Raw genomic sequence first — 46,698 nt, 5'->3', positions numbered from 1 at the left:
GACCAGCGCCAGCATGTTCGCGCCGAAGTTCGTCTGGAGGTCGGTGTGCTTGTAGAGGTTGTTCAGCACCACCTTCGCGACCGCGTCCCGCTTGACCTGGGCGCCGGCGCCCTGCGCGCCGAGTACCGAGGTCAGAAACGCGTCGACCGCGTCGGCCGCCCAGGCGGAGTGACCGGTGGCCACATTGTCGATGGTGTTGTGGATGTCGACGAACCTGGTGGAGAACCCGTACCGCTCCAGCGCCCGGTGGGCCCGCCGGTAGCCGCCGCCCACACCGGACAGCTCCATGGCGAGATTGAGCCCCAGCACCTCGGGCAGATAGGTCCGCGGATAGCGGCCGATGCTGAGCCAGTACACCGGGAGTTCGAACGAGCCGTCCCGGAACCCGGGCCACCGCGCGAACTCCTCCGACGCGGTGGGCGGAAGCTCCACCCCCATCTCGGTGAGGACCTCGCGGTAGATCAGCGGATGGTTCAGGCTCGGCGCGCCATTGCCCAGCTCGTCCCAGTACGTCTCGAACAGGAAGTACCCGTGCTCGGAGGAGGCGAGATCGTAGTCGGTGAACCCCTGGAGCCACGAGCCGTCGATCAGTGTCAGCGGGGCGAGCTGCACCGTGGCGTCGATCAGCTCCTCCCGGGAGGGGAGCGGGGCGCCGGGGGCCGCCGCGAGGTCCCGGTCGTCCCGGTCGTGCCGGTCGTGCTGGTCCAGCAGCCAGGGGCGCAGACCCTGGGCCGGCCAGTGCCGGGGCAGCGCTCGCGGGTCCCGGTCGATGCCGTGCCGGGACCGCGCCAGCCAGCCGCGGATGTAGTCGTGGGTGTACCGGCGCAGCTCCGGTGTCTGCCGCCGGTGCTGCAACAGATGGAAGGCGGACCGGAGATCGGCCGGGGCCCGGCCGGCCGGGGTGCCGGAGGCGAAGAGGCGCGGCACGGGATAGGAGGCCGGCGGCGCCGGGGCGCGTGCCGTCCGGGCGCCGGCCCGGGCGGGCAGGGAGTCGATCCACCGGCGTATCACGGCCAGGTCCCCGGGCGAGAAGACACGGAACATGGGCCCCCGTTGCATGACCAGCCCATTGACCAGCCTGCTCCGGTCGGACCTGCCGGGCCGCACCAGATCGCTGGTGGCCAGGGCCTCCAGGAACCCGGAGGGGTCCCGGCCGCACTCCCGCAGCCACTCGGAGAGCGAGCGGCCCGAGAGCACCGAGCCGTGGTGGTAGACGGCGCCCTCCCGGGCCCGTCCCCGCAGCAGTTCGGCCATGTCGTGGGCGGGGTCCTCGGCCGACCGCAGCTCGGTGTGGAGATCGTCGCTCCACCGCGCCAGCGCCGCCCACGCCCAGCCGAAGCCCGCGGCCACCCGCTCCCTGTCCGCGCCCCGGACCCGGAGGTACGCCCGCACCGCGTCCCACCCCCGGTCACCCTCCGCCTCCGCCGGCCGGGGCTCCCCGCCGTACCCCTCCGGGCCGGGAACGCCGTCGGCGCTCCACAGCACCTTCGCCGCCACCAGGAGCGGCGGCAGGACGCCGACGGTGCGCAGACAGAGGTCGGCGCCGAGGATCTCCGGCCGGAGGTCGTCGGGGAGCCGGCTCATGGCCAGCAGCATCGCGGGGAGGTAGAAGTTCCGGTCGGCGATGCGCCGGTCGAGGGCCAGCCGGGACGCGGGTACCGCGTACTCGGCCAGCTGCGCCCTCCGCAGCGCCGCCACATAGGCGCTGCCCAGGGAGGCGCGGGGATGGCCGACCCCGACATCGGACGCGTAGAGCGCGAGGGCCCGCAGCGCCAGGGGGTCGTCGGCGCTCGCCGGGGAGGTCAGCCACTGGAGCCAGGCGCCGCTCTGCGCGGCCAGCGGGGCACAGGCCAGCGCGGCCCGCCCGGCCAGGGCGTCGGTCACCTCGCCGTCCTCGCTCAGCAGCGCCCCGTAGCGGCGCCGCTCGTCGGCGGCCCAGGTGGTGAGACGGACCCGGAGGCCGTCGAGGTCCGACTCCCCGGTGCCCGGCACCCGGAGGCCGAGCAGCGCCGTACGTATCTGTTCGACCGAGCCCTCCGCGGGGAAGGACCCCTCCGGGTCGGCGGTCCGGTGGTAGAGCGACCGGCACGCCGAGCCGGCCGGCTCCGCCGATGTGATCGGCGCCTTGGCGGCCTGGACAGGCATCCGCCCTCATCTCCTTCGGTACGGGTCGATCGGCGCGGGCCAGGGGCCGGCGGGCGATCAGAACATCGGGTAGATCGAGTCGTCGCTCTTCCGCCTGGCCGTGCGCCGGCGCCAGCCGGTGAGGAGTTTCCGCAGGAACCGCATGACGGAACCGTCCTTTCAGGAGAGGGCCAGCCGCTCCGCCAGGACCCTGGCGAAGATGTCGCTGCCCTTGTCGGTGAAGTGGCCGCGGTCGACGAAGATCCAGTCGTCCGGCGCCGTCGCGTCGGCGATGAGCGGCGCGATCTCCAGGAACCGCACGTCCTGCTTCTCGCACACCCCGCGCAGCGCCTGGGCGTACTGCCGGCCGGCGTCCAGGGTGGCGATCTCGCCGAACATCTCGTCCAGCGGGACACCGAAGCCGGAGAGCCGGTCCAGCTCCGCGAAGAGGAGGGCCTCCTCCGCGCAGGGCCTCTGCCTGATCCAGGGCGCCAGCGGTGTGAGCACATACGAGATCCGGGCGCCGGTGGCCGCCGTGAGCCGGCGCCAGCCGTCCACATGCCGCTCGGTGAGCGCGGTGGCGTGGGAGATCAGCCGGTCGAGATCCGGCACGGCCGCCCCGGCGGGGGCGGCGGCCCGCGGGGCCGGCTGCTGCGACCGGGCGGCCCGGCCCCACAGCCTCCGGCCCGGCCTGCGGTGCCGGGTCCGCAACTGCTCCATCAGCTCGTAGTACTCGTTGCAGTAGAAGAACGCCCCGTGGTCCCCGTGCTGCCACTCCGGCAACCTGCTGAGCAGCAGATTGTTGACCCCGGAGAGGATGACGATCTCCTCCACGCGCGGCAGCAGATGGTGGTGGAGCAGCATCAGGATCAGCTCCTGGACGGAGTTGAAGCTCCGGCCGCTGAAGTTGAGCCAGGGGGCCGAGGGCGCGTACCGCGTCCACAGATACGAGGGGATGGTCGTGGCGTCGCTCGTGGCACCGATGCCGAGCGCCACCGAACTGCCGACGAAGAGCCGCACCGGCCCCTGGGCCACCTCGCTGTCGACCGCCGCGCGCACTCCGTCCGGGCCGTGGGAGAACCGGAAGCCGTACCGGTCCGTGTTCAGCACGTCCGAGCGGTAGTCCGTGTGGTTGAAGTACATCAGATACGGCAGATACCGGGTGTGCCCGCGATTGTCGAAGTCGTCGTACTGCTTCATCTGCGGGGTCAGTTCGTAGCGGTGGAGTTTCACTGCGCACCCGATTTCGCCAGAGCGTTCTCATAGGCGTCGATCAGATCGTCCACCGTCTGAACGGCGGCCTCTCCCTCCAGCCCCTCCTTGAAGGGGTCGACACCCAGCTCGTCCTCCAGCTCGATGGCCACCCGGGCGAATACCAGGGAACTCACACCGAGACCGGTGAGACTGTCCCCACCCGATATCCGGGATGGCTTCTCCCCTTCCTCCTCCAGGATTTCGGTGATGGCCTTGACCGTCACGGATGTGATGTCGGACCTGCTGTGCATGACTCTGTCTCCTGCCACTGAGGGATGGTTCCGGCGGCACCCGGGCGACCGGGTGGTCACGCCTTGGTGGCGATGGCGCGCACCGTGCTGACGTTGAGCCGGTCGACCCGGTGCTCCTCGATCCACTTCTCGCATGTGGCGCGCACCCGCTCCTCGGCGGCGGTGTCCAGTTCCGCCTCCAGCCGCCGCAGCCCGCTGGAGTGCACGATGGGCCACCACGCCCCGGCCGAGCGCAGCGGCAGCGGGGTGTCCTCGGTGGTGACCTCCGCGCTGGTCACCCCGGCCTCGTCCAGCAGGGCGCGCACGACGTCCGGGTCCTCGGTCCGCACCCAGGGCAGATAGGTCCCCATGCCCGGCCGTTCGGCCCGGCAGGCATCGAAGAAGACGGGCAGCACCGGCTCGAAGAGCCGCCGGCCGATGGTGGTGATCGCCAGCGTTCCGCCGGGCCGCACATACGACCAGAAGGCGGCGAGCGTCCGCACCATGTCCTCGGCGAAGTAGATGCCCAGCGAGCAGTTCACGATGTCGAAGGCCCCATCGCCGGGCGGCAGCGCGTCGATGTCGCCGTACCTCACCCTGACCTGGTCCAGCCCGCGTTCCCGGACCCTGCGCCGGGTGATGGCGCGCATCTCCTCCAGGATGTCGACACCCTCCACCGAGCCGGTCGGGCCGACCCGCTCGGCCATGCGGACCGTCATCGGCCCCGGGCCGCAGCAGAAGTCCACCACCCGGAGACCGGGCCGCAGAGGCAGACGCGAAACCGTGTCGTCGGAGATGAAGCCCCAGAATTCCTCGGCGGCCACGGCGTAATCGGATGACGCCGCGCCATAGGTGGTCCTGGTGTCGTAACTCCGCAGATCCTTGCTCACTCGGGCCTCCTGGGAGAGGGAGAGGTGCCGGAATGTCCGGCAGGGCGGGAAGCGTTGGCGTCCTGGGAATTCGGAGGCGGAATCGGCCCCCGAAAGCGCGGCGAGGATGTTCCGGCCGCGCATGCGAGGGGATGCCGGTGGTTTCACCGGCTCATCCGTACAAGCCATCGGGTTGCCCACCGGGAATGGAGTATGCGCGATCGGGGCGTTCACGCGTTGAACGCTTGTGCCCTTGTGAAAGCGGAGGGGGGGACCGGCTTTCCGCCGCCCCGGTCGCCGCCGAACCGCCCGTGCCCACCCGGTTGTTACCTGGTCACCATGGGCCGGTGGAGTCACCATCATCTGGCGCCGGAAGAGTGGCGCGGGTGAACACCAGCATGCGTTCGAACATCGGCCCGAGCACGGGACGGCGGGGTCTCGCCGTGCTCCTGGCCCTCTGCGCCTCCGCCGCGGCCCTGGCCGCCCCCGGCGCGGCCGCCGCCCGGGAGCCGTCCCGCGTCACCGCCGCGCCGCCGGCCATCGGCTGGGGGCCCTGCCCCCGGCCCGACCCGCCCTCTCCCGAACCCGGCCCGAGGGCGGAGTGCGCGACGGTCAGGGTGCCGCTGGACTGGTCGGACCCACAGGGGCCGAAGACCGGCGTCTTTGTCGCGCGCCAGCGGGCCGCGGACCCCGCACGCCGGATCGGCGTCCTGATGTCGAACCCCGGCGGCCCCGGGGCGCCCGGAGCCGATGACGCGCTCTACGCGGACGACCCCTACGAGGGCTACGACCCGGCGATGCTCCAGCGCTTCGACATGGTCGGCTTCGACCCGCGCGGCATCGGGCGCAGCCAGGGGGCCCGGTGCGACGAGTCGATCCTCGACTCGATGCCGTCCCGCCCCCGTGACGCCGCCGAGTTCGAGCGGCTGCGCACCCTGAACGGCCGGCTGGCGGAGAGCTGTCTGCGGCGCACGGGCCCGCTCGCCGCCCATATGGACACCGAGAGCGTCGCCCGCGACATGGACGCGATCCGCGCCGCCCTCGGCGAACCCCGGATCAGCTTCCTCGGCCACTCCTACGGCACCCTCATCGGCGAGCGGTACGCGCGGCTCTTCCCCGGGCGCCTCCGCGCTCTGGCCCTCGACAGCGCGGTGGACCCGGACCTCTCCGGCGCCGAGCGCTACCTCACCGACGGCAGCGTCACCGTCGACGGCGCCCTGCGGCGGCTCGCGCGGTGGTGCGCGGGGGAGACGGAGTGCGCGCTGCACGGCCACGACCTGATGGCCGTCACCCGCGAGCTGTTCGCCCGGGCCGACGCGGGCACACTCCGCGAGCCCGGACCGGACGGGCCGGCACCGGCCAGGGTCACCGCCGACCAGCTCTCCGCACTGCTCACCTTCACCGCCGGCAGAGGGATGCCGGAGAGCGCGGCACGGCAACTGGCCGCCCTGCGCACCGGCCGGGGCGAGGTCCACTGGAGCAGCGGCGGCAGCAACGAGATCGCCACACGGCTGGTCCTCTGCCGGGACAACGACCTCAGGATGCGTGACTACGCCCACTACCGCGCCATCCGCGAACGCGTCGCCCGGGCCGCCCCCGGCGTCCGCCACAACGCCCAGGCCCTGGACTTCGTCCTCGACTGCCAGGGCTGGCCCCTTCCGCCGAGGCCCCGGCCCGCCCGGGCCGGCGGCGCTCCGCCGCCCGTCCTGGTGGTCAACGCCACCCACGACCTGGCGACCCCGCTGCCCGGCGCCCGGCGCATGGCCCGCGCCTTCCCGAGGGCGACGCTGCGCACGGTGGACACCGTGGGCCACTGGCTCTACCGCTTCGGCATGCCAGAGCGGCGGGTGATCGACGACTGGCTGACGGCCGGCCGAGGGAACTGACCCGGCCCCGCCGGCACACCCTCCGTCAGGACCGCGTGGCGACCCCGCAGGTGTCGTCCCCGGACGCCCCCGTCCGCTTGTCCAGCGGCGTGCCGCGGTCGTACGGGTCGACCGCGGGGCCGCTGCCGGCTGCCGGACCGGCACCGAACTGCGGCGTCAAGTAGCCCGTCACGGTGTCGTCGCAGCCGCCGTTGGTCATGTCGGTGGCGTACGAGATCAGGGAGAAGGTCCCGGGTTCGGTGATCACCTTCGCCGGGTTGTCCCAGCTCAGCACCGTCTCGCGCCGCACGATCGTACGGACGACCTCGTCGCCCCGCGGCGCCCGGGCGACCGGGTAGACATAGGTGACATCGGCCGTGACGCGGAGGGCCCCGCGGTCGCCCTCCCGGTAGGTCATCCGGCCCCGGGTCCTGATCTCGTCGCCGACCAGGCGCGTCCGTGTGCGGTCGAACCGGCTGAAGAGCGACACCGGGTCGTTCTCCGCGTCCGGCGCGCGGAACGCGGTCGACAGGAAGCTCCTCATGTTCTTCTGATGCGGGTTGATCAGTGCGATGGCTTCGGCGGGGCGGTCGCCGCGCAGTACCCCGGAGTCCAGATTCGACGCGGCGAGGAAGTCCCGGCTCTGGCGGAGGGCCTTCTCGACCTGGGCCCTGCTCATCCATCCGGTGGCCCTGGCCGCCGGTACGGTGATCCCGGCGGTGCCGCTCGCCCAGCGCTCCGCGGGCGATCCCCTGAACGGCTCCTCCAGCGTGGGCCGCAGGGGGTCGTCCACGGGCGGCGGCTCCGTGGGGCGCACCGACTCCGCGGCCATCGGCACGCCGGTGCCGGTGCCTGTGCCGGTGTCGCCGCCGAACCAGCCGGTCACCCGGCCCGGGATCAGCGCCACCACGAGCAGGGCGACCGCGGCCACCAGTCCGGCCGCGTACCAGCCTCTCCGCCGCTTCGGCCGCGGCGGTGCGGTGGAGCGCCAGGCGGCCGGCTCCCCGGGGCTCTCGCGCAGCCGCCGTGTCACGACCCGGGCCCGCGCCGACGGTTCCCCGGGTGCGTCCGCCGTGCCGTCCACCGATTCCCTGAGGAACCGCTCCCACTCCTCATCGGGCACGGACGAACCGCCCCGACCCCCACCCGCGCTCACACCCGACTCCTCACGCCGCCCGCCGTCACGACGTATCGCTCAAGATCACTCGCCGTATGATCGCACGACCCCCATGGCCGCCCGCCGCCCGCCGCCCGGCCGCCGGGCTTTGCCGGGACGCCGGGACCGGCGGACCGCCCGCCGTGAGGCAGCCGCACCGGCCCCGGCCCGGGGCGTCAGGGGTGGTGGAACTTCACCTCGGGGTTGGCGGCGGTCGGCCCCGCCAGCACCGGCTGCGGTCTGCCGCGCAGATGCTGGTCGAAGAAGGCGGCGACATAGCCCCGGGTGACGGCCACCGCCCGCCCGGCGGGCAGCGCCGGCGCCGGCAGCCCGAAGTGCCGGGAGATGAGCGGCCCGTCGGAGAAGGTGAAGTGGTCCGATCCGGTGACCGTCAGCCAGCGCTTCCAGCCGTCCAGGGTGGGCCACATCCGGTCCCAGGTGGTGTCGGAGCCGCCGGGCCGGTGGACGCCGTCATCGGTGCCGAGCATCATGAACGGCCGCCCGCCCAGCCCCCCGGCGGGCAGATCCTCCCAGAAGCTGCCGTCCATGTTGATGCCCGCGTCCACCCGCCGGTCGGCGGCCATCGCCGTGGCGGCGCTCGCTCCGCCGATGGAGTGGCCGGCCATCCCCACACGTCTTTTGTCGATCATGCCCGCGTGCCGCCAGACGGGTGCGGGTCCGGTGAGCCGGTCCAGCACGTGGGACACATCCCGGGCACGGGTCGCGGTCACCACGGCCCCCCGGGAGCCGTCCTCCTCCAGCGCCCGGCAGGCGACACACGTCAGTGTCCGGCCGTCGGGCAGGGAGATGCCGTAGGACTCGTACGCGTGGTCGAGCGAGGCGACGACATAGCCCCGGCTGGCGAGATCCTCCGCCAGATTCGTCTGGGTGTACCGGGACACGCTGAATCCGGGCGAGAGCAGGACGAGGGGATACGTCCCCTTGGCCGGGCGGGCGCCGACCCGGCCGTGGGTCCGGGTGGCGCTCAGCGTCCGCGCGGGCACGAGCGTCTCGATGCCCTGCCCCTCCACCAGCAGCCTGGCCTCCTCGACCGTGGAGTACCGCGCCGTACGGCCGTCGCCGGGGCGGGCCGCCGGATAGTGGAGGGTGGCCATCAGCTCCCGGCCGCCGGCGGACGGCACCCAGGGGTCGGTGCGGGAACGGTCGTCGAGGTGCAGGGTGGTCCGTCCCACCGGGTGCGGGCCGGTGGGTCGGGGCAGTCGCAGGGTGTCGGCCGGCACGGTCGCGGAGACCGGGCGCACGGTGGCCGTCTGCGGCGCGGCGGTGGCCGTCGCCGCACCGGTGAGCGGCAGCGCGAGGGCGAGACTGAGTACGGCGGCGGTGGCCGCCCGGGTGAGTTCTGCCATGGGAGAACGCTAGGCGAACCGCCCGGTCCGGCGCGTCGGACCACGGTCGCATGGTCCGTACGACCGTGGGTGGGGCGATGGCGCCGGGCCGTACGACCTCGGTCGGGTGCGCATGTGCCGGACGGGTGCTCGGACGGCGCTCGGCGGAGACCGGCCCGGCGGGGCGGGCCGACCCGGCCTCCCGGGCGTGGCGGGCCGGGCGGCTCCGGCGGGCAGGGGTGTCAGCCGTGCGCCAGGACGGCGTCCACGGTCGCGGCGAGCGTCATCGCGGAGCTGTCGAACCAGGTGCCCTCGCCGGAGAGTTCCCCGCGCAGCGCACCGTCCAGGAACGACCAGTCGGACGCCAGCACCTTGTCGCGCTCGGCGACCCGGCGGGCGACGACCTCGGCCGACGGCGCGAGGACGATCAGCCGCAGCGGCAGTCCTCGGAGCTGCTCCCGGTAGAAGTCCAGATGCGCGCGCCGGACCACCACGTCGTCGATGACCGGGACGACACCGGCGGCGTGGAAACTGCGGGCCAGCGCCGACGCGTTGCGGGCCCGCAGCAGCAGCTGGCGATCCGCCTCGGGGTCCGTCTCCGGCGACGGCAGCCGTCCGCCCGCGACGATCAGGTCCTGGAGGTGGTCGCCCTCGATGTGCGCGCCGAGGGGGAAGCGGCGGGCGAGCGAGGCCGACACCGAACTCTTCCCGGACCCCGGGATGCCGATGACGAGAAAGACGTCGGAGGCGGGCGCGGTGTCGACGACCGTGCCCTGGAAGGAGGGTTCCGGCATGGTCGCTCTTCTCCTTCACCGCCTGACCGGGCACGGTCGCGGAAGCCGCCGTCATCGAGGCGGCGATCGTAGCAAGCGGGGAGGGCCCACCCCGCCCGCCGGGGTTCCGGGTGGACGGAGCCGGTCCGCCGCCGGGGGCGCGGCGGATGGAGCATGCCGGCCGCCGGGGGCCGCGGTGGGCGGAGCCGGTCCGCCCACCGCGACCTCACACCGCGGTCACCTCAGCGGATGTTGACATCCACACAGGCGTAGAACGCGTTGGCGGTGTCGGCGATGTTCCACACGGCGAGCACCTTCTGCTTGCCGCTCGCGCTGCCGAGGTTGACCTGGTGCGACACGGTCGAACCCGGCTGCGCCCCGCCGTCGTTGAACTCCGCGACCTTCTGGCCGCCGACGTAGTACTGCCAGGTGCTGGTGGCGTGCCGTGCCGTCAGCCGCCAGTTGAAGGTGGTCGAACGGCTGACGGGGGTCACCGTCCAGCCCTTGCTGTCGTTGTCCAGCTCGGAGAAGCGGCCGTTGCCCCCGCTGCAGCTGCGCAGGCCCTTGGGCCCTTCCACGCTCTGGGGCTCGTACTTGATCTGGCCGCAGGGAACCGTGTTCGCGGCGCACTGGGCCTGCCGGCTGGGCGGCGAGGAGATGTAGCCGTGCGCGCTGGCCGTGCTCGCCGGCAGACAGACGGCGAGGAGCGGAGCGATACCCGCGCCCATGACGATGGCCAGTTTCTTCTTCCCGTTCATGTCAGCTCCTTCTGCTGTGGAGGCCCGCCGTCGTTGCCGGGCCTCGTCGAAGAGGCGTTGCGGGGGCGGACATGGCTTCACCGAGGTGGCGACCGGCCGTGGGGGGACCGGCAGTCGGTGAATCGGCGGCGAAGCCGCTGTCGCACCCTTGGTCTGGACCATATCGCTTGTCAGGTTACGGTCAATAGGGCAGCGGCATGTTCAGGACGCGGCGCGGAACGTGTTCCCGGGGCGGCGCCGGGGAAGCAGCGGTGGTGAGGGAGAGGGGTACGGCCTCGATCCCGGTCCCGCGCGCGACGCCCTCGCGACGAGGGGCGGGGGCGGGTCAGCTGCCGTCGCCGTGCTCGGCGACGACCTCCTCGACGAGATCCCGCAGGTCCTCGGGGTCCAGCTCGTCGCAGACGCCGGGCGCCACCGCGTCCCGGACATCGGAGCCGGAGGCCAGGGCGCGCTCGTGCTCCTCGGCGATCGCGTCCCGGCAGGCACCCGTGTCGGGCCCGGAACCGTCGCCACCGCACGCCGTGAGGGCGAAGAGGAGGGCGGCCGTCCAGGTGAGGGCGGCGGTCGGTGCCGTGCGCATGGCGTCTCCCGGGCGTCGTCGTGCGGTCGGCGCGAGCGTAGCGCGAAGTCGTCCGTGCACAGCGGGTGTTGGCCGGATCGCGTCGTTCCGTGATCCGCCCGTGCGGGGAGCTATCCGGCGGCGGGGTCGTCCTCGGAGAGCAGCAGGGCCGTGCCGATCTCGGCGAGCCGCTCCGTGAGATCCGGCCGTCCGCCCAGCCGTCCCGTGCGGGAGGCGTTGTCGACGAGAGCGAGCACCGCGCCGACAATGATCCTGGCCTCGGGGGCCTCCAGGCCGGGGCGCACCTCCCCGAGCAGCTGGGTCCACAGGGCGAGGTACTCCCGCTGGGTCTGCCGTGCCGCCTTGCGCTCCTTCTCGGGGAGCTGGTCCAGCTCCCCGATCAGCAGCCCGATCAAATGGCTCTGGCTCAGGGCGAAGTCGATGTACGAGCGCAGCAGCCGGTCCAGGGTCTCGCGAGGGGTGCCCGGCCGGGCCAGCGCCCGGGCGGTGCCGGCCCTGCGCTGCTCGCCGCCCCGGACCATCGCGGCGACGAGCAGATCGGTCTTGGTGGGGAAGTGCTTGTAGATGCTGGGGCCGGACGCGCCCGCGGCCTCGCCGATGTCATCGGTGCTGACCGACTGGAAACCCCGTTCGTCGAAGAGCCGGATGGCCTCGATGAGGATCTCCTCGCGGCGCGACACCGCGATCCCCGGGTACGCGCCGGCCGGAGCGTCCCCGCCGGCGGACGGCCGGACGCCGAGGGGGGTGTGGGCGGCGGCCCGCGCGAGCCGGTACAGCAATTGCTCGAACCGGCGGCGGGGCAGCGAGGTGCGGTGCCAGGAGATGGAGCCGTACACCGACAGGACGGCCCAGGCCAGCAGCGCCCGGTCGGCCTCGGCGGGCTCCGGGCGCGCGGTGTGGATCAGCTCCCCGATCCGGCCGGCGATGCCGCTCAGGGTGTGCCCCAGCTCCTCGCGGTCGCCCTCCGGCAGATGGCGGGCCTCGCGCTGCCACAGCACCGCCGCGCCCCGGCGCTCCACCGCGCCCGTCGCCGAGGCGCGCAGATAGGTGTCGAGGTCGGGCGCCGACTCCACGGACTCCCGGATGGTGCTGATCGTCCGGTCCACCACATGGAGCAGCAGATCGGGCTTGCCGCGGAAGTGCCGGTACAGCGCGGGCGCGGTGATCCCGACGGCGGCGGCCACATCGGCGACCGACACATTGTGGTAGCCGCGTTCGCGGAAGAGCCCGGCCGCCGCGGCGACGATGCGCGCCTTGCGGTCGGGAGGCCTGCGCGCGGTGGTCCGTCGCGGGATCTCCGTTGTCATCTGCTCTTCGCCCCTCGCTCTGAACCACCCGGATCAAAGGTATAGCAGGAGCGTGCGCGGAGTGGTGCCGGAGCGGTGATGATCTCTGATTGACAGGTTAAGGCCAAGTCACTCATACATCCACAGTGGCCCATTTTCCGTCCATTCTTCAGAGTGATTCTGTTAGGAATGGTTCACTTCCGGCCATGTCGCCCGACGGTCGGCCGGATCGGTCGGGCTCCGCGCCGTCAGAGCAGTTCGAGGACAGTGGCGTTCGCCATGCCGCCCGCCTCGCACATCGCCTGGAGGCCGTAACGGATGTTGTTGTCCCGCATGTGGTGGACGAGCGTGGTCATCAGCCGCGCGCCCGAGCCGCCCAGCGGGTGACCGATGGCCATCGCGCCGCCGTTGGGGTTCATCAGCTCCGGGTCGGCGCCCGTCTCCTTCAGCCAGGCCAGGGTGACCGGCGCGAAGGCCTCGTTGATCTCGAACGCGCCGATGTCGCCGAGCCGGAGACCGGACCGTTCGAGCGCCTTGGCCGTCGCGGGGATCGGGCCGAGCGCCATGGTGACCGGGTCGCAGCCGGCCAGGACCGCCGTGTGGACCCGGGCGATCGGGGACCAGCCCCTGGCCCGGGCGATCTCCGGGGTCGTGATCAGCAGGGCGGCGGCGCCGTCGGAGATCTGCGAGGAGTTCCCCGCGCTCACCAGGCCGTCCTCCTTGAAGGGAGTCTTCAGTCCCGCGAGCTTCTCCAGGGTCGAGCCCCGCCGCACGCCCTCGTCGGTGTCGAAGACCCGTGTGCCGCCGTCCTCCCCGGTCACCGTCACGGGGGCGATCTGGCCGGTGAACCTGCCCTCGTCGATGGCCCGGGCGGCCCGGGCGTGCGAGGTGAGGGCGTGCGCGTCGAGGTCGGTACGGGTCAGGCCGTACCGCTCGGCGATCAGCTCGGCGCCCACCCCCTGGTCGAACTCGCCCCCGTCCGGGTAGTAGCGCTCCCGCACCAGCGGCCCGTAGGCGCGCCCCGCCACCTGCCGCGACGCGCCCATCGGCACCCGGCTCATCGACTCGACGCCGCCGGCGACGGCGATGTCGTACTGCCCCGCCGTGACCAGGCCCGCGGCGAAGTGCACGGACTGCTGGGAGGAGCCGCAGGCGCGGGAGACCGAGACCCCCGGCACCGACTCGGGCCAGCCGGCCGCCAGCACGGCGAACCGCCCGACCACCCCGGCCTGCTCGCCCACCTGGGACACGCAGCCCCAGACGACGTCGTCGACGGACGCGGGGTCGAGCCCGGTGCGCTCGGCGAGCGCGGTCAGCACATGGGCGGAGAGGTCCACGGGGTGTACGCCGGACAGGGCGCCGCCGCGCCTGCCGACGGCGGTCCGCACGGCGTCCACGATCACTGCATCACGCATGAGCTGCTCCTGGAGGGGGTGAGGGAACGGTGCCGCGTGGGCGCGACCAGTCGTTAAGTTATTTCAAGCTAACCCACCTGTCCAGACCTCGTTCTCCGCAAAGAATGCCTTGACACCAGCGGAAACGAACGTAAAAGTGAAAACTGACTAACCCAGGTTCAAGGGAGAGGTGGTTATGTCGCGCACAGTCTTCACCGAGGAGCACGAGGCTTTCCGGGAGATGGTCCGGGAGTTTCTCGCGAAAGAGGCGGTGCCCCACCTGCCGGACTGGGTCGCGGCCAGGGCCGTCTCGCGCGACTTCTACCGGCGGCTCGGCGAGCTGGGCGTCCTCGGCGTCGAGGTGCCCGAGGAGTACGGCGGCGGCGCCCAGAGCGGCCACCATTTCGGGGCCGTGTTCGCCGAGGAGGTCGCGCGGGCCGGGGCCACCGTCGGCACCGCGATGACCCACGCCAACATCATCCTGCCGTATCTGCTGCGCTTCGGGACCGAGGAGCAGAAGCGCCGCTGGGTCCCCGGCTGCGCCTCCGGCGAGCTGATGCTCGCCATCGCGATGACCGAGCCCGGCACCGGCTCCGACCTCGCCGGCATCCAGACCTCGGCCCGGCTCTCCGACGACGGCACCCACTACGTCCTCAACGGCGCCAAGACCTTCATCACCGGCGGTACCCAGTGCGATCTGGTGCTGGTGGTCTGCCGCACCGCGCCCGCGCCGGCGGAGAACCGGCGCCGGGGTCTGTCGATCCTGGTCGTCGACGCCACCAGCGAGGGCTTCGCGGTCGGCCGCAGCCTGGAGAAGATCGGACTGCACGCCTCCGACACCGCGGAGCTGTCCTTCACCGATGTGCGCGTGCCGGTGGAGAACCTGCTCGGCGAGGAGGGCGACGCGTTCTCCTGTCTGACCGCCAATCTGCCGCGCGAACGCCTGGTGATCGCTGTCCAGGCGGCAGCCGCCGCCACCGCGGCCATCCGCTTCGCCCGCGACTACACCCGCGAGCGCGAGGTCTTCGGCAAGCCGGTGGCCGCCTTCCAGAACACCAAGTTCGTTCTCGCCGAGTGCGCCACCGAGGTGGAGGCGGCCCGGCTGATGGCGTACGAGGCGCTGGAGCGCGACGCCCGCGGTGAACTCACCGCCGACTACGCCGCCATGGCGAAACTGCTCTGCACCGAGACCGCGAGCCGGGTCATCGACAAGTGCCTCCAGCTGCACGGCGGCTACGGCTACATGCTGGAGTACCCGATCGCCCGGCTCTACGCCGACACCCGCGTCATGCGGATCTACGGCGGCACCAGCGAGGTCATGAAGACCATCATCGCCAAGTCCATCGGCCTCTGACCGGGACCACCGCCACCCCTTCCCGCAGCTGAAGGAGTCATCATGCAGATCAACGGAGTCTCCGCCGTCGTCACCGGCGGTGCGTCGGGCCTCGGCCTCGCCACCGCCCGGCGGCTGGTCGGGCACGGCGCCCGGGTCGTCCTGCTCGACCTGCCCACCTCGGCCGGTGAGCAGGCCGCCGCCGAACTCGGCGAGCGGGCCCAATTCGTCGCCGGCGATGTCCGCAGTGCCGACGACGCCGCCCGTGCCGTGGCCGCAGCCGCCGCGCTCGGGCCGCTGCGCGTCGCGGTCAACTGCGCCGGTCTCGGCCGCGGCGGCCGGACCGTCTCCCGGGACGGCACGCCCTACGCCCTGGAGGACTTCGAGTTCGTCGTCGGGGTCAATCTGACCGGCACCTTCAATGTCCTCCGCCTCGCCGCCGCCGAGATGTCCCGCACCGAGGAGGCCGACGGCGAGCGCGGAGTCATCATCAACACCGCATCCGCCGCCGCGTACGAGGGCCAGATCGGCCAGTGCGCCTACTCCGCCTCCAAGGCCGGCATCGTCGGGATGACCCTGCCGATCGCCCGCGACCTGGCCGCCGCCAGGATTCGGGTCGTCACCATCGCGCCGGGTCTCTTCTCGACCCCGCTCCTCAACCGGCGGCCGCAGGAGGCCCTGGACGCGCTCGGCGCCCAGGTGCCGCACCCCTCCCGGCTGGGCGACCCGTCCGAGTACGCCCATCTCGCCACGGCCATCATCGAGAACCCCATGCTCAACGGCGAGACCATCCGGCTCGACGGCGCCATCCGCATGGCCCCCAAGTAGCCCCGGCTTCCCTGCCCCCCGGCCTCCCGGCCCCTCTTCGGGGACCCCGGCGGGCGGTGCGCGGGGAGCTTCCCGGTCCGCGGGGGCGGACGCCCCCGGGACAGCGCCACCGACGGCCCACAGGGTTGACCGCCCGCGCCGGCTCCGGCCCTACCCGCGCATACCCCCGCCCCGCCCGCACCCCGGCCGGCCTGCCGCCGGCGAGGAGGAAGAGACTCCGCCATGGGCCTGCATCTGCCCGACGCCATCCGCCTGTACGCGGGTGAGCGCGCCCACTGGCCCGCGCTCACCTGCGCGGGCCGCACCATCCGCTACGCCGAGCTGGACTCCCGTACCAACCGGCTGGCCCGCGCGCTCCTCGCCGCCGCGCCGGCCGGCTCCCGGATCGGCTTCCTCACCCGGACCCGCGGCGAGGCGGGCGAGATCCTGATCGCCGCCGCCAAGGCCGGTCTGGTGACCGTGCCCCTCAACTGGCGCCTCGCCGTGCCGGAGCTGACCGGCATCGCGCGGGACGCGGGGCTGCGGGTGCTGATCGCCGACACCGAGTTCCTGGAGGCGGCCGACGCGGTGCGCGCCGTGCTGCCGGATCTGCTGCTCATCGGCACCGAGGCCGGCACCGAGGCCGGCACCGAGGCCGGCACCGAGCCCGGCTTTGGCACCGCAACCGCAACCGGCACCGGCACCGGCACCGCGACCCGCACCGGCACCGGTGGACCCGCCGGTCCGGACACGGCGCCCGGATACGAGGCATGGCTCGCCGCCCACCCCGACGACGACCCGGGCCGGGGCGGCGAAGCCGACGCCGATGAGGTGTTCCTCCAGATCTACACCTCCGGCACCACCGGCCTCCCCAAGGGCGTCCTGCTCACCCACCGCAACTTCCACGCCGACCGGGCGGAGCTGGACGAGTACGTCTGGGAAGCCGGCTCGGTGGCGCTCAACGCCCTGCCGATGTTCCACGTCGGCGGCCTGGGCTGGCTGCGCCTCGCGCTGACCGCCGGCGCCCACACCCTGCTGGTCCCCGAGTTCGCCCCCGGCCCGGTCGCCGAGACCATGGAACGGGAAGGTGTCACCCACGCCTTCCTCGTCCCCTCGGTGCTCCAGATGCTCACCGCGCTCCCCGGCGTCGACACCCGCGACTTCTCCGGACTCCGCCTCATCGCCTACGGCGCCGCCCCCATCACCCCGGTCCTGCTGCGCCGCTCGATGGAGGTCTTCGGCTGCCGCTTCATGGGCAAGTACGGACTGACCGAGACCGGCGGCACGGTCAGCCGGCTGCCCCCGGAGGACCACGCCGCCGACGGGCCCCGCGAGCGGCTGCTCGCCTCCGTCGGAAGGCCCCGCCGGGGGGTCGAGGTCACCATCGTCGACACCCTGACCGGCCTCCCGGTCCCACCCGGGGCCGTCGGGGAGATCCGGGTCCGCTCCCGCCACAACACCCCCGGGTACTGGAACCGCCCCGAGGAGACCGCCGCGCTGTACGACGCGGAGGGCAGGCTGTGCACCGGCGACGGCGGCTATCTCGACGAGGACGGCCTGCTGTTCCTCACCGACCGGGTCAAGGACATGATCGTCAGCGGTGGTGAGAACGTCTATCCCACCGAGGTCGAAGCCGTCCTCGCGGAGCACCCCGCCGTGCTGGAGGTCGCCGTCGTCGGCGTACCGGACGAGGTCTGGGGAGAGGCCGTCGCCGCCGTGGTCGTCCTGCGCGAGGGCGCCGTCCGGCCCACCGAGCGGGAGCTGATCGACTTCACCCGGCCCTCCCTCGCCTCGTACAAGAAGCCCCGCCGGGTGCGCTTCGTCCCCGAACTGCCCCGCAACGCCGCCGGAAAGATCCTCAAGCGTGCCCTGCGGGAGCCCGGTCACCCCTGACCACAGCGGCCACGCCCGCCACCCCGACCACAGTGGCCGCCGCCCTCTGGGAGCGCCGCGACCGATCCGCACACGAGGAGCCGTTCGATGGCCGATCTCGAATACACCGTCCGCGACCAGATCGCGACGATCCTGCTCAACCGGCCCGAGCGCAGGAACGCGTTCACCGTCGACATGGTGCACGCCTGGGCCGACGCCCTGATCGAGGCCCAGCGCGACCCCGCCGTACGGGTCATCGTCGTCACCGGCGCCGGGGGCTCGTTCTGCTCCGGGGTCGACCTCACCGCCTTCAAGGGCGAAGAGCGCACCCCGCTGGAGGAGAAGGAGCTGCTGACCCGCCATGTGCACCGGGTCGCCCTCGCCCTGGAGGACATCGACAAGCCGGTGATCGCCGCCGTGTCGGGCCCCGCGGTGGGGGCCGGAATGGACATGGCGCTCCTGTGCGATCTGCGCTTCGCCGGCCGGAGCGCCCGCTTCTCCGAGGGCTACATCAAGGTCGGCCTGGTCCCCGGTGACGGGGGCTGCTGGCTCCTGCCCCGGGCCGTCGGCACCTCCACCGCGCTGCGCATGCTGTGGACCGGCGACTTCGCCGGCGCCGACGAGGCGCTGCGGATCGGCCTGGTGGACGAGGTCCACGACGACGAGACGCTCCTGGACGCCGTCCACGCGTACGCCGCCCGGCTCGCCGAGCGCCCGCCCGTCGCGATCCGCGCCATCAAGCGCGCCGTCCGCCAGGGCGCCCGCCACGATCTGCGCACCGCCCTCGACCTGATCTCGTCCCATATGGCAGTGATCACCACCACCCAGGACTCACGGGAGGCCTTCGACGCCTTCCAGGAGAAGCGGCCCGGCGTCTTCACCGGCCGCTGACCCCTCCGCCCGAAAGGCCACCCATGGACCACCCCCCGGAGACGGACTCCTGCGAGCGGCTGCGCGACCAGGTCCGCACGCTGACCTCCGCATGGCGGGACGCCGGACGCCACACCCCCCGCAGCGACTCCTGGCTGCGCTCCTTCGACCTGGACTTCAGCAGGGAACTCGCCGCCCGCGGGCTGATCGCCATGACCTACCCGAAGGAGTTCGGCGGGGCGGGCCGCACCCATGTGGAGCGGCTCGCCGTCACCGAGGAACTGCTGCGGGCCGGTGCCCCGGTCGCCGCGCACTGGATCGGCGACCGGCAGATCGGACCCGCGGTCCTGCGGTACGGCACCCGCGCCCTCCAGGAGGAGATCGTGCCCCGGATCGCCCGCGCGGAAGCGGTCTTCTGCCTCGGCATGAGCGAGCCGGAAGCCGGCTCCGACCTGGCGTCCGTCCGGACCTCGGCGACCCGGACCGAGGGCGGCTGGCTGGTCACCGGACACAAGATCTGGACCACCCAGGCCCACCGCGCCACCCACGCCTACCTCCTCGCCCGCACCGAGCGGACCGAGCGCAAGCACGACGGGCTCACCGAGTTCATCGTCGACATGGACAGCGAGGGCATCACGGTCACCCCGATCGTGGACCTCGCCGGGGAGCACCACTTCAACGAGGTGCGCTTCGAGAACGTCCATGTCCCCGGCCACCGGGTGCTCGGCGAGGCCGGCAACGGCTGGCGGCAGGTCGTGGAGCAGCTCTCCTTCGAACGCGGCGGCGCCGAGCGGGCCCTGTCCAGCTATCCGGTGCTGGTCGAACTGATCGCCGAGACCGCCCGGCAGGCCGACGACCGCGAGCTGCACGCCCTGCTCGGCACCCTGGTGGCACGGCTCGCCGTGCTCCGCCGGCTCTGCTACGACGTGGCCGCCGCCATGGACGCGGGCCGGGCCCCCGTCCAGCAGGCAGCGGCGCTCAAGTACCTCGGCAACGCCTTCGAGCACGAGGTGATCGAGGCGCTCCGCCGCACCGGCCTGTGCCGCGAACCCTCCTTCGACGGGACCTTCGGCCAGGCACTGCTGGCCTCCCCGGCCTTCAGCCTGCGCGGCGGCTCGGCCGAGGTGCTGCTCTCCCTCATCGCCCGACAGGAGGCCCGTTCATGAGCCAGTTCGCCGACGAGCTGCGGACCCTGGTGGACGATCTCGTCCAGCGCCACGGCCCCGGCGACCAGCCGGAGCTGTGGGCGAGCCTGTGCGGTCTCGGGCTGCCCCGGGTCGGCGTCGCCGAGGAGCGGGGCGGCTCCGGCGGCTCCCTCGACGACCTGCTCGTCGTCGTCGAGTCGGTGGCCCGGCACGGTATCGGCGTCCCGATCGTCGAGGCGTCGACCGCCGACTGGATTCTGAGCCACGCCCCGGAGCACGCCCTGGGCGACGAGAGCGAGCCGGCCACGGTCCTGCTGACCGAGGACCCGCCCGCGAGGGTCTCCGGCACCGTCACGGCGGAGCTGTCCGCCGTCCCCTGGGCCCGCGACGCCGCCCGGCTGGTGCTCTGCGCCCCGGGCGCCGACCCCCTCGCCGTCGATCTGCGCCACGGCTCGGTCACCGTCCGCCCGGGGGCGAACGTCGCCGGTGAGCCCCGCGACACCGTGGTGCTCACCCACACCCCCGCGCACACCGTCACCGGCGCGCCCTCCCACGACCTGATCAGGGAACGGCTCGCGCTGCTCTGGTCGGCGGCCGTGCTCGGCGCCGCCCACGGCGCCCACCGGCTCACCCGCGCGTACGTCTGCGAGCGGCGGCAGTTCGGCGCGCCCCTGCTCGCCATCCCGGCCGTCTCCGCCAACCTGGCCCGGATGCGGGTGCGTCTGGTCCAGGCCGAGGCGGCCCTCGCCCTGGCCCGCGAGGCAGAACCGCTCAGCGGCGCCGTCGAGATCGCGCGCGTCACCACGGCCGCGGCGGCCACCGAGATCGCCGCGACCGCCCATCAGCTCCACGGCGCCATCGGCATCACCGAGGAGTACCCCCTGCACCGCCTCACCCGCCGGCTGTGGTCCTGGCGGGACGCGGTGGCGAGCGAGCGCGAGTGGGCCGAGAGCCTCGGGCGCCGGGCCGCGTCGGCCGGGGAGGCCGGGGTCTGGACCCGTATCACCGCCACCGGCTGACAGCAGACGCGCCGGCCCGCGGACCCCCCGCCGCCGGTGCCCCCCGAGGAGAACGTGAGGAGAAGAGGAACGATGACCACCAGCCCCGAACTCGACTGGGACGACACCACCGACCAGGAGGACGTCACCCGCGGCCTGATCGAGAAGCTCACCCCCTGTGTCATCCGCAACGACGCGGGCCGGGTCGTCTGGGACAACGACCGCTGGGACTTCCTGAACACCCAGGAGTGCCCCGACTCGGTCCACCCCAGCCTGTGGCGGCAGAGCCGCCTCAACACCGCCCAGGGTCTCTTCGAGGTCGTGCCCGGGATCTACCAGGTCCGCGGCCTGGACGTCTCCAATATGACGATCATCGAGGGCGGGACCGGTGTGATCGTCGTCGACCCGCTGATGTCCCGGGAGGTGGCCGCCGCGGGCATGGAGCTGTACCGCCGCAACCGCGGCGACCGGCCCGTCCACGCCGTGATCTACACCCACAGCCACGGCGACCACTTCGGCGGCGTCCTCGGTGTCACCACCACCGACGCGGTGACGAGCGGCGCCTGCGCGATCGTCGCCCCCGAGGAGTTCATGCGGCACGCGGTCAGCGAGAACATCTTCGCCGGACCGGCCATGCTCCGCCGCGCCGTCTACATGTACGGCCGCTCCCTGCCGCTCGGCCCCGAGGGCCAGGTGGGCTTCGGCCTCGGACAGGCGCTGTCCACCGGCACCGTGGGCCTGATCCCGCCGACCGTGGACATCACCGCCACCGGCCAGGAGCTGGTCATCGACGGGGTGCGCCTGGTCTTCCAGCTCACCCCGGACACCGAGGCCCCCGCCGAACTGAACTTCCATCTGCCCGACCACCGGGTCCTGCTCATCGCCGAGAACGTCAACCACAGCCTGCACAACGTCCTCACCCTGCGCGGCGCCCAGGTCCGCGACGCGCACGCCTGGGCCGCGTACATCACCGAGTCCATCCAGCTCTTCCACGGCGCCGAGGTCCTCATCGGCTCCCACAACTGGCCCACCTGGGGCCGCGACCGGGTGCTGCGGATGCTCACCCAGCAGCGCGACGCCTACGCGTACATCCACGACCAGACCGTCCGGCTGATGAACCGGGGGCTGACCGGTCCGGAGATAGCCGAGGAGATCCAGTCCTTCCCGGGTGAGCTGGGCCGGGCCTGGAACACACGCGGCTACTACGGCTCCCTCAGCCACAACATCAAGGCCGTCTACCAGCGGTACATGGGCTGGTACGACGGCAACCCGGCGCATCTGTGGCAGCACCCGCCCGTCGAGCAGGCCAAGCGGTACGTCGCGGCCATCGGCGGCGCCGACGCCACCGTGGCCTCGGCGCGCGAGGCCGTCGGCGCCGGGGATCTGCGCTGGGCCGCCGAACTCCTCAACCACGTCCTGTTCGCCGAGCCCGGACACACCGGCGCCCGGGAACTCCAGATCGCGGTGTACGAGAGCCTCGGCCGGGCCCAGGAGAACGGCACCTGGCGCAACATCTATCTCACCGGCGCCAAGGAGCTGCGCGAGGCCGGCGAGACCGTGAGCAGGTCCGGGGCGCCCGGCGCGGAGAGCGTCGAGATGCTGGCGGGACTGGCCACCGGGTCCGTCTTCGAGTCGATGGCCGTACGGCTGGACGGCCCGCGCGCGGCGGCGCACCGGCTGCTGCTGCGCTGGGAGTTCACCGACACCCGGGAGGTCTGGACGCTGCTGGTCGGCAACGGGGTGCTCACCCCGATGCGGGGCGAGGCGCCGGGCGGGGAGCGCCCGCAGGCGACCCTCACCCTGGAGCGCGCCACCCTCAACCGGGTGCTGGCCCAGCGCACGACCTTCGCCGAGGCGATCGGCTCCGGCGCGATCGCCCTGGCCGGTGACGCCACGGTCCTCGCCACCTTCCACGGCCTGCTGGAGAAGCCCACCCGCAACTTCCCCATCGTCCTGCCGTAGCACGCGCGGAAGCCGGGCCCGCGCACCGCGCGGGCCCGGCTTCCGTGTCTCCTCCCCGGTCAGTCGCCGGCGGCGCGCCTCCGCAGCTCCGTCTTGAGGATCTTCCCGGTGGCCGACAGCGGCAGCGCGTCGACGAACACCACGTCCCGCACCCGCTGGTACGGGGCGACCCGCGCCCTGACGTACGCCATCAGCTCCCGTGCCAGGGCGGAGGGGTCCTCGGCGCGTGCCCCGGGCCGTACCGACACGAACGCCACCGGGATCTCCCCGGCCTCGCCGTCCCGCCGGCCCACCACGGACGCCTGGGCGACCGCCGGGTGCTCCCGGAGCAGATTCTCCAGCGGGCCGGGATAGACGTTGTACCCCTTGTAGATGAGCATGTCCTTCGCCCTGCCGACCAGGGAGAGCCAGCCCCGCGCGTCGAGCGTCCCGAGGTCGCCGGTGCGCAGCCAGCCGTCCACGAACTGCGCCGCGGACAGTTCCGGGGCGCCGTGGTAGCCGTCGGTGACCTGCGGCCCCCGGACCCACACCTCGCCCTGCTCACCGGGGGCCAGCGCGGTGGTGCCCCCGGGTTCCCTGATCTCGATCTCGGTGTCGAACAGCACCAGTCCCGTGCTCCCCGGCGGGACCTCGACCGAGCTGTCCAGCGGACTGATCGCCACCCCCATGGTGGCCTCGGTCAGCCCGTAGCCGTCACTGATCACCGCACGGGGGAAGATCTCCGCCAGCTCGGCGACCACCGCGGGGTTGATGGGCGCCGAACCGCTGCTGACCACCCGCACACACGACAGATCGCGCTCCCGGACCCCCGGCACGGCCAGCAGCGCGTGGCACAGCGAGGGGGAGCCGGTGACCGCGTGCACCCGCAGCCGCTCGACGGTGTCGAGATAACGGGCGGCGTCGAAACGGCCGAACACCACGACGGTGATCCCGGCGGCGAGGAAGACGCTCTGGCTGACCATGCCCATGCCGTGGAAGAGCGGGGCGATGGCGATACCGGTGGCGTCGCCCAGCGGGATGTGGTGCGCGGTCGTCGCCCCCGGCACCGCGCGCAGGGTGATCCTCCCCTCCCCGTCCGCGTGCGGAACGGCGGCGCTGCGCCAGCACGCCGTCTGGAGCACATTCACCACGAGGTTGCGGTGCAGGACCCGGACGGCCTTGGGCACTCCCGTGGTGCCGCCGGTGAAGGCGAGATGCGCGACGGCGCCCGGCTCCACCGCCGTCGCGGGCGCCGCGTCGGCCCGCAGCAGGTCCTCCAGCGGGAACGGGGCCACCGGGAACCCGGCCGTGGGCACGGTCCCGTCGGGACCCGGGGCCGCCTCCGTCACCGGGGCGAGCACCACGAGACGGACCCGGGAGCCGTCGAGGGCGCCGGCGAGCGGCGCGGCGACCGAGGGGTGGGTGACGACCGCGACCGCGCCGGAGTCGTCCAGTTGCTGCCGGAGCGCGGCCGGCGGCTGGGTCGGGTTGAGCGGGACGACGGCGCCGCCCGCGAGCAGCACACCGTAGTAGGAGACGGTGAACCAGATCGAGTTGGGCAGATGCAGCCCGACGGCCTCGCCCGGGGCCAGACCCCGTTCGCGCAGCCCCTGGGCGACGCTCAGCGCCCGCTCGTACAGCTCCGCGAAGGTCAGCCTCACCTCGCCGTCGATCAGCGCGGTGCGGCCGGCGTAGGCGTGGGCCGAACCCGCGAGCAGATCCGCGACCGTGCCGTCGGGGTAGTCGAGGGTGCGGGGAAGCCCTCGGGGCCAGGTGGTGGTCATGGCGGAACTCCTTTGTTCAGTCATGCCCGGGCGCTGCCTCGGGACGGGGGCCGGTGCTCACACCGGAGCCGGGGAGCCCGGCGGGGAGTGCGGGGGTGTCACTGTCCGCTCCAGCGGGGGGAGCGCTTCTCGGCGAACGCCAGCGCGCCCTCCCGGGCGTCCGCCGACGCGAAGACCGGCGCGCAGGCGTCGCGGTTGCGCGACCACACCTCGTCCGCCGGCCAGTCGGCGGACTCCGCCACGATCCGCTTGCTGGCCCGCACCGCGATCGGGCCGTTCGCGGCGATCTCCCGGGCCAGGGCCAGGGCACCGTCCAGCGCCCCGCCCCGCGCGGTCAGCTCGTTGACCATGCCCAGCTCGTACGCCCGCCGCGCCGGCAGGAAGGCACCGGTCAGGGCGTACTGCATCGCCACGGTGTACGGAATCCGCCGGGGGAGGCGCACCAGCCCGCCGCCGGCCGCTATCAGCCCGCGCCGGGTCTCCGGCAGACCGAACTGCGCGGTGTCGGCCGCCACGATCAGATCGCAGGCCAGGGCCAGTTCGGTGCCCCCGCCGAGCGCGTACCCCTCGACGGCGGCGATCAGGGGCTTGGCGGGCGGGGTCTCCGTGATGCCGCAGAAGCCGCGCCCGGGGATGCCGGAGCGCTCTCCGGCGGCCAGGGCCTTGAGGTCGGCGCCCGCGCAGAAGGTGCCACCGGCGCCGGTGATCACCCCCACGACGAGATCGTCGCGGGCGTCCAGCTCGTCGACGGCCTCGGCGACGGCGTCCGCCACCGCCCGGTTGACGGCGTTGCGGGCCTCGGGGCGGTTGATCGTCACCACGGCGACGCCGTCCGCGAACGAGGTGAGCACGAGATCGGACATGTCGGTCCTTCCGGGGGATGAGGGGGTCGTTCAGCCGCGGCGGGCCCGCGCGGGCCGCACCACGGTCTCCTGCACCACATGGGCGATCAGCCTGCCGTCCCGGCTCCACACATCGGCGAAGGCGAGGCCGCGCCCGTCCACCGAGGTGGGGCTGCGCTGGGCGAACAGCATCCACTCGTCGGCGCGGAACGGCCGGTGGTACCAGACGGCGTGGTCCAGGGAGGTGAGAAAGACCGACGGGGGCGCGCCGCGCAGCATCCGCGGGCGCTCCGTCGACAGCACGGCGACCGGCGCGAGAAAGAGATCGGAGGCGTAGGCCAGGGCGCAGGCGTGCAGCATCGGGTCGTCGGGCAGCGGCCCCGCCGAGCGTATCCACAGCCGCTGCTCGGTCAGGCCCTCGGTGTTCGGTTCGGCGGGTCCGGGGACCAGCCGCATCTCCAGCGCCCGGATGAACTCGGCCTGCGCGTAGTCCTCGGGGTTGATCCGCTTCCAGATCTCGTACATGTCGGGAAGGGTGTCCGGGTCGGCCGTCGCAGGCATCGGCGGCTGCCGGTCCCCGGTGTGTTCGAGCCGTTTGAAGGAGGTGGAGAGGGTGAAGACGATCTCTCCGCCCTGGAGGACGGTGACCCGGCGGGAGAGGTACGAGGACCCGTCCCGCACCCGCTCCACCGAGTAGACCAGGGGGCGCGCGGTGTCGCCCGCGCGCAGGAAGTAGCCGTGCAGCGAGTGCACCGCTCTCCCCTCGGGCACGGTCCGGGCCGCCGCGGTGAGCGCCTGGGCCGCGACCTGTCCGCCGAAGGCCCGCAGCGGGATGCCGGCATGGCACCAGCCCCGGAACAGATCGTGGTCCAGCTGTTCCAGGCCGAGGAGTCCGACGAGGTTCGCGACCGCGTCCGGCTCCGTCCGCCGCTCGGGTGTCACGGGCATCGCGGGCCGTCCTCAGAGGAGTTCGAGGATGGTGGCGTTGGCCATGCCGCCGCCCTCGCACATGGACTGGAGGCCGTAGCGGATGCCGCTGTCGCGCATGTGGTGGACCAGGGTGGTCATGATGCGCGCGCCCGAGCCGCCGATCGGGTGGCCGATGGCCATCGCCCCGCCGAGCGGGTTGAGCCGCCGGTGGTCGGCGCCCGTCTCCTTGAGCCACGCCAGGGTGACCGAGGCGAAGGCCTCGTTGATCTCGTAGACGCCGATGTCGTCGAGGGAGAGCCCCGAGCGCTTCAGCGCCTTGGCGGTGGCGGGGATGGGGCCCTTGAGCATGGTGACGGGATCGGTGCCCGCCACGACGGCGGTGTGGACGCGGGCCAGCGGTGTCCAGCCCCGGGCGCGGGCGAACGCGCTGGTGGTCACCAGCAGGGCGCCCGCCCCGTCGGAGACCTGGGAGGCGTTGCCCGCGGTGATGGCGCCGTCCTCGCGGAAGGCCGGTTTGAGGGCGGCGAGCGTATGGAGGGTGGAGCCGCGCCGGACGCCCTCGTCGGTGTCGAAGACCCGGGTGGTGCCGTCCTCGCCGGTGACGGTGACGGGGGCGATCTGGTCCTTGAAGCGTCCCTCGTCGATGGCGCGCGCGGCGCGGGCGTGGGAGTCCAGGCCGTGCTGGTCCATCTCGGCGCGGGTGATCCCGTACTCGTCGGCGATCAGCTGGGCGCCCGTGCCCTGGTGGAAGCGGACACCGTCGTAGCGGTCCCAGACATCGGGGCCGAAGGGTTCGCCGAAGCGGCCATCGAGCCGGGTGGTGCCCAGCGGGATGGCGCTCATGACCTCGACGCCGCCGGCCACGGCCACGTCGTACTGCCCGGAGATCACACCGGCCGCGGCCTGGTGCACGGCCTGCTGGGACGAGCCGCACTGGCGGTCGACGGTCACCCCGGGGACGGACTCCGGCCAGCCGGCGGCCAGTACCGCGGCCCGGCCGACGCATCCCGCCTGCATCCCGACGCCGGCGGCGCACCCCCAGATCACATCGTCGACGAGCGCGGGGTCCAGGCCGGTGCGTCCGGCCAGGGCGGTCAGGACACGGGCGGAGAGCGAGGCGGCGTGCGTCCGGGAGAGGGAGCCGCCCCGTCTGCCGACAGCGGTGCGTACGGCGTCGACGATCACTGCGTCGCGCATGGGGTCCTCCGTAAGTTGTTAGGCGGGCGGTGTGCGGGGCGGTTCGGATGGCGCGTGCGCACGGCGGCGTTCACCGCGCCGGGCGGGGCGGGGTCAGAGCCCGAGGTCCTTGGCGATGATGGTCTTCATGACCTCGCTGGTGCCGGCGTAGATGCGGTTGACGCGGGTGTCGGCCCAGAGCCGGGCGATCGGGTACTCCAGCATGTAGCCGTAGCCGCCGTGCAGCTGGAGGCACTTGTCGATGACCCGGCCGGCGACCTCGGTGCAGAAGAGCTTGGCCCTGGCCGCGTCCGCCGGGGTCAGCTCGCCCGCCGCGTGGGCGGCCAGCGCCCGGTCCACCAGGGCCTGGGCGGCGACGACCTCGGCGGAGCACTCGGCGAGGACGAACCTGGTGTTCTGGAAGGCCGCGACCGGCTTGCCGAAGACCTCGCGGTCGCGCACGTACTCCGTGGCGAAGCCGATCGCGCCGGCGGCGTTGGCGGTCGCGCCGACGGCCGCGCCGAGCCGCTCCACGACCAGGTTGTGGGTGAGATACGCGAAGGCCGCGCCCTCCTCGCCGAGGAGGTTCGCCACCGGCACCCGGACATCGGTGAAGGACAGTTCGGCGGTGTCCTGGGCACGCAGCCCGATCTTGTCGAGGGTCCGTCCGACGGCGAACCCCTCGGACGCGGTCTCCACGCACAGGATCGTCAGACCCGCGCGGCGGTCGGCGGGGTCGTGGGCCGAGGTCCGGCAGACGACCAGGACGAGATCGGCCTGCGCACCGCCGGTGATGAAGGTCTTGGCGCCGTTGAGGACGTAGTGGGTGCCGTCGTCGGAGAGTCTCGCCGAGGTCCGGATGCCGGCGAGGTCGGAGCCCGCGCCGGGCTCGGTCATCGCGATGGCGGTCATCGTCTCGCCGGAGAGGAAGCCGGGCAGCCAGCGCCGCTTCTGCTCCTCGCTGCCGAACTCCAGCAGATAGGGGAGGACGAGACAGGTGTGCACCGTCTCCGCGCCGAACCCGACGCCCGCCCGGCCGCACTCCTCGCGGATCACGGCCTGGTGGGTGAAGTCGGTGACACCCGCGCCGCCGTACTCCTCGGGCACCTGGACGGCGAAGACGCCGAGCGCCCCGAGTCCGCGGTAGAGGTCCCGGGGAACCCGGCCCTCCCGCTCCCACCGCGCGTAGTGCGGGACGACCTCCTGGGCGATGAACGCGCGGATGGTCGCCCGGAACGCCTCGTGGTCCTCGGTGAACATGCTGCGGCGCACGGTCACACCTCCTTGCTCACAGGTCCGGCGCGCTCCGCCGGACAAGCATTAAGTTAATTTCCATTAACCCAGCTGTCCAGGGTCGGGAGTAGGGAAATTCCTGGCGGTAGTGGTTTTGGCGAGGTGGCGAGTGAGGTCATGTTTCCCTGGTAATCACTGCTCAAGAACCTGGACACCGGCGTTAGCGTCAATTAACTTCATGGCTGTGCGCAGTCGGCTCCCGAACACGCCGCCCCCACGCGCCCGCCGTCTCGCCGCCCCCACGCGCTCGTCGTCCCACCCCCGCACACCGCACCGTCGCAACGAAGCGAGGACCGCTCACATGGCCGACATCGTGGAACACCGGACACTCTTCATCGGAGGCAGGTGGACGGACCCGGCGGGCCGGGACACCATCGAGGTGATCTCCCCCGTGACCGAGCAGGTCGTCGGCCGGGTCCCGCACGCCGCCCCGGCCGATGTGGACCGGGCCGTGGCCGCCGCCCGCGAGGCCTTCGACCACGGCCCCTGGCCCCGGATGACCCTCGCCGAGCGCATCGAGGCCGTGACCCGCGTCAAGGACGGCCTCCTCGCCCGCCACCGGGAACTGGCCGAGCTGGTCACCCTCCAGAACGGCTGCCCCATCACGGTCTCCGTGCGGGCCCAGGCGCTGAGCGCCGTCGCGGCCTTCGGCGCCGCACTGAACGTCGCCGCCGGTCTCACGGCCGAGGAGGAGCGCCCCGGACTGACCGGACCGCTCCTGGTGCGCCACGAGCCCGTCGGCGTGGTCGCCGCCGTCACCCCCTGGAACGTGCCGCAGCTCACCATCGCGGGCAAGCTCGCCCCCGCGCTGCTCGCCGGCTGCGCCGTCGTCCTCAAGCCGTCCCCGGAGACCCCGCTGGACGCCTATCTGCTCGCCGAGGTCTGCGAGGCCGCGGGGCTGCCGGACGGGGTGCTCAGCGTCCTCCCCGCCGACCGGGAGACCGGCGCGTACCTGGTCGCGCACCCGGACATCGACAAGGTCGCCTTCACCGGCTCGGTCGCCGCCGGCAAGAAGATCATGGCCGCCGCCGCCGAGAACCTCACCCGGGTCACCCTGGAGCTGGGCGGCAAGTCCGCCGCGATCATCCTCGACGACGCCGACCTCGACGCCGCCCTGCCCCACCTCGTCATGGGCGCCTTCGCCAACAGCGGCCAGGCCTGCGTCGCCCTGACCCGCATCCTCGCCCCGGCGAGCCGCTACGACGAGATCGCGGCCCGGCTCACCGCCGCCGTCGCCGCGCTGAAGGTCGGCGACCCCTCGGACCCGGCCACCATGATCGGCCCCATGGCCACCGAGAAGCAGCGGCGGCGCAATCTCGACTACATCCGCATCGGCCGGGAGGAGGGAGCCACGGTCCTCACCGGCGGCGGCGTCCCCGACACCCTCCCCACCGGCTGGTATGTCGAGCCGACGCTCTTCGGCGATGTCACCAACGACATGCGGATCGCCCGCGAGGAGATCTTCGGGCCCGTGATCTGTCTCCTGCGCTACGAGACCGAGGCGGACGCGGTCCGGATCGCCAACGACTCCGCGTACGGCCTCGCGGGCACCGTCTGGGCGGGCACCGACGAGCGCGGCACCGGGATCGCCCGGCAGATCCGCACCGGTACGTACTCCGTGAACTGCCAGCGCTTCGATGTCGCCGGCCCCTTCGGCGGCTACAAGGACTCCGGCATCGGCCGCGAGTTCGGCCCCGAGGGATTCGCGGCCTACCAGGAGACCAAGACCATCCATCTGCCCGCCCCCGCCCAGGTCTGACCGCACCCACGAGGAGAGCACCATGCACGCAGCAGTACTCCGCCGGACCGGCGACGCCACCCTGGACGTCACGGATGCCGAGTCCGTGTCCTTCGGGCCCGGCCGGGTCCGGGTGAAGATGCACAAGGCCGGCCTCTGCCACTCCGACCTCTCCGCCATGAACGGGGTGCTCGCGCACCCCGCGCCCTTCATCCCCGGCCACGAGGGCGCGGGAGAGGTGGTCGACGTCGGCGAGGGCGTCACCCACGTCAAGCCCGGTGACCGGGTCATCGTCTGCTGGATGCCGCCCTGCGACGCCTGTCCCTCGTGCGCGGCGGGCGACGGCCACCTCTGCCGCAGCGGCTACCGGAATCTCGCCAACCCCAACTTCAGCAGCGGCGGAACGGTGCTCCCCGGCATGCTCGGCGCCGGCACCTTCGCCGAGGAGACCGTGATCGCGGCCTATGCCGCCATCCCGATCCCGGACGACGTGCCCTACGACATCGCGGCCCTGGTCGGCTGCGGTGTCACCACCGGCATCGGCGCCGCGCTCAACACCGCCCGGGTCCGGCCCGGCTCCTCCGTGGTCGTCATCGGGCTCGGCGGCGTCGGCATCAGCATCCTCCAGGGCGCCAGGGTCGCGGGCGCGGCCCGGATCATCGCCGTCGACCCGACCGCGAGCCGCCGCGAGGCGGCCCTGCGGTTCGGCGCTTCCGAGGCCATCGCCCCGGAGGAACTGGCGGAGGTCACCCGCAGGGACACCGGGGGCTTCGGCTTCGACTACGCCTTCGAGGCGGTCGGCAAGGCCGCCACCCTGCGCGCCGCGTACGACGCCACCCGCCTCGGCGGCACCGTCTGTCTGGTCGGCGCGGGCTCCCGCACCGATCTGACCGATCTGAGCATGGCGGAACTGGTCCTCAACGAGAAGCGGGTCCTGCCGTCCTTCTACGGCGGCGACGACATCCGCCGCACCTACGCGAAGATCTTCGACCTCTGGCGCGCGGGCCGCATCGACCTCGCGTCGATGATCACGCATCACGTACCGCTCACCGGCATCAACGAGGCGATCCGCCAGATGCACACCGGCGAGGCCCTGCGCACCATCATCGACATCGCCTGAGCCGCCGAGGCCACGGCGCCGGGGACTGTAACGGAATCCGCTCCCGCCTCGCGCGCGGAAGTGACGGCTGTCACCCGCACCCTGCCGCCGTGGCCTCCTCTGTTGACCCCTTGTCACAACAACTGTGCTTTCGGTAAGCCCATTTCCGGCCGAGGGCGGACATCTCGCGGCCGGGACGGCGTCCGAACGTCAGTAGGATGCAGTGACAGGCGCCCAGCCGGGTATGCGTGCTTTCGGTACGAGAGGACCGCCGGTCCGACCACGGTCCTCCGTGGGGTACGAGTGCGCATGAGGCGGGCGTCGTCCCGCCGGGCCCGGCACACGCCCTCCCGGTGATCGGCGCGCAGCCGGACCCTCGGGGGGACCGGTGTGTGCCGGGGCAGCCATCGACAAGGAGGTTTCAGTGCTTCGTTCTTCCGGTTCCGCGGGCACCGCCGGGGACGGCCGACGCCGAATACACCCCGCCGCGCTCGTGGTGGGGGCGGTCTGCCTCGGCTTCGGCGGTCTGTATGTGACGGGCCTGCTGGTCTCCGGTGACGAGGTGCCCTCGGGTACGCGGGTGCGCGGCGTGGACATCGGAGGGCTCAGCCCCGCCCGGGCCGAGGCGAAACTGGAACGCGAGCTGGCCCGTGAGTGGCCCGCGCCGGTCGAGGTGCGGATCGGCGACAGGACCGGCACCGTCGACTCCCGCGCGGCGGGCTTCACCCTGGACAGCGAGGAGACCGTGGCCCGGGCCGCCCGGACCGGATCGGGGCCGTTCACCGTCATCGGCCGGCTCTTCGCCTCCGACGGCCGCGCCGTCGAGCCGGTCCACCGGGTGGACGAGGCGAAGACCCGGACGGCACTGGCCGAGCTGGCCGGGAAGTACGACCGCACGGCCCGTGAGGGCGCGATCTCCTTCCGTGAGGGCCGCGCGGTGCCCGTGCGGGCCCGCGTCGGCGAGACGCTCGACGTCGGCCGCGCGACCGGTGTGGTCCGCGAGGCGGTTCTCGACGGGAGGACCGGCCCGGTCTCCCTGCCGGTCGAGCGCAGCGAGCCGCGCGTCGGCGCCGCCGAGGTCGACCGCGCCATGGCCGAGTTCGCCGGGCCCGCGATGTCCGCCCCGGTCACCGTCACCGTGGGTGGCCGCGCCGGCACCATATCCCCGGCGACCATCGGCGAGCACCTGGCCATGAAGCCCGACAAGACGGACCGGCTCACCCCCCGGCTCGACGCCAAGGCCCTGCGCGCCGACCCCGCGGTGACCCGCTCGCTGGCCGCGATCACCGATGAGCCCAAGGACGGCACCCTCAGCCTGGACGGCGGCACCGTGGTGCTCGCCGAGGACGGCAGGCCCGGCCAGAAGGTCACCGCCGACGCGCTGGGGCGCACCGTCCTGCCCCTGCTGACCCGCGGCGGCGACGCCCGCACGGCCGCCCTGCCCACCCGGGCCGTCCAGCCCGAGATCAGCCGGGAGAACTTCGACTCCCTGGGCCTCAAGGAGCGGATGTCCACCTTCACGGTCGACTTCGACCCCGCCCCCTACCGCACCACCAACATCGGCCGCGCGGTGGAGCTGATCAACGGCTCGCTGGTGAAGCCCGGTGAGAACTGGAGCTTCAACGAGACCGTGGGCGAGCGCACCAAGGCCAACGGCTTCGTGGACGGCATCATCATCCAGGACGACCAGTACACCAAGGCCGCCGGCGGCGGGGTCTCCGCGGTCGCCACCACCGTCTTCAACGCCATCTTCTTCGCCGGTGTGAAGCCCCTGGAGTACGGCGCCCACTCGTTCTACATCGAGCGCTACCCGGAGGGCCGGGAGGCGACGGTGGCCTGGGGCAGCCTCGATCTGCGGTTCGCCAACGACTCGGGCAACGCCATCTACATCGCCGCGAGCTCCACCGACTCCTCGGTCACCATCAGCTTCTACGGCACCAAGAAGTACGACTCCGTCGAGGCCGTCAAGGGCCCCCGCACCGAGGTGAAGAAGCCCGAGAAGCGCGAGGGGCCGAAGAAGAACTGTCTGCCGCAGACGCCGCTCGACGGCTTCAACGTCACCGTGGACCGGGTGCTGCGCTCCGGTGACAAGGAGGTCGGGCGCGAGACCTTCCGCACCCGCTACGACCCTCGCGACGAGGTCACCTGCGAGAAGCCGATCACCCTCTGAGCCGGTCACCCCGCTGAGCGGAACCGTGTGCGCCCGTGCCGTCCGGCACGGGCGCACATCTGTCCGGCCCGGCACGGGCGGCAATCCGGGCCGGTCCCGGCTCCGAATCAGGGCAGAGGGCGGACACTCCGGTCTCCGAACGGAGGGCACCATCCATGCTGACCCTGTCCCTGATCGGTCTGTTGGGCGGGTTGATCACGGCGGTCTCCCCGTGCATCCTGCCGGTGCTCCCGGTGGTGTTCCTCGCCGCCGCACCCGGAAACGCCGCCGCACCCGCCCCCGTACCCGCGACCGTGCCCGCCGGGTCCGGCACCGCCGCACCGCCCGGCGCCGCTGAAGGGCCCCCCGCTCCCGCCGCCCGGCCCTCCCGGCGCCGCAACCTCCGCCCCTACGCGGTGGTCGCGGGCCTGGTGCTCAGCTTCAGCTTCTTCACCCTCCTCGGTGTCACCCTGATCTCCGCGCTCGGGCTGCCCGACGACATCCTGCGCTACGTCGGTCTGACCCTGCTGGTCCTGATCGGCCTCGGCCTGGTCTTCCCGCCCCTGGAGCGGCTGCTGGAGAAGCCGTTCGCCCGCATTCCGCAGCGCCAGGTCAACAAGGAGGGCGGCGCCTTCGTCCTGGGGCTCGGTCTCGGTCTGCTGTACGTGCCCTGCGCCGGACCGGTGCTGGCCGCGATCACCGTGGCCGGGGCCCGGGGAGAGATCAGCGCCGATATCGTCGCCCTGACGCTCTCCTTCGCCGTCGGCACCGCGGTCCCTCTGCTGATCTTCGCGCTCGCCGGCCGCCGGGTCACCGAGCGCGTCACCGCCTTCCGCACCCGCGCCCGGGGTCTGCGGATCGCCGCGGGCACCCTGATGATCGCCCTCGCGTTCGCCCTCGCCCTGGACCTCACCACGGCCCTCCAGCGCGCGCTGCCCGACTACACCGCGTCGGCGCAGCGGAAGATCGAGGACAGCGACCGGGCGCGCCAGCAGCTCTCCGGCCTGTACGACAACTCCAACAAGGAGCTGTCCCGCTGCGAGGACGGCGCCGACGAACTCAAGTCCTGCGGCAGGGCCCCGGCGATCGAGGAGATCACCCGGTGGCTGAACACCCCCGGCGGTCGCGCGGTGAAGCTCGAATCGCTGCGAGGCAAGGTGGTGCTGCTCGACTTCTGGACCTACTCCTGTGTGAACTGCCAGCGGAGCCTGCCGCATGTCAAGGCATGGGACCGCGCCTACCGTGACGCGGGCCTGGAGGTCATCGGGGTCCACTCGCCCGAGTTCGCCTTCGAGAAGGACGCCGGGAACGTCGCCGACCAGGCGGAGAAGCTCGGTGTCACCTATCCGGTGGCCCTCGACAACGAACTCACCACCTGGGACAACTACCGCAACCGGTTCTGGCCCGCGAAGTATCTGATCGACGCCCGGGGGACCGTGCGCCACTTCACCTTCGGCGAGGGACGCTACCGCGAGACCGAGGAACACATCCGCACCCTGCTCACGGAGGCCGCCCCGTCGGCCGCCCTGCCCCCGAGGACCGGCCGCAGCGACGCCGACCTCACCGAGGGCCGCACCCCCGAGACCTACCTCAGCCACCAGCGCATCCGCCGCTACACCGGTGACCCGATCGCCGCCGACCGCCTCAAGACCTACCGCATGCCCGGGGAGCTGCGCCGCGACGGCGTCGCCCTCGGCGGCACCTGGACCGCCGGTTACGAGCACTTCACCGCCGGCGCCGACGCCCGGCTCGCCCTCCACTACCGCGCGCGGAACGTCAATCTGGTGCTGGCGGGCAAGGGCCCGGTCGAGGTCCTCGTCAACGGCCGCCACCGCACAACGATCCAGGTCACCGGCGCCCCGACGATGTACTCCCTCATCGACGAGCCCGAGGCCCATGACGCCCGCCTCGAACTCCGCCCCGCCCCCGGTGTCCAGGCCTTCGCCTTCACCTTCGGATAACAGCCGCCCCGGGGCCGCCACCCGCCGCCGGAGGAGACCGTTGTACGGTGCGGTCACTCTCCTCCGGGGTGGTGGGCCCCGAGGACCGGACGCCCTGGAGCAGCGCGGGATGCGAGAGCACGCATGACCACACGGACCACGCCCGGAGCCGGGGCCGCCACCGGGGCGGAGGGACCCCGGCGGGGGTTCGGCGGGCTGATCGTCTTTCTGAACGGGACCTCCAGCTCGGGCAAGTCGAGCATCGCGAAGGAGCTGGTGGGCCTCTTCCAGGAACCCTCCTTCCATCTGGCGGTGGACGCCTTCCACGCGATGCGGTCGAAGCCCGAACTGACCCCGGAGCAACTGCCCGCCGTCCTCAGGCGCACCTGGATGGGGTTTCACCGGGCGGTCGCGGGAATGGCCGGGGCGGGCAACACCGTCGTCGTCGACCATGTCCTCAGCGAGCCGTGGCGCCTGCGGGACTGTCTGGAGCTGTTCCCGCACCGGGACACCGTCCTCGTCGGCGTCCGCTGCCCCCTGCCGGAGCTGGAGCGCAGGGAACGGGCGCGCGGTGACCGGCCGGCGGGACTGGCGGCCGGTCAGTTCGAGCGCGTCCACGCCCATGCTGTCTACGACATCGAGTGCGACACCGGGGACGCGAGCCCGGCCGAGTGCGCCCGGCGGATCGAGGACTTCCTCCACCGCCGGACCACCCCGACCGCCTTCGAACGCCTCGCGGCCGAGCGGGCCTGACCCGGGCTCAGCCGGCGCGCGGCACGTAGTAGGGCCGGTGGTGGGCCGCCACCGGCGACGACTGGAAGCTCCACGCCCCGGCGGCGGGAGCCCCGCCGACGAGGGCGGCGATGTCGGTGCCGATGCGGGAGCCGCTGTCGTGGACCGTCAGCCGCACCCGCCCGGCGTCCGCCGCCGCCAGGGGGAAGAACCGGTAGGGCTGGTACACATGGAGCGGACCGGCCAGCGGCCGGCCGCCGGCGTCGGTGCCGTACCCGGTGATGGGGGTGCTGTTGACCGGGGTCCCGGGCAGACCGGTCAGATCGGCGGAGAGGGAGAACAGGGTCCGGTCCCGGCGGTCGATGCCGTCCCCGCTCTCCGAGGCCACCGCCTCCTTGCAGACGATGTCCCAGCTCTCGCCCGCCGGACCGTTGGGAGAGGGCATCGCCGCCCGGAACCAGGCCGGATACTTCGGCTCACCGAAGAGCGCCGTCCCCGCGGCGATCGCCAGCGGGTTGTCGCAGAGCACATGGAGCCGGGCGATCCCGAGCAGTTTCGTCTGGTCGTACCCCCGCGCGTACTCCTCGTACGAGAGCCTGGCGAGCCGGCCGGCGCTCGCGGTCGGATGCGCGACGACGCTGTACTCGATCTCCTGGGTGATACCGCCGCCGTTCGGGTACTGGGCGAAGTACAGCTGGTAGTTGAGGGTGACACAGGCCCTTCCGCCGAAGTCCGCCGCGGTCAGATCGGGGTGGTGCGCCGCGAGGGCCGCCCGCACCGGACCGGGGTCCACCAGGTGGTCGACGCCGATGTTGTGCAGGGCTCCGTAGTGGAAGGGCAGCAGATACGGGGCGGTCACGGGCGGCAGGGTCAGTTCGTCGGTCACGGGGTGCGGGTCTCCTCGGGGGTGGCCGGACCCGGGTGAGCCCCGGAGGCCGGCGGTCGGGCCGCGGCGCGCCGCGCGGACAGGTCGCGGTGGATCTGTTCGGCGCTGCGCAGGGTGATCGCGGCCATGGTGAGCGTCGGGTTGGAGGTGCCGAGCGAGGGCATGCTCCCGCAGCCCACCGCGTAGAGGCCGGGGTGGTCCCAGCAGCGCTGCCAGCCGTCGACGACGGAGTCGGCCGGGCTGTCGCCCATGATGTGGGTGCCCCCGCCGTGGCCCGCGCCCCGGTACACATAGGACCTGCCCCGGTACCTGTACCAGCCCGGGTGCGCGGGCCCGGGTGCGTACCGGCTGTGGTCCTCCGCCCCCAGCAGGGCGAAGATCTGCTCGGACACCGTCCTGGCCGCCGCGATCCCCTCCTTCACATGGTCGGAGAGGTCATACGTGAGCCGTGGGCGCGGCCGGCCCAGCGGATCGGGCGGACCCGGGTCGAGGGTGACGCGGTTGGCCGGGTCGGCGCTCTGCTCCAGCTCGAACTGGAGGGCGAACTGCCGGCCGATCCGCTCCCCGGCGGCCCTCCGCAGCGCCGGCCCGAACAGCCCCCGCCCACCGCCCGCCGGATCGCCGTGGCGCAGCAGTTCGGCCACATCGAGGGAGGGCGGGCCGACCGCCCAGTTCCACCCCCAGTTGCCGATCTCGATCCGGAAGGGCGCCCGGGCGGCCCGGGCCGGACCGAAGCGGAACCCCTCCAGACCGGAGGTCGAACCGGGCCCCCGGTAGGGCCCGGTGGGCCGGGGCAGCAGCCCCCAGGTGAGCAGCACGGGGTGGTCCATCAGATTCCGGCCGACCTGGTCGCTGGAGTTGGCGAGCCCGGAGGCGAGCAGCAGCCGCGCGTTCTCGATCGCGTGGGCGGCGAGGACGACCGTGGCCGCGCGCGCCGTGTGCCGGACCGGACGGGAGGGCCCGGCCGGGTCGTCGTACCGCTGGTACTCGACTCCGGTGACCCGCCCCCCGGGGCCGGCCACGATCCGTGCGGCGACCGCGCGGGTGCGCAGGGTGACCCCCGGCGCCCAGCGTGCCTGGGTGCGCAGCGGGGTGTACTTGGCCCCGGTCGGGCAGACCGGGATACAGCTCGCGCTGCCCTCGCAGACCGGCCCGTGCTCCTCGGTCGCGGCGGTGTTGCGGGCCTGGGGCGTGCCGACGACCCGCAGCGGGGTCGGGTGAGGGTGCGCGGGGTCCCGGGCGTGGCGCCCGTCCAGCCGCTCGGCCAGCATCCGGTCGAGATGGCTGGGCGGGACCGGGGGATGCGGGTAGGCGTACCCGTCCGGCCAGGGCAGACCGACGTGGTCCCGCTGCTCGGCCGGATCACCGGCCACCCCCAGTTCGCGCTCCGCCGCGCGGTAGTAGGGCTCCAGGTCGCCGTAGCCGATGGGCCAGTCGCGGCCGTAACCGAACGCCCCGGTGCGGAAGTCCTCCGGGTGCATGCGCGGGGTGAGCCCCGTCCAGGCCGTGCCGGTGCCGCCGTTGACCCGCAGATAGCCGCTCGCGTACGGCAGCCGGCCGTTCTGGACGAGATACCCGGCCGCCCGGTAGCCGCCGCCGGGCAGACCGGTGAGGTCCGGTACGTCGGGGGAGGGCACCAGGGGGTTGGGCGCCAGCGCCGAGCCGGGGACCTTCATCGCCGCCGCGCGGAACCGGTCCGCGTCCACGGCGGGGCTGCCGTCGGTGTCGCCCACCCCCGCCTCCAGGACCAGAATCCGCCAGCCCCGCGCGCCCAGCTCCTTCGCCACCAGCGATCCGGCGATGCCCGCGCCGACGACGATCACATCGAAACGCTCCGCACCGGTCATAACCCCTCGCCCCCGCCCGGCTCCGAGGGGGGCTCGGCCCAGGAGCCGGGACCCGGTCTTCCGGCCCCCGGCGGATGGGCGCCGAAGCTCCGCCACACCAGCGCGCCGGCGTGGGCGCGGGCGGAGACCGGGGCGGGGGGCCCGCCGCCCGGCCCGTCGGGCCAGGCGCCCGCGTACCAGAGGTGGCAGACGGCCCGGGCGAGCCCGTCGAGCGCCGCGTCGCCGGTCGGGACGTACGGGTCGGTCGCGGTGGCGGCCAGCTTCTCGTAGAGCGCGGGATCGCTCCGGGAGCGGACCAGCCGGCGGTAGGTCCCGGCCAGTCCGGTCCCGGTCAGCTCGGCGGCGTCGAAACCGGTGAGCGCGGCCGAGAGGGCCAGGAACCGCCCGGCCTCCCCCTCCCGCTGACACGGCCCGGACCCGGACCCGGGGCCGGAGTCCCCGTCGTCTCCCTCGTTCCCCCCGGCCGGCTCGTTCACCGCGGTCACCCGGAGCCTCGCCCACGGCACCGGCGACGGACGCTCTTCGACATCGGTCAGAACCCCCTCTGCTCTCTGCCTGCCTCCCCGTTGGGCCGCCGAGATCCCTACCTCGCCACCGGCGGGTTCATGCCCCCGGCCCTCCGGCGGGTGGGTGCGCGGGGTGCGCCCGGCACCGGCGCCGGGCTCCGGGACACCGGCCTGTGGCCGTCCCTGTGCGCGGTACCCGGAGCGGCTCGCCACCGAACCCGGCCAGGGAGGAGGCGAACCCGGACGCCGCCGCTCCGCGCGCGGACCCGGCGGCAGCGGTGCGCGGCTGAGCCCTCCGCCCGGCGGGCCCGGGGGCGGGCGCGGCGCACGGGGTACCGGTGCGGATGCCGGCGGGGCCCGTGAGTCCCGCTTCCCGCCCCGGCCGTGGCCGGCGCCCGCCCGTCGGGACGGTGCCGGAGCGGGCGTTGACGCGGGACGCCGGGGGCGGCGGGCCGGTGGCGCGGCCTCCGGGGGCCTTCGGAACACCACCCCACGCGCCGTCCTCCGGCCGAGCGGAGCGATGTCCCGGGCCGCGACCCCGTTACTGCGGGGCGATGTCGAAGATCCCGCACTGCACGGACGGCGAGAGCAGCACCGCTCCGGGGCTGCACCCCACCACGACATCGGGGTTCTGGGTCGTGGTGACGGTGATGTCGCCGAACTCGAAGGCGGAGTTGAGGTCGAGGGAGTCGAGGGCGGCGTCCGAGAGGACGGCCCCGGGTGTGGCGGCGGAAGCGGCGGACGAGGCTCCGGCGACGGCCGTGACGGCGAGTGCGACGGCGGCCAGAACGGTTCTGATGCGCATGGTCGGTCCCTTGACTGTTCGGTGTACCGGGCAGGGGCGGCTGAGACGTTCCCGGTACCACCGGCGCGAGACCGCGCCACGCCGGTGCGCACTCGATCGGCGCAGGGGGATTCACCCGGCCGTACGCACGGAGGGGCCCGGCCGCCGGGCCCTGGCTGCCGAACCCCCCGGGACCGGCCCGGTCAGAGCCGGGCGCTGATCGTCACGCTGATCGTGAGATGGCGGGAGGTGAACCCCTTGGACCGGGTCACACCGAACGCGTAGCGGTCGACCGTGGTGGTTCCGCGGGCCGTGAGCCGCCCGTCGGCGAAGGAGACGGAGTCCACGGCTATCGCCACCGGGCGGGTGACACCGTGCACGGTCAACTGCCCCCGCAGCGTCCCGCCCCCGCCGGACCGGTCGAGACTCCGGCCGCGGAAGGTCATCTCGGGGTACGCGGCCGTGTCCAGGTACTCGGCGGACTTCACGTGCTCGTCCCGCTTCGCGTTGGCGGAGTCGAAGCTTCCGCTGGGGATCACCACATCCACGGACGACTCCTCCACCGACTCGGACACGGTGATCGACCCGTGCCCGATGGTGAGGGTGCCCACGACCGGAAGCAGCCAGAAGGCACGCGTCTCGAACCGCAGGGACGAGGCCGCCGTGTCGATCTCATACGTTCCCGGTACCGGTACCGACTGTCTCTCAACGCCTGACGCCGTCATGAACGCGTACCCCTTCGGTCTGAAGATCGGCCCTGATCGATCACCCTCTCGTACCGCCCGCCGTTCCACCAGCCGACGACAAGCCGCAGAACGCGGTGATCGAATCCGGCCGGAAATCGCCGTGGCGGCGACTTCTCCACCGGACCGGGCGATACCCTTCCCCGGCTTTTCTGAATGATCATCAGTACGAGGGGAATGTCCGGATGAATCGAATAAGCACCGTACTTGCCGCGCTCGGCATCACCGCCGGGCTGATGACCGCCCCCGCGGCGAGCGCCGCCCCGCAGACCCCGGAGCGGCCGAGGGCGGCGGCACCCCGGCACGAGCCGCCGTGCACCGGGAAGTTCCTCGACGACGCCCGTCTCGGCCCCCAATGGCTGCCGGAGAAGCAGGTCGCACCGGTCGGGCCGCTGCTCAAGGGGTACAAGCGGACCGGCTCCCTCACCCCCTCGGCCTTCCTCGCGAAGTACTGGGAGGGCCCCGCCGGAACCGGCGGCTGGAAGTACCCGCCGAACGACGGCTTCGGCCAGGTCAACGGCGAGATCGACAAGGAGCCCACCAAGCTCCGCCCCGGCCAGCGGCTGGACCGCTTCGGCTCCGAGTTCGGCAGCTATCTCGCCCCGGCCGGTGACGCCTACCGCAAGCGCGCCCTGCCCCCGCAGAACCTCAACACCCGGGACGCGGCGGTCGCCTGCGACTACCGTGTCTACAAGGTCGCCAAGCCGTTCTGGGTGTGGCAGGGCCGTATCGCGCCCTGGTTCGAGCAGCCCGGCGGGGGCCGGCAGATCAAGCTGGACCCGGTCTTCCTCGACCCGGGGCAGGGCGAGCGCCTCCATGTGAAGTGGCTGCTGGAGCGCGGCTACCTCACCGCCGTGGCCGGCTAGGGCGGCCATGGACCGCCGCGGCGCACGGGCCGCGCTGAGCGCGGCGGGGGTGGCCGACGGCCACTACCACATCGAAGGGGTCCACGAACCCGCCCCCACGCCCCCCGACTTCCTGTATCTGCGGCGGGCCCCGGACGGGGGGTGGGAGACGGGTGTGTACGAGCGCGGCGCGCACCAGGCCATCGCCCGCCACCCGAGCGAGTCCGCTGCCTGCGCCCATCTGCTGCGGCTGCTGATCTGACGGCGCGGGTGCGGGGACCGCCACCCCGCACCCGCGCCTCCAGCGGGTCAGCCCCCGTCGCCGAGATGCCGCCAGCGCACCGGGTCGCGCGCCGGTGCGCCGGGCACCGGGTCCGGCAGCGCGCCCCGGTCGCCGCATTCGAGGACGAGCATCTCGTCGGCGCCGGGCTGGAACTCATAGGCGACCCGGTCGAGCCGCGAGGCGACACCGAAGCCGTCGAGTTCCGCGCGGATGCGGTCGAGATGCTCGTACCGCTCGTCCGTGGTGTGCAGCACCACCGGGAAGAGCCGCACCTGCCAGCGGGCCACCCGGACCAGCTCGATCAGCGCGTTCCGGTGGAACTCCGCATCGAACCGCGCGCCGTAGGAGAACAGCAGATGGGAGCTGAGCACCAGATCGAAGGAGCCATCGGCGAAGGGCAGATGGGGCAGGGTCCCCTCGACATAGCGCTCCGGGCGCGCCGTGATGTGCGCGGCGAAGGTGGTCGCGGCCTCGGACCGCAGCCGGGTGTAGCGCGTGGCGTCACCGAACCAGTCCCAGACGTACGAGGACGCGTTGTCCGCCACGGACCGGTGCTTGTGCTCGATCTCGCGCAGCACCAGCTCGCCGAGGCGCTCCCGGCCGGGACCGTACTGCGGATCGACGGCGACCGCGTCGGTCCCCCGGGCCCCGGCCAGGGCCACGAAGCTCGCGGCGCCGCCGGGGCAGTCCAGTACGCGCAGGGCCAGGTCGTCGTCCGACAGCGCGAACATCGCCCGGTACTCGTCGAAGGAGCGGGCACTGATCAGCATCGCCGTCAGCCCCGGCCGATGAAGGGCATGGTCGTGGGCAGGACCGTGAGGAACTGGACATTGGTGTCCGCCGGCATGGACGCCATCAGCAGCAGCGACTCCGTGAAGCGCGCCACGGGGATCGTCGCCTCGACCGCCATCGAGCCGTCGGCCTGCATCGCGGCGGGCTGCGGACCGCCGTCGGCCGGGTCCACGTTCCCCACGTCGATCTGTCCGCAGGAGATGCCGTAGGGGCGCCCGTCCAGCGACAGGGCCCGGGTGAGCCCGAGCACCGCGTGCTTGGCCGTCGTGTAGGCGATGGCGTTGGGCCGGGGCGAGTGCGCGGACGGCGCACCGTTGTTGATGATCCGCCCGCCCTGCGGGGACTGGTCCCGCATCACCCGGAACGCCTCCTGCGCGCAGAGGAAGGTACCGGTGACGGTGGTGTCCATGACCTTGCTCCAGTCGTCGAAGTCCACCTCCGCGACCGGCCGGCGCGGGACGGCCGCGCCCGCGTTGTTGAAGAGGAGGTCCAGCCGGCCGAAGTGCGCCCGTACGGTGCGGAACAGCGCGGCCACCTGGGCGGGGTCGCGGATGTCGGTGGGCACGGCGATCACCCGGTCCGGGCCCGCGCCCGACAGGGCGATGGTCTCCTTCAGCGCCTCCTCGCGCCGGCCGGCCAGGGCGAGCGACCAGCCCTGGGCGAGCAGGGCGAGCGCGCTGGCCCTGCCGAGCCCGCCGCCTCCGCCGGTGACCACACCGATCCTGCCGGTGCCGGGTCCCGTGGCCGCACCCGTGTCCGTGTCCCGCCCGGCGGGTCCGGCGGTCATCGGGTGTCCATCCAGACGCGCAGCACCCGGCGGGGCACTTCGGGCTCGTCGACGTAGGGCGAACGGCCGTGCAGCACCCTGCTGTTGCGGATCACCAGCAGATCACCCGCCGCCAGCTGGAGCCCGAAGGCGATCTCCGGCCGGTAGAGGACCTCGTCGAGGTAGTCCAGCGCCTCCAGCCGGCGGGCGCTCAGCTCTCCCGAGGCCCGTACCGTACGGGTCTGGTAGTAGCAGCCGACCGTCCCGTCCGCCTGGGTGAAGAGAATCGGCGAGACGACCGTCTGGACGCCCGCGCGCCCGGTCCGGTCGAAGGTCCACTCCTCCTGGAGCAGGGCGAGCACATCGGGCCGCTCCTGCTCGATGATGTCGTGGACGTGCCGGGCGCTCGCCAGCTTGGTGTTGCCCCCGCCCCGGACCGCGGGCTGGAGGCAGAGCAGGACCAGCAGATCACAGGTGTCGCAGTGGAACCCCAGCTCGGTGTTCCCGTCGCCGTCGTTGTCCCGCAGCACCCGGGTCAGATCCCCCTGGGCGTTCTGCGGAACGATCTCCCCCAGATCCCGCACCAGGAACGACAGGCTCCGGACGATGTCGTCGTCGGGCGCCGCCGGGTCGATCAGCCGCTGGACGTGCGCGAAACCCACCGACCGGATGCTCCGCTGGAGGAAGGAGTTCAGGTTCTCGCGCTGCGGAGCCGCGCCGTTCCACCGCTCGGCCACGGAGTCGGCCCAGAGCAGCTCCCGGTCGCCCGGGGAGACCGGTGCCGACCACACCTCGCGGGTGGACTCCAGATACTCCGAGGTCCAGCCGATGTCGTTGAGTGTTTTCTCGGTCATGCCGTGATCAGTCCTTTCAGAAGGGGGACGGGCACTACCGCGTCGCGGTGGCGACGGCCGCGGACCACAGGGACAGCGCCTCGTCGATCTGGGGGGCGGTGACGACGAGCGCCGGGATCATCCGGATCACATTGCCGTGCACCCCGCAGGGCAGGAGGAGCAGGCCGCCCTCGGCGGCGGCGCTCTGGGCGCGCTTGGCGGTGCCGGGATCGGGGGAGCCGTCGGGGTGGCAGAACTCGCTGCCCGCCATCAGACCCAGCCACCGCACATCGGCGATGGCGGGCGTCCCGGCGGCGATCTTCCGCAGCCCCTCCGCGAGCCGCGCGCCCTGCGCCGAGGCGTTCTCCACCAGCCGCTCGTCCCGGATCACATCCAGGGTCGCCAGCGCCGCCGCGCAGGCCACGGCGTTGCCGCCGTAGGTCCCGCCCTGGGAGCCCGGCCACGCCTTGCTCATCAGCCGCTCCGGCGCCGCGATCGCGGAGAGCGGGAATCCGCTCGCCAGACCCTTGGCGGTGATCAGTACATCGGGCACGACACCGGCGCTGTGCTGATGCGCCCAGAACTTGCCGGTCCGGCCGAAACCGGTCTGGATCTCATCGACCACCAGCAGGATGCCGTGCCGGTCCGCCCGCTCCCGCAGACCGGCCAGGAACCCCGCGGGGGCGGGCACATAGCCGCCCTCGCCCAGCACCGGCTCGACGAACATCGCCGCGGTCTCGGACGGCGCGCTGACGGTCGCCAGCACATGGTCGAGACCGCGCAGCGCGTGCTCGACCGCCTCCTCCTCGCTCATCCCCAGCCGGAAGGCGTGCGGGAAGGGCGCCACCGCGACCCCCGGCATCAGCGGGCCGATACCGGCGCGGAACCGGCTGCCGGCCGTGGTCAGCGACGCCGCGCCCATGGTGCGCCCGTGGAAGGAGCCATCGAACACGATCGCGTTCTGCCGGCCGGTGGCGTGGCGGGCGAGCCGCAGCGCCGCCTCCACCGCCTCACTGCCGGAGCACATGTAGAAGACGGAGTCCAGGCCCGGGGGCAGCACCTCGCCGAGACGCCCGGTCAGCGTCAGCAACTGCTCGTGCAACACGGTCGTGTACTGCCCGTGGATCAGCCGGCCCGACTGCCGCTGCACGGCCTCCACCACCCGGGGGTGGCAGTGGCCCGTGCTGGTGACACCGACACCCGAGGTGAAGTCGAGATAGCGCCGGTCGTCGGCGTCGAAGAGATACACCCCCTCGCCTCGGGCGGCGACAACGGGAGTGGCTTGCTTGAGGACCGGGGAGAGCTGGGACATGGCGTCCTTTTCTGTCTGTTCCATCTGTTCTGTCTGATCTATCTGGTCTGTCTGTACTTCTGCCGTCGGGGTGCGGGGCCGGGCGCGCCGGGGCCGTCCGGGCTGCCCGCACCCGGGGCGATTCCGCCGGGGCCTCAGGTGAGCTGGGGCGATACGACGGTCGCCGGGAGGAACCCGGCCGCGGTGGCCCACGTCAGGGCGGCGGACCACCACTGCGGGGTCGGCGCGGCGAAGCGCACCCCGAGCCGCTCCAGCACCGAGGTCGTCCACGAACTGTCCGCGACGATGTTGCGGTCCCCGAGCTGTGACCAGGTCGACGCCAGCCGGGCCGTCGTCGGATCGCTCCGCTCGGCCCGCGCGAGCGCGAGGGCGAAGGCCGCGTCGTCCGTCAGCTCCACCGGATAGCCGTGCCCGGCCATCCACGCGACCAGTTCGTCGTGCGCCACCTTGTGCGGGGTCTCCACGTGGTAGACGCCCGGCGCCGCGTCCGGGAACATCGCCAGCGCCGCGATACCCGCGGCCACCGTGTCGACATGGGAGAACTCGAACGTCGTCGACGGCCGGCTCGGCGCCGCGCCGGCCAGCACATAGCCCCGGACGACCTGGTAGATCCGGTTGTCCTGGACATTGCGCTGGAACGCGCCGGTGCGGCTGTCCGCGGCGATGTGGCCACTGCGGTGGATATACGCCTGACGGCCCGAGGCCGCCCAGGCCCGCACGGTCTCCTCGGCCCGGAACTTCGCCTTCTCGTACGGGGTGCGGAAGCTCTGGCCGACCCGCAGATCCGCCTCGCTGAACCGCCGCGCGGGCCCGTCGA

General features: G+C 73.0%; 41 protein-coding genes (1 of these 41 cut by a window edge). 15 read left to right on the top strand and 26 right to left on the bottom strand.

The features are described 5' to 3' along the window. The 4 genes from ABT122_RS12780 to ABT122_RS12765 form a co-directional block, all read right to left on the bottom strand. Positions 1-2,145, bottom strand: a 2,145-nt coding sequence (locus tag ABT122_RS12780; protein ID WP_351549634.1) for an iron-containing redox enzyme family protein, incomplete at its 3' end; no start/stop codon positions are given. Between the two features lie 159 nt (positions 2,146-2,304). Continuing rightward, a complete protein-coding gene (locus tag ABT122_RS12775) occupies positions 2,305-3,357 on the bottom strand; it encodes an SGNH/GDSL hydrolase family protein (RefSeq protein WP_351549631.1) in 1,053 nt (350 codons plus the stop codon). Further along, entirely contained in the window at positions 3,354-3,629 is a 276-nt protein-coding gene (locus ABT122_RS12770; protein WP_351549628.1) for an acyl carrier protein, read from the bottom strand. Before ABT122_RS12770 ends, ABT122_RS12775 begins: the two co-directional genes overlap by 4 nt. 56 nt (positions 3,630-3,685) lie before the next feature. Further along, positions 3,686-4,498, bottom strand: coding sequence for a class I SAM-dependent methyltransferase (locus tag ABT122_RS12765; RefSeq protein WP_351549625.1), 813 nt, complete (start codon positions 4,496-4,498; stop codon positions 3,686-3,688). A gap of 365 nt (positions 4,499-4,863) precedes the next feature. Between ABT122_RS12765 and ABT122_RS12760 the strand changes: the two genes are divergently transcribed. Beyond that, entirely contained in the window at positions 4,864-6,363 is a 1,500-nt protein-coding gene (locus ABT122_RS12760) for an alpha/beta fold hydrolase (protein ID WP_351549623.1), read from the top strand. 25 nt (positions 6,364-6,388) lie between these two features. On the opposite strand, the gene ABT122_RS12755 is transcribed toward ABT122_RS12760, so the two are convergent. From ABT122_RS12755 to ABT122_RS12725, 7 genes are all read right to left on the bottom strand, one after another. Continuing rightward, positions 6,389-7,465, bottom strand: coding sequence for a hypothetical protein (locus ABT122_RS12755; RefSeq protein ID WP_351549621.1), 1,077 nt, complete (start codon positions 7,463-7,465; stop codon positions 6,389-6,391). 209 nt (positions 7,466-7,674) lie between these two features. Continuing rightward, positions 7,675-8,865 carry an alpha/beta hydrolase family protein gene (locus tag ABT122_RS12750; RefSeq protein WP_351549619.1) on the bottom strand — a complete coding sequence of 397 codons (1,191 nt, stop codon included), beginning with the start codon at positions 8,863-8,865 and terminating at the stop codon, positions 7,675-7,677. A 221-nt stretch (positions 8,866-9,086) separates the two neighbouring features. Continuing rightward, positions 9,087-9,638, bottom strand: coding sequence for an AAA family ATPase (locus tag ABT122_RS12745; protein ID WP_351549616.1), 552 nt, complete (start codon positions 9,636-9,638; stop codon positions 9,087-9,089). A gap of 221 nt (positions 9,639-9,859) precedes the next feature. After that, the gene (locus ABT122_RS12740) at positions 9,860-10,375 is read right to left on the bottom strand and encodes a lytic polysaccharide monooxygenase auxiliary activity family 9 protein (RefSeq protein ID WP_351549613.1); all 516 of its coding nucleotides are present in this window, start codon (positions 10,373-10,375) and stop codon (positions 9,860-9,862) included. A gap of 325 nt (positions 10,376-10,700) precedes the next feature. Continuing rightward, positions 10,701-10,955, bottom strand: coding sequence for a hypothetical protein (locus ABT122_RS12735; protein ID WP_351549610.1), 255 nt, complete (start codon positions 10,953-10,955; stop codon positions 10,701-10,703). Positions 10,956-11,065: 110 nt separating this feature from the next. Then, a complete protein-coding gene (locus tag ABT122_RS12730; RefSeq protein WP_351549607.1) occupies positions 11,066-12,262 on the bottom strand; it encodes a TetR/AcrR family transcriptional regulator in 1,197 nt (398 codons plus the stop codon). A gap of 227 nt (positions 12,263-12,489) precedes the next feature. Further along, the gene (locus tag ABT122_RS12725; RefSeq protein ID WP_351549604.1) at positions 12,490-13,656 is read right to left on the bottom strand and encodes a thiolase family protein; all 1,167 of its coding nucleotides are present in this window, start codon (positions 13,654-13,656) and stop codon (positions 12,490-12,492) included. A gap of 175 nt (positions 13,657-13,831) precedes the next feature. On the opposite strand from ABT122_RS12725, the gene ABT122_RS12720 reads away from it, so the two are divergent. The 7 genes from ABT122_RS12720 to ABT122_RS12690 all read left to right on the top strand — a co-directional run bounded on the left by ABT122_RS12720 (position 13,832) and on the right by ABT122_RS12690 (position 22,622). After that, complete coding sequence (locus ABT122_RS12720; protein WP_351549602.1) at positions 13,832-14,989, top strand: acyl-CoA dehydrogenase family protein; 1,158 nt, start codon at positions 13,832-13,834, stop codon at positions 14,987-14,989. Positions 14,990-15,031: 42 nt separating this feature from the next. Continuing rightward, positions 15,032-15,796 (top strand): SDR family NAD(P)-dependent oxidoreductase, encoded by a 765-nt coding sequence (locus ABT122_RS12715; protein WP_351549599.1) that lies wholly within the window; start codon positions 15,032-15,034, stop codon positions 15,794-15,796. Positions 15,797-16,018: 222 nt separating this feature from the next. Beyond that, entirely contained in the window at positions 16,019-17,668 is a 1,650-nt protein-coding gene (locus ABT122_RS12710) for an AMP-binding protein (protein WP_351549597.1), read from the top strand. Between the two features lie 87 nt (positions 17,669-17,755). Further along, entirely contained in the window at positions 17,756-18,538 is a 783-nt protein-coding gene (locus ABT122_RS12705) for an enoyl-CoA hydratase/isomerase family protein (protein WP_351549594.1), read from the top strand. A gap of 23 nt (positions 18,539-18,561) precedes the next feature. Beyond that, positions 18,562-19,683 carry an acyl-CoA dehydrogenase family protein gene (locus ABT122_RS12700; protein ID WP_351549591.1) on the top strand — a complete coding sequence of 374 codons (1,122 nt, stop codon included), beginning with the start codon at positions 18,562-18,564 and terminating at the stop codon, positions 19,681-19,683. Further along, positions 19,680-20,681 (top strand): acyl-CoA dehydrogenase family protein, encoded by a 1,002-nt coding sequence (locus tag ABT122_RS12695; protein WP_351549588.1) that lies wholly within the window; start codon positions 19,680-19,682, stop codon positions 20,679-20,681. Before ABT122_RS12700 ends, ABT122_RS12695 begins: the two co-directional genes overlap by 4 nt. A gap of 72 nt (positions 20,682-20,753) precedes the next feature. Beyond that, complete coding sequence (locus ABT122_RS12690) at positions 20,754-22,622, top strand: alkyl/aryl-sulfatase (RefSeq protein WP_351549586.1); 1,869 nt, start codon at positions 20,754-20,756, stop codon at positions 22,620-22,622. Positions 22,623-22,681: 59 nt separating this feature from the next. Here the strand turns inward: ABT122_RS12690 and ABT122_RS12685 are convergent, their stop codons facing one another. From ABT122_RS12685 to ABT122_RS12665, 5 genes are all read right to left on the bottom strand, one after another. After that, positions 22,682-24,385: a class I adenylate-forming enzyme family protein gene (locus tag ABT122_RS12685; RefSeq protein WP_351549583.1), complete on the bottom strand. Its 1,704-nt coding sequence runs from the start codon at positions 24,383-24,385 to the stop codon at positions 22,682-22,684. Positions 24,386-24,483: 98 nt separating this feature from the next. Continuing rightward, positions 24,484-25,248: a crotonase/enoyl-CoA hydratase family protein gene (locus ABT122_RS12680; protein ID WP_351549580.1), complete on the bottom strand. Its 765-nt coding sequence runs from the start codon at positions 25,246-25,248 to the stop codon at positions 24,484-24,486. A 30-nt stretch (positions 25,249-25,278) separates the two neighbouring features. Continuing rightward, positions 25,279-26,175 carry an acyl-CoA thioesterase gene (locus ABT122_RS12675; RefSeq protein WP_351549577.1) on the bottom strand — a complete coding sequence of 299 codons (897 nt, stop codon included), beginning with the start codon at positions 26,173-26,175 and terminating at the stop codon, positions 25,279-25,281. A 12-nt stretch (positions 26,176-26,187) separates the two neighbouring features. Continuing rightward, on the bottom strand, positions 26,188-27,354 hold the full coding sequence (locus tag ABT122_RS12670; protein ID WP_351549574.1) for a thiolase family protein: 1,167 nt from the start codon (positions 27,352-27,354) through the stop codon (positions 26,188-26,190). 93 nt (positions 27,355-27,447) lie between these two features. After that, positions 27,448-28,605: an acyl-CoA dehydrogenase family protein gene (locus ABT122_RS12665; RefSeq protein WP_351549571.1), complete on the bottom strand. Its 1,158-nt coding sequence runs from the start codon at positions 28,603-28,605 to the stop codon at positions 27,448-27,450. 322 nt (positions 28,606-28,927) lie between these two features. Here ABT122_RS12665 and ABT122_RS12660 point away from each other — a divergent pair, with 322 nt between their 5' ends. The 5 genes from ABT122_RS12660 (at position 28,928) to ABT122_RS12640 (ending at position 36,305) form a co-directional block, all read left to right on the top strand. Then, a complete protein-coding gene (locus ABT122_RS12660) occupies positions 28,928-30,385 on the top strand; it encodes an aldehyde dehydrogenase (RefSeq protein WP_351549569.1) in 1,458 nt (485 codons plus the stop codon). 22 nt (positions 30,386-30,407) lie between these two features. Then, on the top strand, positions 30,408-31,484 hold the full coding sequence (locus ABT122_RS12655) for an alcohol dehydrogenase catalytic domain-containing protein (protein ID WP_351549566.1): 1,077 nt from the start codon (positions 30,408-30,410) through the stop codon (positions 31,482-31,484). Positions 31,485-31,887: 403 nt separating this feature from the next. Beyond that, positions 31,888-33,633, top strand: a complete 1,746-nt coding sequence (locus tag ABT122_RS12650; protein ID WP_451067069.1) for a VanW family protein — start codon at positions 31,888-31,890, stop codon at positions 33,631-33,633. A 155-nt stretch (positions 33,634-33,788) separates the two neighbouring features. Further along, positions 33,789-35,573, top strand: coding sequence for a cytochrome c biogenesis protein DipZ (locus ABT122_RS12645; protein WP_351549563.1), 1,785 nt, complete (start codon positions 33,789-33,791; stop codon positions 35,571-35,573). Positions 35,574-35,696: 123 nt separating this feature from the next. Beyond that, positions 35,697-36,305, top strand: coding sequence for a chloramphenicol phosphotransferase CPT family protein (locus ABT122_RS12640; RefSeq protein WP_351549560.1), 609 nt, complete (start codon positions 35,697-35,699; stop codon positions 36,303-36,305). Positions 36,306-36,312: 7 nt separating this feature from the next. Here the strand turns inward: ABT122_RS12640 and ABT122_RS12635 are convergent, their stop codons facing one another. The 5 genes from ABT122_RS12635 to ABT122_RS12615 all read right to left on the bottom strand — a co-directional run bounded on the left by ABT122_RS12635 (position 36,313) and on the right by ABT122_RS12615 (position 41,032). Beyond that, positions 36,313-37,170 carry a hypothetical protein gene (locus tag ABT122_RS12635; protein ID WP_351549557.1) on the bottom strand — a complete coding sequence of 286 codons (858 nt, stop codon included), beginning with the start codon at positions 37,168-37,170 and terminating at the stop codon, positions 36,313-36,315. After that, positions 37,167-39,017, bottom strand: a complete 1,851-nt coding sequence (locus ABT122_RS12630; protein ID WP_351549555.1) for a GMC family oxidoreductase — start codon at positions 39,015-39,017, stop codon at positions 37,167-37,169. Before ABT122_RS12630 ends, ABT122_RS12635 begins: the two co-directional genes overlap by 4 nt. Beyond that, positions 39,014-39,493 carry a hypothetical protein gene (locus ABT122_RS12625; RefSeq protein ID WP_351549552.1) on the bottom strand — a complete coding sequence of 160 codons (480 nt, stop codon included), beginning with the start codon at positions 39,491-39,493 and terminating at the stop codon, positions 39,014-39,016. The genes ABT122_RS12630 and ABT122_RS12625 overlap by 4 nt, the downstream gene beginning before the upstream one ends. A gap of 571 nt (positions 39,494-40,064) precedes the next feature. Further along, positions 40,065-40,328, bottom strand: coding sequence for a hypothetical protein (locus tag ABT122_RS12620; RefSeq protein WP_351549549.1), 264 nt, complete (start codon positions 40,326-40,328; stop codon positions 40,065-40,067). A gap of 182 nt (positions 40,329-40,510) precedes the next feature. Then, positions 40,511-41,032: a YceI family protein gene (locus ABT122_RS12615; RefSeq protein WP_351549546.1), complete on the bottom strand. Its 522-nt coding sequence runs from the start codon at positions 41,030-41,032 to the stop codon at positions 40,511-40,513. 203 nt (positions 41,033-41,235) lie between these two features. Here ABT122_RS12615 and ABT122_RS12610 point away from each other — a divergent pair, with 203 nt between their 5' ends. After that, complete coding sequence (locus tag ABT122_RS12610; protein ID WP_351549543.1) at positions 41,236-41,916, top strand: TNT domain-containing protein; 681 nt, start codon at positions 41,236-41,238, stop codon at positions 41,914-41,916. A gap of 7 nt (positions 41,917-41,923) precedes the next feature. Further along, entirely contained in the window at positions 41,924-42,157 is a 234-nt protein-coding gene (locus ABT122_RS12605) for a hypothetical protein (protein ID WP_351549540.1), read from the top strand. 47 nt (positions 42,158-42,204) lie between these two features. Here ABT122_RS12605 and ABT122_RS12600 read toward each other — a convergent pair whose 3' ends face one another. The 5 genes from ABT122_RS12600 to ABT122_RS12580 all read right to left on the bottom strand — a co-directional run. Further along, on the bottom strand, positions 42,205-42,948 hold the full coding sequence (locus tag ABT122_RS12600) for a methyltransferase domain-containing protein (protein WP_351549538.1): 744 nt from the start codon (positions 42,946-42,948) through the stop codon (positions 42,205-42,207). A gap of 5 nt (positions 42,949-42,953) precedes the next feature. Next, positions 42,954-43,757: an SDR family oxidoreductase gene (locus ABT122_RS12595; protein ID WP_351549535.1), complete on the bottom strand. Its 804-nt coding sequence runs from the start codon at positions 43,755-43,757 to the stop codon at positions 42,954-42,956. After that, a complete protein-coding gene (locus ABT122_RS12590; RefSeq protein WP_351549532.1) occupies positions 43,754-44,590 on the bottom strand; it encodes a TauD/TfdA family dioxygenase in 837 nt (278 codons plus the stop codon). Before ABT122_RS12590 ends, ABT122_RS12595 begins: the two co-directional genes overlap by 4 nt. A 34-nt stretch (positions 44,591-44,624) precedes the next feature. Beyond that, positions 44,625-45,881, bottom strand: coding sequence for an aspartate aminotransferase family protein (locus ABT122_RS12585; RefSeq protein WP_351549638.1), 1,257 nt, complete (start codon positions 45,879-45,881; stop codon positions 44,625-44,627). Positions 45,882-46,015: 134 nt separating this feature from the next. Continuing rightward, on the bottom strand, positions 46,016-46,698 hold the 3' portion of the coding sequence (locus tag ABT122_RS12580; protein ID WP_351549530.1) for an SDR family oxidoreductase. 3,514 nt of this gene lie beyond the right edge of the window; the window shows 683 of its 4,197 coding nt (coding positions 3,515-4,197); its start codon lies beyond the right edge, outside the window — the gene reads right to left on this strand; its stop codon occupies positions 46,016-46,018.

The sequence above is a fragment of the Streptomyces sp. NPDC001985 genome (genome assembly GCF_040296845.1).
In the GTDB taxonomy this organism is placed as follows: domain Bacteria; phylum Actinomycetota; class Actinomycetes; order Streptomycetales; family Streptomycetaceae; genus Streptomyces.
Note: the sequence above shows the minus strand (reverse complement) of the source record. Positions and strands in the feature narration are given on the sequence as shown.

What these genes read in the sequence shown, in the direction of transcription:
- ABT122_RS12770 (WP_351549628.1), bottom strand. Translation starts at nt 3,629, where the DNA reads ATGCACAGCAGGTCCGACATCACATCCGTGACGGTCAAGGCCATCACC.
- ABT122_RS12615 (WP_351549546.1), bottom strand. Translation starts at nt 41,032, where the DNA reads ATGACGGCGTCAGGCGTTGAGAGACAGTCGGTACCGGTACCGGGAACG.
- ABT122_RS12585 (WP_351549638.1), bottom strand. Translation starts at nt 45,881, where the DNA reads ATGTCCCAGCTCTCCCCGGTCCTCAAGCAAGCCACTCCCGTTGTCGCC.
- ABT122_RS12720 (WP_351549602.1), top strand. Translation starts at nt 13,832, where the DNA reads ATGTCGCGCACAGTCTTCACCGAGGAGCACGAGGCTTTCCGGGAGATG.
- ABT122_RS12695 (WP_351549588.1), top strand. Translation starts at nt 19,680, where the DNA reads ATGAGCCAGTTCGCCGACGAGCTGCGGACCCTGGTGGACGATCTCGTC.
- ABT122_RS12750 (WP_351549619.1), bottom strand. Translation starts at nt 8,865, where the DNA reads ATGGCAGAACTCACCCGGGCGGCCACCGCCGCCGTACTCAGTCTCGCC.
- ABT122_RS12590 (WP_351549532.1), bottom strand. Translation starts at nt 44,590, where the DNA reads ATGACCGAGAAAACACTCAACGACATCGGCTGGACCTCGGAGTATCTG.
- ABT122_RS12740 (WP_351549613.1), bottom strand. Translation starts at nt 10,375, where the DNA reads ATGAACGGGAAGAAGAAACTGGCCATCGTCATGGGCGCGGGTATCGCT.
- ABT122_RS12660 (WP_351549569.1), top strand. Translation starts at nt 28,928, where the DNA reads ATGGCCGACATCGTGGAACACCGGACACTCTTCATCGGAGGCAGGTGG.
- ABT122_RS12645 (WP_351549563.1), top strand. Translation starts at nt 33,789, where the DNA reads ATGCTGACCCTGTCCCTGATCGGTCTGTTGGGCGGGTTGATCACGGCG.
- ABT122_RS12715 (WP_351549599.1), top strand. Translation starts at nt 15,032, where the DNA reads ATGCAGATCAACGGAGTCTCCGCCGTCGTCACCGGCGGTGCGTCGGGC.
- ABT122_RS12700 (WP_351549591.1), top strand. Translation starts at nt 18,562, where the DNA reads ATGGACCACCCCCCGGAGACGGACTCCTGCGAGCGGCTGCGCGACCAG.
- ABT122_RS12630 (WP_351549555.1), bottom strand. Translation starts at nt 39,017, where the DNA reads ATGACCGGTGCGGAGCGTTTCGATGTGATCGTCGTCGGCGCGGGCATC.
- ABT122_RS12705 (WP_351549594.1), top strand. Translation starts at nt 17,756, where the DNA reads ATGGCCGATCTCGAATACACCGTCCGCGACCAGATCGCGACGATCCTG.
- ABT122_RS12735 (WP_351549610.1), bottom strand. Translation starts at nt 10,955, where the DNA reads ATGCGCACGGCACCGACCGCCGCCCTCACCTGGACGGCCGCCCTCCTC.
- ABT122_RS12745 (WP_351549616.1), bottom strand. Translation starts at nt 9,638, where the DNA reads ATGCCGGAACCCTCCTTCCAGGGCACGGTCGTCGACACCGCGCCCGCC.
- ABT122_RS12610 (WP_351549543.1), top strand. Translation starts at nt 41,236, where the DNA reads ATGAATCGAATAAGCACCGTACTTGCCGCGCTCGGCATCACCGCCGGG.
- ABT122_RS12675 (WP_351549577.1), bottom strand. Translation starts at nt 26,175, where the DNA reads ATGCCCGTGACACCCGAGCGGCGGACGGAGCCGGACGCGGTCGCGAAC.
- ABT122_RS12725 (WP_351549604.1), bottom strand. Translation starts at nt 13,656, where the DNA reads ATGCGTGATGCAGTGATCGTGGACGCCGTGCGGACCGCCGTCGGCAGG.
- ABT122_RS12690 (WP_351549586.1), top strand. Translation starts at nt 20,754, where the DNA reads ATGACCACCAGCCCCGAACTCGACTGGGACGACACCACCGACCAGGAG.
- ABT122_RS12730 (WP_351549607.1), bottom strand. Translation starts at nt 12,262, where the DNA reads ATGACAACGGAGATCCCGCGACGGACCACCGCGCGCAGGCCTCCCGAC.
- ABT122_RS12605 (WP_351549540.1), top strand. Translation starts at nt 41,924, where the DNA reads ATGGACCGCCGCGGCGCACGGGCCGCGCTGAGCGCGGCGGGGGTGGCC.
- ABT122_RS12620 (WP_351549549.1), bottom strand. Translation starts at nt 40,328, where the DNA reads ATGCGCATCAGAACCGTTCTGGCCGCCGTCGCACTCGCCGTCACGGCC.
- ABT122_RS12655 (WP_351549566.1), top strand. Translation starts at nt 30,408, where the DNA reads ATGCACGCAGCAGTACTCCGCCGGACCGGCGACGCCACCCTGGACGTC.
- ABT122_RS12640 (WP_351549560.1), top strand. Translation starts at nt 35,697, where the DNA reads ATGACCACACGGACCACGCCCGGAGCCGGGGCCGCCACCGGGGCGGAG.
- ABT122_RS12595 (WP_351549535.1), bottom strand. Translation starts at nt 43,757, where the DNA reads ATGACCGCCGGACCCGCCGGGCGGGACACGGACACGGGTGCGGCCACG.
- ABT122_RS12685 (WP_351549583.1), bottom strand. Translation starts at nt 24,385, where the DNA reads ATGACCACCACCTGGCCCCGAGGGCTTCCCCGCACCCTCGACTACCCC.
- ABT122_RS12600 (WP_351549538.1), bottom strand. Translation starts at nt 42,948, where the DNA reads ATGCTGATCAGTGCCCGCTCCTTCGACGAGTACCGGGCGATGTTCGCG.
- ABT122_RS12670 (WP_351549574.1), bottom strand. Translation starts at nt 27,354, where the DNA reads ATGCGCGACGCAGTGATCGTCGACGCCGTACGCACCGCTGTCGGCAGA.
- ABT122_RS12680 (WP_351549580.1), bottom strand. Translation starts at nt 25,248, where the DNA reads ATGTCCGATCTCGTGCTCACCTCGTTCGCGGACGGCGTCGCCGTGGTG.
- ABT122_RS12710 (WP_351549597.1), top strand. Translation starts at nt 16,019, where the DNA reads ATGGGCCTGCATCTGCCCGACGCCATCCGCCTGTACGCGGGTGAGCGC.